Consider the following 56604-nt stretch of genomic DNA (forward strand, 5'->3'; position numbering starts at 1 on the left):
AAAGGCCGTCCTGCAGGCAGTCGCAGCGGCGTTCGGAGTACGCCCCTCAGCCGTCACTCTCCTGCGAGGCGCAACCAGCCGCGACAAACAGGTCGAGGTCCAAGGGGACGAGAGCGACCTTCAGTTGACGCTCGAAAGACTGCGTGACTGAACCGTTCCATAGACCGATCCTCCATGCAGTGAGCCCAACACTAGAACATGTGTTCGAAGATGAGTTACCGTGGATGCATGCTTGAACGATTCACGGTGCGCATCTCGGACGACGGCAGTGGCACGTTTGGTGTGTGGGACAACGCGGTCAACAGTTGGCGGGTGACCAACCTCGATCTGGCCGGCGCCGAGGAGACCAAGGCCGACCTCGATCTGCAGTTCGACGCCCACGGCCCACGACCACCAGACAACATCCGCACCGTCGACCCACCCCAAGCCGTCGACTGCCTGGTCGCCTGGGAGCGAGGTGAACTGGACGCCTGGATCCGCGACGGCGGCCAATGGTTCGGCCGGGTCCGGGACCGCAACGGCCACGTCACCTGGATCCCCCAATCCGACCTACGCCCCGCCAACTAAAGCCAGCTCAGTTGTTGGGCGGCTCGACAACCTTGGCCACCAGGGACACCACCTTGTCGAGGTCGGCTGGGGTAGTCAGGTGGCCGACTCCGGAGAAGACCTGAACGTCGAGATTCATCGCTCGGCGTACTGCCGGCGCCAGCCGACGGGGTGGCAGAAACCGATCATGTTCACCGACCCCGACGACACACGGCCGCTCAGCGCGACGGGCCAGTAGTTCGGCCGACAAGGGCGGAGGAGCCAGCGTCGTGCGGCAACAACTAGCCATGAGGGCCATCCATTCCACCTCGATCTCGGGCGGATCCGCGCTGGGGGCGACGAACAATCGGAGCATCCGGCGAGTGTGTTCGGCGGTGGGACGCAGCAGCCAAACGGCCGAAGCCAGTACCAGCTTCGGATCCAGGCTGAGACGGATGATGCCGGCGGGTGAGATCAATGCCCTGGCCCTGATCCGCGGCGAGTTGGCGGCCAGCGCCACGGCGGCCCCCAGTGAATTGCCCACCACCACAACCTCGTCGACGTCCATCGCTGCCAAGATCTCATCCAGCGCCCGGCCGTACCAGGCAAGCCGGGCGCGTCGAGGCCGGCGCGGATCACTAAGTCCGGGCTGACCCGGCAGATCCACCACCGTGGTCGCCCAATGGACCGACAGTGCCTGCAGCCACGGCAGAGTCACCGCAGCATTCGAGCCGGTCCCGGGCACCAGGACGACCTGCGGCCGTCCCCTTCCGGCGGAGGTGATTTCCACCGGCCCGAAGCTGGTATCCAGGGTCCTGTTCGTGAGTGGGAAGTCAGCTTGCGCCAAGGTTTCTGAACACCATCGCCGTACCGCGCTTCGACCACGCGCATCCTTGTAGACGCTCGGCATTGCGCCAGTGTGTCCGGCAGTTGGTACTTCGTCCAGGTCGATGACTCAGCTCAAGGGATCGGTGCGGGTGGTTTCGGTGATCGAATCGCTGGATCGCTCGGGACCATCCGGGGGTAGCGAGACGACGAGGACGGGATCGCTGCCGCCTTGATCGAGACGGAACGGCGGATACACGTGGCCGCTGTTCCCGCAGTCGACCGACAGGTGCGCGGGGTAGTCCTCGACCTCAGCCAGCGTGAATGGCGGGTACTGGTCGGTCCCGAGCGCTCCGTAGGCGTAGTACGTCACCCGCCATGACCAGCGCAGTACGCCGACGTTGTAGTCGAAGATGGCGCGCGGATAGCGGCCAGTGAAGAGGATCGCGAAGAACGCAACGACCGAACTGATGACGAACCCGATCCAGATGGGCTGAAGGTCCCGGGACAGTGGTGACCTCAGGCCCTGCGCGTAGCTCCCTGCTCAGTCGACGCTGGTTTCATGGTCGAGTCTTCGGCCGATCCAGTCGATGGAGAAGAGAGACAATCGTCATGAAATCTGCCGTAGTGACTCAGTTCGGTCAGCCCCTGGAGATCCAGGATCGCCCCCGCCCGACCCCGGCGGCCGGGCAGGTCCTCGTCCGGATGGAGGCCTGCGGGCTCTGTCACACCGACATCCACGCCGCCAACGGCGACTGGCCGGTCAAGCCCAGCCCGCCGTTCGTTCCCGGCCACGAAGGCGTCGGCATCGTCGAGCAACTCGGCCAGGACGTGTACAACCACCAGATCGGCGACCGGGTAGCGATCGCCTGGCTCGGGCACGCCTGCGGCGAGTGCCGGTACTGCGTTGACGGCCGCGAGACCCTTTGCCAGCAGCAACAGAACAGTGGCTACTCGATCGACGGCGCCTGGTCCGAGTACGCCGTGACCGACGCCAAGTACGCCGTCGCTGTCCCCGATGGGGTTTCGCCGATCGATGCCGCACCACTCAGCTGCGCCGGCGTCACGTCGTACAAGGCGGTCAAGGTCGCCCGGATCCAGCCGACCGAGAACGTGGCCGTGTTCGGCATCGGCGGCCTCGGCCATCTCGCCGTGCAATATGCCAAGCTCGTCGGCGGAACTGTGATCGGCGTCGATGTGGAGCAGGACAAGCTCGAGCTCGCCACCGAACTCGGTGCGACCCATGTCGTCAACGCCCGCGAGCAGGACCCGGTCGCCGCGATCGAGCAACTCGGCGGCGCTGACGTCGCGCTCGCCTTCGCGGTGTCGCCGGAGTCGTTCGAGCAGGCGTTCAAGTCGCTGCGCCCGGGCGGCCGGCTGATCTGCGTCGCGCTGCCGGCCGAGGGCACGATGGCGATCCCGATCTTCGAGACCGTACTGAAGGGCATCGCGATCATCGGCTCCATCGTGGGCACCCGCCAAGACCTCACCGAGGTGTTCGCCCTGCACGCCGCCGGACTGACCAGAGTGATCTCGGAGGGCCGCAAGCTCGACGACGTGAACGAGTCGATCGGCGAGGTCCTGTCCGGCCACGTCCCGGCCCGCCTCGTCTTCGAGTTCTGAGCCCTGGTCACCCTCGGACCAGACCGCCGCCGCCTCCGAAAGGGGTCATCATGAGTGCCCCGCCGCGCCACTTCGACCACTCCGGCTTGGAGATCCTCTCCGATGAGGACTGCCTGAAGTTGCTGGACTCCGTGCCGATCGGCCGCCTCGTCTTCACGCGGGGCGGCCTTCCGGTCATCCGGCTGGTCAACTTCGTCATCGACGACCGCGCGGTACTGTTCGCGACCGCGGACGGCGACAAGCACCGAGCCGCGGAGCGCGGAGACGTCGTCGCCTTCGAAGTGGACGACCTGGACCAGGATCGCCATCTGGGCTGGACCGTGACCGCCGCCGGCCATCTCTCCGTGATCGACCCTGACGAGGCCGCGGCGGTCGAGCGCACCCTGCCGCTGCGGCCGTGGGCGCCGGATCGCGACCGGCAGCTGATCCGGCTGGCCATCGAGTTGCTCGAAGGCCGTCGCCTGGTTGCCTGGGGGCTGCGCCCGCACCCGGTAGGAGAGGAGCAGTGATGCGTGTACCCGCCCCGTCCCGGGATCGTGAGGTCCGGCGGGCGGCACACCACCCGGTTGTCGTCGCCCATCAGCGAGAACGAGCGGCCGATGTCCAGTTGCGAATCGCCGACGCGATCACCGCCTTCGCCGGCTCGATGACCTTCGTCTACCTGCACGCCGGCCTGTTCGCGCTCTGGATGCTGGTGTTCGAGGCCGACCCGTGGCCGAAGCTGACGCTGATCGTCTCGCTGGAGGCGATCTTCTTGTCAGCCTTCGTGATGATCGGCCAGAACCGCCAGGCCGAGTTCCAGAAGGCCAAGGCCGACCACGACTTCGTCGAGCAGGAACAGGAACTCAAGACCAACACCGAACTCACCCGGGAGATCCACCGGCTGACCGCGGAGATCCACCGCAGCGTCGTCCGCGACCCGCCTCGATGACCCCAGCAGATCAGGCATCCTCCTTGGTGAGATGGATGACGGCGACCGGGCAGGTCGCGTGCTGCAGTACGCCTCTGGCGACCGATCCGAGCAGCACGGCGGTCACCTTGTGGTGGTGCCGTCCGCCGACCACGAGCAGGTGAGCGTCGGCGGCCTCGGAGACGGCGATCAGGCCGTCGACGGCGTGTCCGCGGCGTACCTCGACCTCGATGGTCAGTTCCGGGTACTTGTGCCGCCACTGTGCGGCGATCGCCTCGAAGTGCTCCTCGGCGGTCCGTGACCATTCATCGCTGACGCCGGCGAGGTTCATCGCGTCCCAGCTGTAGATCGATGGCAGGTCCCAGACGTTCACCAGGCGCAGCTTGGCGTGCCGTTCGGCCGCGGCTGTTGCCGCGAACTCGATGGCGGCTTCGGAGTCACCCGAGTCGTCCAGCCCGACCACGACCGGGCCGGTGTGGTCAGCCGGCTTCCAGCCGTCCGGCACGACGATCACCGGGACGGTGGCCAGGTTCGCCACGGCTTCCGAGGTCGAGCCGACCAGGAGGCGCTTGACCGTACTCATCCCGCGGCGTCCGACGACCAGCATCTCGCCGTTCCCGGCCAGCGCTGCCAGCGTCGAGGCCGGCGGACCGACCACGATGTCGGTGCTGTGGTCGAGGACCGGATCGCGGTTCGTCATCTTCTGCTGGACCTCGCCGACCAGGTCGATGGCCGCGTCGTCGACCACTTTCGGTTCCCAGTACGGCGCGTACCGCAGCTTCTCGTCGATGACGTGGATCGCCCGGAGCGGGGCCTTGCGGATGAGAGATTCCTGCAAGGCCCACTCCAGTGCACCCGTGTCTCGCCAGGAGCCGTCGACGCCCACGTGGATCACAGGTTGCTTGGTCATTGTGCTCACCGCAGCCAGGGGTAGTGCTTGACGATCGACAGCCCGGACCACACCTTGCCGAACCCCCACACGTTGCCAGCAGCAACCAGAGCGAGCGCGATCAAGGTGATGGCGCCGATGAGGTGGTCGTCGATCACGGGATTCGTCTCCAGCGGCAGGCTCGCGCTCCACATCAGCACATAGAGCAGCGTGCCGGCCACCGCGGCGATCCGCATCCCGATCCCGAACGTCAGCGCCAGGCCGATACCGAGCAGGCCGATCATGAACAGCGGAGTGACCCAGAAGTCGCCGACCAGCGAGTGGTAGAAGCTCGCGAACGGACCGGTCGCGCCCTTGCCGAGGAACCCGGCCGTCGGGTCGCCACCATCGATCCAGCCCTTGCCCGACTTGGTGGCAAAGCCAAGACCGAACACCTTGTCGACGAACGCCCACAAGAAGGTGAAGCCGTAGGCGATCCGCAGGACGGCGAGTGCTCGCCCAGCCGCCACCCGGGTGGTGCTTGCCGGTACATCCTCGGTAACTGCCGGGATGTGCTGCCGGTGCGATGTGGTGCTCATGGTGTTTCCTTCCGATTCGTAGGGACACCCTGATCGTCGCGGCCAAGACGGCGGTCCTGGCAGAGCACGTAGTCATGGACGTTGGTGCCGAAGGGCCCGACCAGTAGGGACCCATGCCTGCTGCGCGCCCGCGTACTACGGGCCGAGGCTGGGAAGGCGGCAGGAGTTGCCGCGCGAGCAGGTCGAGGAGGCCCCTCATGTCCGAACAGCAACTGTCCATGGAACAGATCGACGTACTGCTCAGCGCCGCCGTCGCAGCACCCAGCATGCACAACACCCAACCCTGGCGCTTCGAAGTCAACGGCCCCGCCATCGACATCTACCTGGACGGCTCCCGGGCACTACCCGCCGAAGACCCCACCGGCCGGGCCATGCGAATCGCCGCCGGCGCCGCCACCTTCAACCTGCGCTGCGCCGCCGCCTCACTCGGCTACAACAGCTGGTTCGGATTGGTACCTGACCCGGCCGAACCCGAGCTGGTCGCCCGGATCGTTCTCGAACCCACCGGCACACCCGACCACCAGCTCACCGAACTCTTCCACGAGATCCCCCGCCGCCACACCAGCCGCGAACCCGTCCGACCCGTCAAAATACCCACCGACGCACTCATCGCCCTGACCCAAGCCGCCAGAACCGAGAACGCCGACCTCACCTGGCTCCCCGCCGACGAGGTCCACGAAGTACTCCGGCTGCTGATCGACACCGACCTCCGCGAGATCGGCGACTGGCACCGCCGCGCCGAACGCGCCCACTGGGTCGGCGGCATCCGCGCCACCGACGGTGTCCCCAGCTCGGTCCTCGGCCCGCGGTCGGCCGCCTATCCGGCACCGGTCCGCGACCTCGGCACCCGCCCGACCGACCAGACCCGGGCGCGCGCGACCTTCGAAACCGAGCCCGCACTGGCCGTCCTGTTCACCACCGGCGATTCCAAGACCGACCAACTCGCTGCCGGTCTGGCCCTGCAGCGCACCCTGCTGGTCGCCACCCGCGAAGGACTGAAGGCCGCGTTCCTCAACCAGCCGCTCGAGTTCGACGACCTACGCCGCAAGGTCCAGCGCATCACCGGCAAACCCGGCTTCGCGCACATGGTCATCCGGTTCGGCCACAGCACCGTCCAGGACACCACCCCCCGCCGCCCCGTCTCCGCCTTCGTCGGTACCGGCGCCGAGGAGTCCTGATGACCAACCTGACCGCCCGATTGAACCCGATGGAAGGAGTCGGATCATGGTGATCCAGCGCGACGACCCGCTGCTCCACCACGACGAGGTCGGCATCCTGCTCCGCTCGGCCGGCCTGGCGCCGTCGATGCACAACACCCAGCCATGGCGCTTCGAGGTCACCGGCCAGGTGGTCGACGTACTGCTCGACGAGGACCGGACGTTGCCGGCCGAGGACCACTCCGGGCGAATGACCCGGATCGGCCTCGGCGCCGCCGCGTTCAATCTCCGGGTGGCCGCCGCGATGCTCGGCTTCGAGACCACGCTCGCGATCGAACCCGACCCGGACCGCCCCGACATCGCGGTCCGGCTCTTCCTCGGCGCCCGCCACAGCACGACCATCTCCCCGATCGGCAGCCTGTACGGCGAACTGCGCCGCCGCCACACCTACCGCGGACCGATGACGACCGCCGAGGTCTCGCCCCTCGTGCTCGAGCGACTCAACGCCGCCGCTCGAGCCGAGGGCGCCGAGCTTCACTGGCTCGACCAGGCCGCCAACCGCGAGCTCGAACAGATCCTGCACGCGGCCGACGGCCTCGACCTGCACGACGAGGACCGGCTGACCGAACGCGGCCGCTGGGTCGGCGGTGACCGCACTCAGGACGGAATCCCCCAGGCCGCGCTCGGGCCGGTGCCCGCGCGCTCCGCGATCTTCCGTGATCTGGCCGCCGGCTTCGACCAGCATGCCCGCAGCAGCGCTGTCTTCGAGACGAATCCACGGATCGCGGTCCTCACCACCGCCGTCGACGACTCAGTCGCATGGACACGAGCGGGGATGGGGTTGCAGCATTCGTTGCTGATAGCAACCTCCTATGACCTGGCCGTCTCGTTCCTGAACCAGGCGATCGAACACGTGCCGCTGCGGTCGCGGATCCAGGACCTGGTCGGGCATAGCACCCGGCCGCAGCTGATCCTCCGCGCCGGCTACCCCGATCACGCCGCGGCCGAGACGCCGAGGATCCCGTGGCAGAAGTCCCTCGACCGCTGGCAGTGACAGGTCGGCACCCCCAATCCCGATCGTTCACAGCGGCGGATCAGCGGCTGATCAGCGGAGGTGGCGGGAGTACCAGTCCGGCTCTGGGCCGGCTGGTGTCAGCCGGAGCTTGGTGTCGAGGGCGAGTGCACCGGTGGGAGTGGCTGTCAGCGGGTTGATGTCCAGTTCGGCGAGCTCCGGTACGGCCTCGGCTAGCCAGGCGATTCGGTGCAGGACCTCTAGTACCGCGGGCTCGTCCGCACCCGCTGCGCCGCGATAGCCAGCCAGCAAAGGTGCACAACGCAACGACCGCACCATGTCCGTGGCGTCCAGGTCGGTGAGTGGCAGGCCACGCCATCTGCGGTCGGCCAGCAGATCTGTCAGTACTCCCCCGCCGCCGATCATCAGTACCGGGCCGAAGAGCGGGTCGCGGACCAGGCCGGTGACCAGTTCGACTCCGGTCGGTGCCATCGCCTGGACCACCACGTGTGGATCACCGATGGACGCTGTCAGGTCGGAGTAGGCCTGCGCCAGCTCGCTCGTGTTCTGCAAGCCGAGCCGGACGCCACCCACATCGGTCTTGTGCACGATTCCGGTTGCGGCGGTCTTGAGGACCACCGGGTAGCCGACCCGGTCGGCCGCCGTCAGCGTCGCTTCGCTGGTCGCGGCGGTGAGGGCCGCGACCACGGGGATGCCGGCACAAACCATCAGTTGTTCGGCATGCGACGGATCTAGCCATCCACCAGTGGGATGGCTGGTGAGAAAGTGTCTTACGACGGCCCGGGCGCCGTCCTTGTCGACGCCCGCGACCTCCGGTACTACGCCTTGCGGCCGGGCGCGCCAGGCGGCGTACCTGACTGCATGGCCGAGCGCGCGAACCGCCGTCTCGGGGAATGCGTAGACGGGCAGCTTGCCACTGCCGTCGAGCGCAATCTGTGCTGCTGCGCCAGGGGCGCCGAGGCAGTTGACGACGACCGGCACAGTCGCGCCGGCTGCAGCCCGGGCGATCGCGGCGTACGTCTCCTCGACATCGCCGGCCCGCGTCGCCGCATAGGTGACGAGGACTGAGTCCGCCTCACCGCTGGCCAGGATGATCCTGATCGCATGCTCCAGCGTCGTCGGGGTCGCGGCGGCGCCCAGATCCACGGGGTTGCCGGTCCCGACAGCGCCGGTCACCTCGACCAGCTCGCTCATCGTTGCCGGGCTGAACTCCGGTACGTCGAGACCCGCCGCAGCCGCCGCGTCGGCAGCCAGTACTCCGGCCCCGCCCGCATTACCGACGATTGCCAGCCGCCGGCCCATCGGCAGTGGGCGACCCGAGAGCACTCGCGCTGTGTCGACGAGCTCCTCCAGGGTCTCCATCCGTAGTACGCCGGACTGCTCGAACAGCGCATCGACCGCGGTGTCCGGTGTCGCCGCCGCGGCCGTGTGGGAGGCACCGGCCCGGCGACCGCCGGTCGAGCGGCCGCTCTTCACCACCAGGACAGGCTTCTTCCGCCCGACCAGCCGGGCCAGGCGACCGAACTTACGCGGGTTGCCGAACGACTCCAGGTACAGGCCGATCACGTCGGTGCGCGGATCGTTCCACCAGTGCAGCAGCAGATCGTTGCCGCTGACATCTACTTTGTTGCCCAGTGACACGAACTCGGAGACGCCCGGTCCGATCCGGCCGGCATGATCGAGTACGGCGATGCCGACAGCGCCGGACTGGGCGGCGAGCGCCAGGCCGCCGGGCTCGGGCCGGACGTTCGCGAACGTTGCGTCCAGCCGGATCTCCGGATCGGTGTTGACGATGCCGAGGCAGTTCGGGCCGATCAATCGGAGGCTGTGCCGGCGGGCCAGGGCGAGCAGTTCCTGCTGCACCTGCTGGCCATCGGCTCCCAGCTCCGAGAAACCAGAGGTCAGGATGACGGCGCCACCGACCCCGGCCCGGCCGCATTCCTCGACCACAGCGGGAACCTGCTCTGCCGGTACCGCGATCACGGCGAGATCGACCGGCCCCGGAACCTCGCTGATCAACGGGAAGGTGGCGATGTCGCCGATCTGGTCCGTGTGCGGGTTCACCGCGTACAGCTCGCCCGTGAACCCGGTGTCGAGCAGGTTCATCAGCACTTCGTGCCCGATCCCGCCGGGCTTGCGGCCTGCTCCGATCACGGCAACAGAGCGGGGTGACAGGACGGGGCGCAGCGACCGGGACTCGGCCGCGCTCTCCCGCTCGGCCATCCGGTCCAGCGTGCGCGCGTCGTACGCGGTGTCGAGAGTCAACTCCACCACGCCGGTGTCCAGTTTGTGGGTCTCGTGGAAACCGGAGGCCAGGAAGAGCCGGAGCATCGCCGCGTTCTCGGCGAGCGTGTCGGCGTGCAGATGCCGGATCCCACGTTCGCGGGCGACCGCGGCCAGCTGCTCCAGTAGGAGGGTACCGATCCCCCGGCCATGCAGGGCGTCGTCGATCAGGAATGCCATCTCGGCCTCGTCGGCCCGCATCGGCTCGTAACTGGCGACCCCGCCCACCTCACCGTCCACCTCGGCGACCAGCGCGACGTGTCCGTACGCCGGGTCCGCGCCGACCAGATGCTGGGTGTGCTCGTCGGCCATCAACCGGCTCAGCCCGAAGAACCGCAGGTAGATCGACCGGTCCGACACCCGGTGGTTGATGGCTGTCAGCGCAGCCTCGTCGTCGCGACGGATCGGTCGCAGATGAACGACCGATCCGTCAGCAGCCAGAGCGTCCCAGCCGGCGGCCGCCGGCTGGGACCCGATCCCCGTGAGGACGGGGACCGCCGCCCGGCCAGGGGCGCCCCCGGCCGGGCCTGTCTGAGGCAATGTCATCTTCGGCCGTCCTCCTCGTCGTAGGTTTCGCTGACACCTCCAGTGCACCTCGCCAAGGCCAGCCGGAGCAGGGCCGGAGGGACTCAATCCCTGTGGACCTTGGACCCTGTCTCCCGGTCCTGCCTCGTTCCTACGGTCAGACCCGAGCTCTGCTGCTGGGGCACTCCCCCACGCTGGTCGTCGTCACCTCGAGAGAGTCTGTTGCGGAGACGCAGGCGCCAGAGTTCGTCGGCGGACCAGACGATGACGGGGAAGGTGGCCAGTACTGCGAGCTGCGGCGCCGGCGGCAGGGTCGTACCGAAGATGTTCTGCAGGGCTGGGATCGTGACGACCGCGGCGGCGAAGGCGAGCTCGAAGGCGATGCCCCACAGGAGCAGGCGGTTGCTGAAGGCACCGATCGAGCGGAGGGACGCGTACTGGGTGCGTGCCGCGAAGGCGGTGCCGAGCTGGCAGGCGACGATGCCGAGGAAGGTCATCGTGGTGGCCTGGACCCAGAGGTGATGCAGGGACGTGCCGGCGCCGGTCGGGTCACCCGGGTGCCACCCGCCGGCCAGCAAGGTCCAGAAGAAGACGCCGAGGACCAGTACCGCCGACACTCCACCGAGCAGGCCCCACGCCCGGCCGAGCATCTGGGCGTCGATCACATTGGCGCCTCGTTTCCGAGGGCGGCGGTCCATCAAGCCGGGCTCGGCCGGTTCACGTCCCAGGGCCAGTGCGGGCAAGGTCTCGGTGCCGAGGTCGATGGCGAGGATCTGCAGGACGGTCAGCGGCAGTGGTACCCGGCCGCCGGACAAGGCGAAGACCAGGAACGGGATCATCTCGGGCATCGCGTGCGCGAAGATGTAGACGATGAACTTGCGGACGTTGTCGTAGACCCGCCGCCCGGCCTCGACCGCGGTCACGATGCTGGCGAAGTTGTCGTCGGTCAGCACCATCGTCGCGGCCTCCCGGGCCACATCGGTACCGGCCAGGCCCATCGCAACTCCGATGTCGGCCCGGCGCAGGGCCGGTGCGTCGTTGACGCCGTCACCCGTCATCGCGACCACGTGTCCCTGCGCTCGCAGGGCATCCGCGATCCGCAGCTTCGCCTCGGGAGAACTCCGCGCGAAGATCACCTCCTGCCCCTCGGCGAGCAGCGAGTCCAACTGGGCCTCGCTCATCGACTCCAGTTCCGTCCCGGTGATCACCTGGGCGCCGGCCCGCCCGATCCCCACCCGCCTGGCGATCTCCGCGGCGGTCAGCCCGTTGTCACCGGTGACAACCAGCAGCCGGATCCCGGCCGAGTGGCAGCGCGTCACCGCGTCGGCGACCTCGGGCCGGGGCGGGTCGAACATCGCCAGCAGTCCCAGGAAGACCAGGTCCCGCTCGGCCTCCTCACGGCGCTCCGCCGGCGTCGGCCCTAGCTCGCGGTGCGCCACACCGATCACTCGCAGCCCCTGCGCGGCGTACCCGGAGAAGATGTCGGTCAACCGCATCCGATCCTCGGCAGTCAGTCCACGGACGGAGCCGTCCGGCTCGACGATTCTGGTCGACTGCGCGAGTACCTCCTCCGGAGCGCCCTTGGTGTTGACCTCCAGCCCACCGTCGCCGGTCCGGTCGATCGTCGACATCCGCCGCAGGTTCGGGTCGAAGTGGAACTGCCGGACTCGGTTGGCGATCCGGCGATCGGTCGCCACGTCCGCCCCGATCCCGGCCGCCGCCATCAGGAGCGCGATCTCGGTCGGGTCGCCCGTCGACTCGGCGGGATGTGCCGGATCGACGGTCGCGTTGCTGCACGCCGCGAGGGCGGTGGCGAGTGACCGGGCGATCGGTCCATCGGGCTCGGCGGAGATGAGACCGGCCGGCGTCCAGATGTCCGTGACCTGCATCCGGTTCTGCGTCAGGGTGCCGGTCTTGTCGGTGCAGATCACCGTCGTCGAGCCCAGCGTCTCGACCGCCGACAGCCGTTTCACCACCGCACCGCCCCGCGCCAGCACCCGTACGCCGACCGCCAGGGCCAGCGTGATGGTCGGCAGCAGGCCCTCCGGTACGTTGGCGACGAGCAGCCCGATCCCGAAGTTCACCGCGTCGGGCAGCGGCAGACCGGCCACGAAGACCCCGATCAGCAAGAACAGCAGCCCGGCCCCGACGGCGACGCCGGCGATCAGCCAGGCGACTCGTTTGATCTGCCGTTCCAGCGGGCTCTCGTCCTGCTCGACCCGCTGGGACAAGGCGGCGATCCGCCCGAGCTCGGTCCGCATCCCGGTCGCGAACACAACGGCCTTCGCATCTCCCCCGGTGCAGTTGGTACCGCTGAAGACCAGGTCCGGTGCATCCAGCAGCGAGCCCGCGACATCGACAGCATCAGCAGACCGGTACGCCGGCAACGACTCGCCGTTGAGCGTCGACAGGTCCACCTCGACTCCCCCGTCGAGCAGCCGGGCGTCGGCCGACACCCGGTCGCCCTCCGCGATCAGCAGGACGTCGCCAGGCACCAGGGTCCGTGCCTCGACCGACTTCCGCACGCCGTCACGTAGTACCGACGCCTTGGCGGGGAGGTAGGCGGCGAGCGCTTCGACGGCTCGCTCGGCTTGCTGCTCCTGGACGAAGGCCAGCGCCGCGTTCAGCATGATCACCGCGACGATGGCGACGGCCAGGACCGTAGTACCGGAGACCGCTGCGAGCGCGGCGGCCAGCCACAACAGCAGCGCCAGCGGATGCGTGAACTGCTTCAGCAACTGCCCAGGCCAGGTCCGGCCGCCCTTGCGGGTCAGCTCGTTCGGGCCGTGCACCTCCAGCCTGCGTGCGGCTTCGCGATCCGACAGACCGTCAGCGCGGGATCTCAGATCCCGAAGTAGCCGGTCAGCGGGCTCCCGTGGGTCGCTGGTCAGCGGCGGCATCTCTTCGACGGTCATTGTTCGAGCATCTGCGTCACGGCCCGGCTGGCGTAGGGCCGAACGGCCCAGATCCAGCTACCCATAGGCCCAGCCGCAGACTTGCGGCCCCTGCCGGATGGACCTTCGGCCCTGCCCCGGCACGCCTCGATCGACCAGGCTCAAGACATCCGACGCAGCCGGCCCGTGCAGGAAGGAACTCCGTCATGACCGCTCAGAACCAGCCTGTCGTCGTCGGCTACGCGCCCTGCCCGATCGCAGTTGTCCGCTGACATCACTGGAACAGAGGAGGAGATCGCAATGACCAGAGAACGCGTCGTGGTGGCAGGCGTCGACGGATCCACCGCTGCCGAGACGGCGATCAGGTGGGCCGCCGACGAGGCTGCGTCACGCCGTGCGTCCCTGCGGCTGGTGCATGCCTTCGTCTGGCCCGAGTTCAAGGCTCCGGTCGGACCGAGCGACCTCGCCCCGGGGCTGGCGGCCGGCGCCGACAAGGTGGTCGAGGAGGCGGTCCAGCTCGCCCGCAAGCTCGAGCCGGAAGTGGAGATCGAGGGCACCCGGCACGACGGCTTCCCCGCACCCATCCTGCTCAAGGAGTCCAAGTACGCCGAGCTTCTCGTAATCGGCAGCCGGGGACTCAGCGTGACGCTGGGAGCCCTGGTCGGGTCGACCGGTCTCGACCTCGCAGCCAACGCACACTGCCCAGTGGTGATCGTCCGTCCGGACCAGTCCGTCGACGCCGGTGATCACGTAATGGTCGGGTACGACGGCTCGCCGGCGTCGTCGCTCGCCCTCGACTTCGGCCTGGACTACGCCCGCCGGCACGGCCTGCACGTCCGGGTGGTCGCCACCAGACCGCTCTACCGCGAAGACGGCCAGGTCGATCACCATGATCTGGAGGCCGAGGTCCGTGGCCGCCCGGACGGCACGGAACTGGAGCTCGTCGAGGTCACTGGCCATCCTGCCGAGCAGCTTCTGCGGCTGTCCGCGGACGCCCGTCTGATCGTCCTCGGCTCCCGCGGCCGCGGTGGCTTCGCCGGCATGTTGATCGGCTCGGTCAGCCAGACCGTCCTGCACCACGCTCTGTGCCCGGTAGCGGTCATCCCGGCCGGCACTCTCGGCGGCTGATCCACATGGCCACCCTCTCCCGCCGCGCGGGCACCCCGTGAAACGCCATCCGGCCCGGGTCGTCAAGGTGCCCTGGGTGCGCCGGCTGGTTGTCGATGCGGGCCGGGCGTCCCGGCGTCGGCATTCGATCCACGGGCTCTTCGAGGTCGACGTCACCCTGGCCAGGGAGGCGCTGCGAACGCATCGGCGGGAGACCGGTGAGGACCTGTCTTTCACCGCCTTCGTGATCGGCTGCATCGCCCACGCCGTCGCCGCGGAGCCGTCCGTGCAGGCCTACCGAGACCTCCGCGGCCGCGAAGTGATCTTCACCGAGGTCGACGTCGGCATGCCGGTCGAGGTCGACCTGGACGGCGTCCCGTTCGCCTTCACCCACGTACTACGCGATGCCGGCCGCCGCAGTGTGCGCGAACTCCACGACGAGATCCGTGCCGTGCAGGCCGATCCATCCCTCAGCCCGACGGTCCGCAAGTCGAACTGGGCTCGTGCCTACCTCCTCATCCCCGCCGTACTACGCACCGGACTGCTCGGCGGCCTGCACCGCCTTCCCAACCGTCAACGGGCGATCGCCGGAACTGTCGGCGTCACCGCTGTCGGGATGTTCGCCGGTGGCGGCGGCTGGGGAATCGCCTTCCAGCTCCACTCGCTCAGCATCGTCATCGGCGGCATCACGCTCCGGCCGGCGCTCGTCGACGGGCAACTGGTGGAGCGTGAATGCCTGCAACTGACCGTCAGCGTCGACCACGACGTCGTCGACGGCGCCCCCGCCGCCCGCTTCGTCCGACGTCTGCGGACAGCGCTCAGCACGGCCGACGGGCTGGAGCTGCCACAAGGCCGAAGCGATCAGGACTTTCGCCCCTTCGTCAGCTGAATCGGGCGGCGCACGGTGGAGGTGAGACTGAGGAGGTCCCGATGACAAGGTCAGGAGTGGTAGCGGGCATCGACGGCTCAGCGGCCACCGAGGAAGCGGTCAGGTGGGCCGCGGCGGACGCGGCAGCGCGGCGTACCGGGCTGTTGCTGGTGCACGCGTTCACCTGGCCGGGGTTCCCTCGCCCTCTCCTGGCTGGTGAGCTGCCGCCCGGATTCCGGGCCGGCGCCGACCAGGTCGTCGAGGCGTCGGTCGACCTCGCGCGCAAGCTCGAGCCGACCACCGAGGTCGAAGGCTGCCACGTGGACGGATCCCCCGACCTCGTACTCCGGGAAGCCTCGCGAGACGCCGACGTCCTGGTGATCGGCAGCCGCGGACTCGACCCCGCAGTCAGCGCCGCCGTGGGCTCGACCAGGACGCAACTGACCGCCAACGCCTACCGCCCCGTTGTCGTCGTCCGAGCCGGTGCCAGCTCCGGCGACCACGTGCTGATCGGGTACGACAGCTCGCCGGGCTCATCGCTCGCGCTCGCCTTCGGACTCGAACACGCCCAACGACACCACCTCAGCGTGAAGGTCGTCGCGGCACAGCGGCACGAGGCCGACGTCCGCCACCGCGTCGGCACCCAGACCGTCGAGCTGGTCCAGATCCACGGCCGGCCCGCCCACGAGATTCTTCAGCTGGCCTCCGCGGCCCGGCTGATCGTGATCGGCGCGCGCGGTCTCGGCGGGTTCACCGGGATGCAGCTGGGCTCCGTCTGCCAGACCGTCCTTCACCACGCGACCTGCCCGGTCGCGGTCGTCCCCACCGGCATGATCGGAGGTTGATCCAGGTGACCACGACTTCGCACCGAACGCGTCAGACCGACCCGTCGCTGGCCTGGGACGCCATCTCCCGCGGCTTCCTGCTGCTGTTCTTCCTCGGCGGTTTCATCCACTTCGGTCTCGCGCTCTTCGATCCTGAGGGCTATCGGCCGTTCGCCGACGGCGCGCTCTTCGACTGGGTCAACCACGGCTGGCAGAACATCTTCATGGCCGACCCGAGGGCCTGGGCGCTGATGCTGTCCATCGGCGAGTTCCTGCTCACCGCCCTACTGCTGATCGAGCCTCGGCTGGGCTACCTCGGCGTCATCGCCTTCCACTTGGCCCTGATGCTGTTCGGCTGGGGCTTCTGGCTGTGGTGCCTGCCGGCGCTGGCGTTCGCAGTACCGGCCGCCGTGCACGCACTCCGCGACCGGGTAAGCCTTGGTTTCCTCGGCCGCCTGGTCAGATCTCCTTGCCTGGTTGGTGTTTGCCGCGCATCGACATCCGGGTCGGGACCGGCAGCCGGCGACCTGGCAGCAGCAGGTGCCAGTAGATCCAGCGGAACGCGAGCTTTCCCCAGTGGGTGCGCGAGCTCTCCTTCAGCAGGCTGAGCGGTCCGAACACCTGCAGCGGGTACGTCCCGGGCAGCGGCTCGGTGTCGTAGTTGAAGTCGATCAGCAGCCCCTTGCCATCGCCGGACTCGACGAAGCAGTTCGCGTGCCCGTCGAAGCTTCCGGTCATCGGCCGGCCCTCGACGTACTCGCAGAAGTTCCCGGCGAAGACGTCGGCCGAGAAGTGCGCCACCGATCCCGCCTTGGAGATCGGCAGGTCGTTCGCGTCACCGAGCACGAAGATGTCGGGGTGGGCGGTGGACTGGAAGGTGTGCTTGTCGACCGGGAGGTAGTTGAGCTCGTCGCCCAGACCGGAGCGGGCGACGAAGTCGGCGCCCCTGTTCAGCGGGACCGTGACGAGCAGGTCGAAGTCGATCTCCCGCTCGTCGTACGACACCAGAACCTTGCGCCCGGCATCGATCCGCTCGACCAGGAAGTCGGGCTCGACGGCGATCTTCCGCTCGTCCAGCATGCTGCTCAGCCGGGCCGAGGCGACCGGTTTGGTGAAGGCGCCCGGCGACGGGGTGACGTAGACGATCTCGACCTGGTCACGCATCCCGCGGGACCGGAAGTAGGCCTCGGCCAGGAACGCGAACTCCAGCGGCGCGACCGGGCACTTGATCGGCTGGTCGACGATGTGGACGACGAACCGGCCACCGGTGAACTCCGGCAATGCGGCCGCTAGCGCCGCCGAACCTTCCGGGGTGTAGAAGTCGAAGATGCTCTCGCGCCACTGCGGTCCGAGCATGCCCGGCGTTTCCTCGGGCCGCGGACTGGTGCCGGTGGCAACGATCAGGTAGTCGTAGGCGAGCACCCGCTCGTCGGCCAGCCGCACCGTCTTCGCGGTGGCGTCGACGCGGTCGATCTCGCCGGTCAGAAAGACGATGCCCCTGTGCAGGAACTGCCGGCGGGACTTGGTCAGCTCCGCGCGCCGGTACCGGCCGAAGGGGACAAACAGCAGGCCGGGCTGGTAGACGTGGACATTGTCGCGATCGACCACCGTGATCTGCCACTCGCTCAGCGACAACTTGCGGCGCAACTTGTTGGCGGTCATCGTTCCCGCCGTTCCTGCTCCCAGGATCAGCAGACGCTTCATCGACAGGTCCTCTCTCTCACCTCGACGCTATGACCGGCCGCGGGGCCGGGTCAGGGCCGTTGGGCCCGACCCGGCCGGGCAGAAGGCCCGTCGGCCGGTCCGCCGCGATCAGAGAGTCCGGGCGACCAGTTCGGTCAGGTCCAGCAGCCGGCTGGTGTAGCCCCATTCGTTGTCGTACCAGCCGAACACCTTGACGATGCTTCCGTTGGCCTGGGTCAGCGGCGCATCGAAGATGCAGGAAGCCGGTTCGCCGACGATGTCGTGCGACACGATCGGGTCCTCGTTGTACCGCAGCAAACCCTTCAGATAGCCCGACGCCGCGTCGGCGAAAACCTGGTTGACCTGCTCGACCGACACCTCGTCGGCGAGCTGGACCACCAGGTCGGTGAGCGAGCCGTCCTCGAGCGGAACCCGGACCGAGATACCGTCGATCTTGCCCGCCAACTCCGGGATCACCAGACCGACAGCCTTGGCAGCGCCGGTGCTGGTCGGGATCATGTTGACCGCGCCGGAGCGGCCGCGCCGCAGGTCCTTGTGCGGCGAATCCAGGATCACCTGATCATTGGTGTAGCTGTGGATCGTGGTCATCAGACCGTGCCGGACACCGAACGCCCGGTGCAGGACCGAGACCATCGGCGCGACACAGTTCGTCGTACAGGAAGCATTCGAAATGATGTCGTGGGTCGCGGGATCGTAGATCTCCTCGTTCACACCCAGCACGATCGTGGCGTCGACGCCCTTGCCGGGCGAGGACAGCAGTACCTTGCGAGCACCACCGGCCAGGTGCACTGCCGCCGCCTCACGGGTACGGAACCTGCCGGTCGACTCGATCACGATGTCGACGCCGGCCGACCGCCAGTCCAGGGCCGCCGGATCACGCTCGGCCGTCACCTTGATCGCCTTGCCGCCGACCGTGATCGAGTCTTCGGTATGCCCGACGCGTTCGCGCAACGGTCCGAACGTCGAGTCGTACTGCAGCAGATTCGCCAGTGTCGCGGTATCGGTGATGTCGTTGATCGCCACCACCTCGATCGCCTCGGTGCCACGCTCCAGCGCGCCGCGCAGGAAGTCCCGCCCGATCCGGCCGAACCCATTGATTCCTACTCTGACGGTCATCTCGTTGTCTCCTCGGTTCGCAGTCGTTGCGTCTATTCCAGGACAACCGTCCGCCGTCCGGTCAGGGCCGAAAGTCATCACCTCTCGGGACCGCCCCACCGACCTACTGCCAAAGGGACCTTCGGCCCTGCCTGCATCCCGGTCCGAGGCGTGTGATGAAGCCACCGGAAGGAGAACGCCGATGTCCGCAAAGGTTCTGGTGGCCTACGCCACCAAGATGGGCGCGACCGCTGAGATCGCCGAGGCGATCGGGGCCGAACTCCGTGCGCACGGTCATCAGGTCGACGTCTGCGAGGTGCGGCAGGTTCAGTCGATCGACAGTTACGACGCCGTGGTGCTGGGGAGTGCGGTCTACCTGCGGCGCTGGCGGCGCGAGGCTGTCGGCTTCCTTCGCAAGTACGCCGAGGCGTTGCGCCAGCGGCAGGTCTGGTTGTTCCACAGCGGTCCGGTCGGACCCAAGCGCGACGACCTTCAGCCGATGCCGCCCAACGTGAACCGGCTGGCCCACCGGATCGGCGCGACCCCTGCCATGACCTTCGCCGGCCGGCTCGTACCGGAGCATTCCAAAGGGCTCATCGCCCGCCGAATGGCCCGCACCGAACTGAGCGGCGACGCCAGGGACTGGAAACTCATCGCAGCCTGGGCAGAAGACCTCTCCGCGGCGATCTCCTCGCTCGAGGCCAACTCGCGCCACCGCCCGGGAGCTCAGGAGGCACCGCAATGAGCTGACCGATGCGGAGATCGACACCGCCTCCTGTCGCCGACCTCACCGGGCTCGGCGTCGACGCGTGGGCGGCTGGATTTCGCGGACTGCGTCAGGCGGTTGCTGCATTCAGCGGAACGACTGGGTCGAGGCCGCCCGGCGGGAGGGTGGGGGTCGCGGAGCCACCGTCAGGCTCGATCGTGACGGCAAAGGCGACCTGGCCGGACAAGCCGCCCGTGACGACAGTTGGGCGGAGCGGGTCGTCGCCGATCAGCCCGACCGAGCGCGCGTTCTGCTCGGCGTCGACGAGCCACATCTGATACGTCTTGTGTCCTGATAGGGGCAACAGATCGCGAACGAGGACGACCGCGGCGTCCTGCCGGCTGGACAGCACGACGGTGGCCTGCCCGCCGCCGGTGACGGTGCCGTGAATGGTCCGGGCGTCCGGCTGGGTCAGGATCGTGGTGGCCCGGGCGCTGACAGCCGCCGTTGCTGTGTTCTCGCGGTACTGATCCAGTGCAGCGACTCCGACGCCCGCGATCGCCAGAAAGGCTGCTGCCAGGACAAGTGAACGCCGAGCGAACCTCGGAGGGCCCGCTTTCCGCGATGCGGTGGGCGCGAAACGGCCCAGGGGTGAAAGTTGCCGACTCTCCAGTATCGAGCTCATCACCTTCGACTTGAGGCTGGTCGGAGGCGGTGTGGCGACGTAGACGCTGAGTTTGGTGACGGACTCGCGGAGGTCGCTCACGTCGGTACTGCAGTCGGCGCAGGTGGCGAGGTGGTGTTCGAAGTCGGCTCGCTCGTCGTCTGATACCGCGTCCAGGACGTAGGGACCGGTCAAGGCATGGACGTCTGGTGTTGTCACGTGGTGTCGCTTTCCCTGGCTCAGACTGGTGAATGGATCAGGCCGTCTCGCGTCCTCGTCTGTGGTTCGGGGCGGGGCGTAGAGCGGACGGTGGTGCCTCCCTGGAGTTGGGAGGCACCACCGCTACTGCTGGGTCGGTGTCACCGTGATCTGGTGTCCTGGCCTGGTGACATCGCGACCCGGTGATGCCGGATCGACGGGATCGTCAGGCCGCCGGCGGCATCAGAACGGTGTCGATCAGGTACACGGTCGCGTTGGCGGTCTTCACGCCGCCGCAGATGACCTTGGCGTTGTTGACCATCAGGTTGTTGCCCGAACCGGTGACGGTCAGCGAGCCCTTCTCGACCGTGGCGTGCTTGCCGACGACCGCGGCCGGGTCGAGCTGACCCGCGACGACGTGGTAGGTCAGGATCTTAGTCAGCAGCGCGGAGTTGGTCTTCAGCGTGGTGATCGTCGCGGCCGGGATCTTCGCGAACGCGGAGTCAACCGGCGCGAACACGGTGAACTCGCCGCCGTTGAGCGTGGAGACCAGGTCGACCTTCGGGTTCAGCTTGCCCGACACCGACGCCACGAGCGTCTTGAGCAGCGGGTTGCCCGAGGCAGCCGTCGCGACCGGCGCGGCGGCCATACCGTCGACCGAACCGGCACCGGTCGGGTTCGCCTTCGCGTAGTCGGCGCAGCCGGGGCCGACCAGACCAGCGGCGTTGTCGACCGACGGCGTTGCGGACGGGGTGTCGACCGAGGTCGAGGTCGAGGTCGAGGTGCTGGTCGACGGGCTGCTGCTCGACTTGTTGTCATCGCTGCCGCAGGCAACAGTTGCGAAAAGCAACGAAACTGCAGAGGCCGCGAGGGCTACACGCTTGATGGTGTGGGACATGACGATCCTTCTCCTTGAGTGGGGTAACCGAGTCAGCCACTCGCAGCTGACATCATTGATTCGGCACCACCCCAAGGCTGGATGGGTCGGTCACAAAACTTTCTTCACACTGCTTCCACCGGACAAGACGATCGGTTGGCCTGCTCAGGTGGCTATGGGGATGATGACCGCGGCGGGCATCGTCGGCTGCCGCGAGCCACCTTTGGGTTCGACGGTGATGCCGAAGGCGACCTTGCCGGTCACGCCGCCGGCCAGGATTTTGGTCTGGCTGGAGGAGGACGCCTCGGCGAGTCCGATCGAGTGAGCAGCCTTCGACTTGTCGATGAGCCAGAGTTGGTACGTCTTCTCCGACGGCAAGGCGGGCAGACTACTGAGCACCACCACGGCTGCGTCCCCACGGCTGGAGGCGACCATGGTTGCCTCACCGCCACCGGCCAAAGAGCCGTGCAGCGTCTGCGCGTCGGGTTGGGCCAGGACCGCCGCGATCTGCTCGGTGGCGCGCTGGGTCGACGAATTCTTCCGGTACTGATCGACAGCGATCCCGCCTGCACCTGCAACGATCACCAGGGCCGCCGCGAGCGCCAGCAGAGAACGTCGGCCAACGGTCCGACGAGCCACGACCGGCTGAGGAACAGCGCGATTCACGGGCTCCGCAGCCTCGGGCACCGCTGGCAACTGCTCGACCTGCGCGATCGAGGCCATCAGCGCATCCTTCATACCCCGTGGAGGCGCCATGGCGACGTCAGTGCTCAGCTTGGCCGCGGTCTCACGGAACTCCGCCACCTCCGCGGCACAAACCGTGCAGTGCGGCAGATGCTGCTCGAACAGGATCCGCTCGTCCTCGTCCAGCGCATCGAGCGCGTACGGGCCGGCCAGCGTGTGGATGTCTTCGTTCATGGTGATCACTCCCCCGCGATGCCGAGGCAGTCGCGCAGCCGTACCAGACCGTCGCGCATCCTCGCCTTGACCGTCGGCACCTTCGCCTCCAGCAACGTGGCGACCTCGGTGTAGGTATATCCCTGGTAGTAGGCCAGCGTGATCGACTCCCGCTGCAAATCGGTCAACGACCCCAGACAACGCCGAACCTGCTCGGCCTCGAGGTTGTTCACGACCGCGTCCGTCACCTGGTCGAAGTCGATCTCGGCAGACCGCATCCCAACCACATGATCACGATCGCTGGCGGACTGCTCGGACCGAACCCGGTCGATCGCCCGCCGATGCGCCATGGTCAGCGCCCAAGCGCTCACCGAGCCACGGGAAGCGTCGTAGCGCGCCGCGGTACGCCAGATCTCGACCATGACCTCCTGCGTCACTTCCTCCGACTGTGCCGGGTTCCGCAGCACCCGGCGTACGAGTCCGAAGATCCGCGGCGACAACAGGTCGAACAACGCGCTGTACGCCTGAGTGTCCCCGCCGGCGACACGAGCCATCAGGGCGCCGTCCAGCGACGGCGGAAGCTCGCCGTCCCCCGGCCAGGGCAGACCGATGGGTTGGTTCACGATTCAGCCTTCCTGCTCGTCGATCGACGGTAGGCGGTGGCTGATTCCTATCACGTGGAACAAGTTCAGGTTGCTTCGTGGTCGTACCGCGTATCGTCCAACACGGTCAGACCTCCAAGGCTGCGCGGCTGCGGCGTTTGTCGTTGATCCGGCAGATCACCTCGGCGATGAAGAACAGCAGACACATCGGGATCGCCAGCAGGCACATCGTGAACGGGTCACCCGACGGCGTCGCGACGGCGGCGAAGACGAAGATCACCAGGATGATGTAGGGGCGAAACCTGCTCAGCGCCGAGGCGGGCACCAGGCCGAGCATGTTCAGCAGGACGACGACCAGCGGGATCAGGAACGCGATCCCGAAGACCAGCATCGTCCGGATCACGAAGTCCAGATAATGCGGGATCTCGATCAGGTTCTGGACCGCGTCCGGGGTGAAGCTGATCAGGATCGCGATGCCCTTCGGCAGCGTCCAGTAGGCCACCGCCATACCGCCGGCGAACAACGGTGTGGCGATCGAGGCGAACAGCATCGCCCACTTCTTCTCGCTGCGGTGCAGCCCGGGCGCGATGAACGCCCACAACTGATAGAGCCAGATCGGTCCGGCCAGAACGACACCGATCAGCGCCGAAACCTTGATCCGGAGAGTCAGTGCGTCCCCAACGCCCGGCAGCGTCAGAATCGGAGTCGTGTCACCCCTCTTGGGGCCCAGCTGCCGAACGCTCTCCTGGAACGGCGCGGTCAACAGCTTGAACGCCTCGTCGTAGACGAACCAGGCTGCAACGGTACAGACCACGATCGCGAGCACGCCGATGAGCAGCCGGTTGCGCAGCTCCGTGATGTGCCCGCGCAGGCTCATCCGACCGTCACCGGTCTCCTCCACGGAGTCGAGCTGGTCGAGAGCCACCGCTCTTAGTTCCGGTGTTCTGGAATATCAGCGGGGAGTTCGGCGTCCGGCGTCTTCTTGTGCGACGTGACCTCTTCTTCCCAGATCTTCTTCGACTTGCCGAGCTGCTTCACCAGCGCCGGCAGCTTGGCCGACCCGAACAGCAGCACCACGATCGCGAGAATGACGAGCCACTCCGCGCCCTGAGGCATTCCGAGAAGTGTCAGCATGACGTCTCCGTTTCCTTGGCTCATAACAGGAGGTTCGTCGCCGGGCCTCGCACCGGATCGGTGGCCGCCGCCCGAAGTTTTATTGCCGCGTCACCTATCCGTGGATCGCCCGCCTCCGAAGTCCTGCCGATGATCCACCTCGTGAGGGAGATGGTCGGCGGTATGAGAGCTTGGAAACCGGTCTATCGATGGCTGGCGGCAAGTACTGGCTTCGTGGCGCTGATCGCTGTCGGAGTCGTTGTCTTCGGCCCCGACAGCAAGCAAGTCGCCGCTGGTGATTCCCCGGGTGTCGCGAGTACTCCATCGGCCAAGGCCACGGCTGCTGAGCCCGATGCGTTGGTGAATCGGATGCTGGACCAGATTCGCGAGGGCAAGCCGGTCGAGTCGCAGTTCGCTCCGGGTGAAGGCAATCCGGCCGCCGGTGTGCCGATCGAGGCGATCAAAGCCAAGCCCGGCGAGCAATTGCGCCTTGGGCGGTTGGCGATTCCGAAGCTGGCTGTGGATCAGCCACTGAACAACGGGGTCGACGAGGCCGCGCTTGTCCATGGTGTCGGGCACTGGCCCGGTACGCCGTTGCCGGGCGGGCCTGGCAACAGCGTGATCAGCGGCCATCGCAGTACGAACGAGAAGCCCTTCCTGTACCTCGACCGGCTCCGGCCCGGTGACCCGATCACCGTGACGGTCGGGGCGAAAAGTACGACGTACAAGGTCTTCAAGACCACGATCGTGCCGCAGGCCGAGTACGTGAAGTTCGTGCTGCGGCAGCCGGCCGATCGAGGCGACCGGGTGATCACCCTGTTCGCCTGCAATCCCATCACCGCTCATTTCCAGCGCATCGTCGTCCAGGCGCGCGCTGCCTGAGTGTCAACTCAAGGAGAGTCATGGGTATCAAAGCTATCTTCGGGGGCCGTCCGGTCCTCGAGTTCGCCGACGAGCACAGCCGCCGCAGCTTCCTGCGCAACGCCGCACTGATCGGCGTCGGAGTCACCTACGTCGCAACTCGGGCGGGTGACCCGGTCGCGTTCGGTACCGCGGATCGCGGGTTCGCCGCGAACGATGCGAACGCGAGCGATCTGGACATCCTCAACTACGCGCTGACACTGGAGTACCTGGAGTCCGCGTTCTACACCGCAGGGCTGAAGGCGAAGGTGCTGAAGGGCCGCGAGCTGGAGCTGGTCGATCCGATCCAGCAGCACGAGGCCGACCACGTCGCCGTGGTCCGCTCCACGATCGTGCAGCTCGGTGGCAAGCCGGTCGCGCAGCCGAAGGTGAAGTTCCCGGCCGGTACTTTCGCCAACCGCGCGTCGTTCCTGAAGACCGCGGGTGTCTTCGAGGAACTCGGCGTGAAGGCGTACCACGGGCAGGTACCGCTGGTGAAGAACCCCGAACTGCTCGGGGCCGCGGCATCCATCGCGGGCGTCGAGTCACGGCACGCCGCGATCATCGCCCAGCTCACCGGTGGCAACCCGTTCCCGGCGCCGATCGAGGCCCACCTGGCGATGGGGCCGGTCCTGCAGGCCGCCATGCCGTTCATCGCGAAGTAGAGGAGCAGCACTGATGACTGACACGACTCGTGACCTGATCCATGGCAACGCCTCCGCAGTACCGTCGTCGGTTGCGCTGGGTGCCCTGAACAACGGCTTCCACCTGGCCAGTGCGAAGGACTTCGGCAGCGACATCGACGTACTCAACTACGCCCTCACGCTGGAGTACCTCGAGGCCGAGTTCTACCGCCAGGGCAACAAGGCGAATCTCGTCTCCGGCAAAGAGAAGCAGTACCTAATGCAGATCGGCGCCGACGAGGCCTCCCACGTGGCGACCCTGACCGCGACGATCCAGAAACTCGGCGGTTCACCGGTCGGTGCGCCCGCCGTCGACTTCGGCGGCGCCTTCGAGACCCGCAAGTCCTACCTGACCACCGCCCACATCTTCGAGAACAAGGGCGTCGGCGCCTACCTCGGCGCAGCCGGTTTCGTGAAGGACAAGATGATCCTCCAAGCCGCGGCCGGCATCTTCGGCGTCGAAGCCCGCCACGCCGCCGTCGTCGGCAACCTGCTCGGCCTCAAAGCCGAAGGCGGCGTCTACCAAGGCCCCTTCGAAAAGGGCATCGCCAAAGCCGACGTCCTCAAGGCCGTAGCCCCGTTCCTCGTCGACCCCAACAAGGTCGTCGCCGCAATCACCTACTGACCCACCCAAGTGTGGGCCGGCCTTCCAAGGGGGAAGGCCGGCCCACTCTCTTGTCCTCGAGGTTTACCACCCACAGTCAGCGCCAGGGCTTGACCAGCTCAGCGATCTTCTTGGTCAGCGCAACCTGCAGCAGCGGGCCGAAGGTGATCCGCTGGACCCCGGCCTCCTTCAGGTCCTCGAACGACCCCGACGGCGCCCCATCGACCGGGTGAGCTGTCACATTGAGCGGACCGGACAGCTCCGCCAACAGAACATCGAGGCTCTTGGCATCCGGGATCTTCACGGGATAAACGCAGCGCGCGCCCGCGGCCTCGCACGCCTGTGATCGGCGTACCGCTTCGGCCAGCGGGTCGTCGAACCTGGCTACCTTGCCCAAGAACGCGTCGGTGCGTGCGTTGATGACCAACTCGACACCGGCCTGGTCGGCCGCTGCCCGTAGAGCGCCGATGTAGTCGGCGTGCTCCTGTACGTCCCGCAACCGGCCCTCACTGTGGACCGTGTCCTCGACATTGATGCCGACGGCACCGGCCTCCAGCACCCGCTCGACCAGCTCGGCCGCCGGGGTGTCGTACCCCGACTCCACATCAGCGGTCACCGGTACGTCGACCGCGGCCGTGATGCGGCTGACCCCGTCGAGCGCGTCCGCCAGCGTCATACCCTCGTTGTCCTCCTGACCGCGGGAGTTGGCGAGTGGGTGACTGCCGATGCTCAGCGCCGGGAAACCGGCCTCGACGACTGCACGAGCCGACCAGGCATCCCAGACGGTCGGCAGTACCAGCGTTTCGCCGGTGTGATGGAGCCGGAGCAGCTCGCTGGCCTTTGCGGCGAGGTCGGTCATTTTCCACTCCCCAAGATGTCGACTGTTGATGTCCGTGGCTGAATCCAGGTCAACGGTACCGATCGACGCCACCATCGGCCGCGGTCCGTCATCCCCGTACGGTGAGGACGATCAGTACTACGTTCAGGGTGGTGATCGCCGCCGCGACCAAGCAGGCCAGCACGGTGGTCTGCCAGCGGTTGACGAACTCACCCATCACCCGGCGCGATGCGGTGAGGCGGACCAAGGGCCAGAGGGCACAAGGAATACCGAAGCTGAGGACGACCTGGGAGACGACCAGCGCGCGGCTCGGGTCGATGCCTAGGGCAAGGATCACCAGGGCGGGGAGCAAGGTGATCAGGCGCCGGGCGCCGAGTGGGACGTGGCGCTTCCAGAAGCCCTCGAGAATGACAGAGCCGGCATAGGTCCCGACCGAGGACGAGGCGAAACCAGAGGCGAGCAGGGCGAGGGCGAACAACAGGGCCGGCATCCGGCCGAGGTTTTCGCCGAACGCCTGGTGCGCGGCATCGAGGGTGTCCGCGCCGGATCCTCTGAGCGCAGCGGCGGCGACCACGACCATGGCGAGGTTGACCGCACCTGCGAGCGCCATCGCGATGCCGACATCCAGCCTCGTTGCCTTGAGCACCTGCATCTTGCCGACCACCGACCGGAGCGTCTTGCCATGCCGGTCAGTGACGAGTGCGCCATGCAACCAGATCGCATGCGGCATCACCGTCGCGCCGAGCATCCCGGCGGCCAGGACGAGCGAGTCCGTACCGTCCAACCGCGGCACCAGGCCGCCGATGACCGCCGAGCCGGACGGATGCGACTGGATCGTCGACACCACGAACCCGATCAGGACCACGGCGAGCAGCCCGACGATCGCCGTCTCGAACGGCCGCTGGCCACGCTTGGACTGGTACATCAGCAGCGCGAACGAGACCAGCCCGGTGACAGCACCACCCAACAGCAGCGGGATCCCGAACAGCAGATTCAGCGCGTCCGTCCGGTCGCGATACTCGCCTTGGCCGCCAGGTACTGCACCAGCACCGCCATCAGATTGGCCCCGACCGCCGCAACGAAAGCCGGACCGAGCAGCAACAAGCCCGACCGGTTCAGCTGACGTTTCAGTGGAGCAGTCGGCTCCGAAGGTACGACCGTGGTGTCGCAGGGCGGCTGACGCAGGTCAGGATTGGCCCGTTCGGCCCAGCAAATGGCGGAGGGCCGATTCAAGGTCGGGATGTCTGAAGGTGTGGCCGAGGTCCGTCAACCTGCGAGGTAGAACTCGTTGGGAGGCCAGAGCGAGCTCTTCCGTTCCTTCCTTCCCAAGGATCAGGCGTGGACCGAGTGCGGGCACTCGCAGCAGCGCTGGACGATGAAGAACCCGAGCCAGCGTTGCCGAGTACTCGTTGTTCCGTACCGGCTCAGGTGCGACGGCATTCACGGGACCAGCCAGCTCCGCGTCGTACAGACACCGGTGGTAGATGTCGGCCAGATCGTCGATGCCGATCCAGGCTTGCCATTGATCGCCGTTACCCAGCGGACCACCGAGGCCTGCGGCGAAGAGCGGGTACTGCAGTTGCAGTATTCCGCCCGCCGGTGTCTGAACCAGACCGGTTCTGATGTTGACGACTCGAAGACCACCCGCGGCCGCTGGTTCGGTCGCGCGCTCCCAGTCCCCCACCAATGAGGCGAGCAGCCCGTCACCGCGGGCGCTGCTCTCCACCAACGACTCATCGCCGCGATCTGGGCCGTAGTAGCCGATCGCAGATGCGCAGACGAAAACGCCCGGACCGTCCGGCGTCTCCGCGGCAAGCCGAGCCAACTGCGTCGTCGGGCCGATTCGCGAATCGCGGATCGCTCGGAGATGTGCGGAAGTGAACCGGCCGGCGATCGACGCTCCCGCCAGGTGAATGACCGCGTCGACTCCCCGCAGCAGTCCTTTGTCCGGCTTCTCCACGTCCCAGTGCCGTTCATCCGGGCCGGCGGCGTTTCCGCGGACGAGGCGGATCACTCGATGTCCATTGGTCGACAACAGCGCCGCAAGCGGCGTACCGATCGTTCCGTGGCTGCCGGTCATCGCGACGGTCATCGGGCGCATCCCGCCGGCGACCGCTCGGTCGTGTGCGGCGAGATCGTCGGCCAACTGACGGTACCGGTAGGCAAGCATCGACTTCAGGAGAACGCCAGGAACATTGCTGTCGATCCGGTCGATCACCCTCGTTTCGTCCGGCGTCACAACCTCGAAGTCGTGCGTATGGCGCCAGCGGACAAGCCACCGCAGCGGCGTGGAGTCCAGTTCATCGACGAACTGCGAAGGTGGCAGCGCGCCGCTGTGGCGCGCCACCCACTCCAGGCCGAGGGGAAAGCCCAGCACCGCGGTGCCGTTCGCAAGATCAGTCGCCTCACGCTTGATGTGTACCGGCATCCAGGGTGGCGTGAGCCGCACGATCGCGCCCGGCCGCTGATACCAGGAGAACACCTCTGAGCGGGATGCCCGCACGACAGTACTGCTGGTCAGGCCCATGAGTCCGTCTCCTCCGATCGGTGCCCCCAGCATGCCATGAACAACTTATGCATAACTTCTGCCGAGACCCGGGCCGGCCGACACGCGGTCTTGACCGATCCGGTGGTGTCGCCGCACCGAAGCAGGTCCGGATGGCTGGTCGCCGCCAACCGCTCTTGAGACGACTCGCTGTGCCCGTTCCGGCCACCCGGCCGGGCGGAACTCGAATCTGGAGTAGAGATGTTCGACAAGCTGTTCATCCGCAACGCGATCGATCGGAGCGCCGAGAACGGCGTCGATCGGCGGAAATTCCTCCGCGCCGCCGGCGTCACCGGTGTCGGCGCCGGACTGGTCGGCGGCGGCCTGCTCGCGGGCGGTGTCTTCAGCCCCGCGACCGCGGACACCGAAGGCCACACCACGGAGCTGGCCAAGCCGAGCGACGGCGCGGTGCTGAACTTCGCGCTCAACCTGGAGTACCTGGAGGCCGAGTTCTACCTGCGCGCGGTCCGTGGCTTCGGGCTGTCCGCTACCGATGTCTACGGCAAGGGCAGGCTCGGCGGCGTTCGGGGCGGTCGCAAGGTCAAGTTCCAGTCGAAGGTCGTCAAGGCCTACGCCGAGGAGATCGCCGCTGACGAACTCGCCCACGTGAAGTTCCTGCGCAAGGCCCTCGGTACCGCGGCAGTGGCGCGTCCGTCGATCGACATCGACGCCGCGTTCACCTCCGCGGCAACGGCGGCCGGACTGATCAAGCCCGGACAGAAATTCGATGCCTACGCCAACGAGAACAACTTCCTGCTCGCGGCCTACGTCTTCGAAGACGTCGGCGTCACCGCGTACAAGGGCGCAGCACCGCTGATCACCAACAAGACCTACCTCGAGGCCGCCGCCGGCATCCTCGCGGTCGAGGCCTATCACGCGGCCAACATCCGTACCACGCTGGTCGCGCGCGGCCTGCAGGTCCCGTCGGTCGCGATCTCCAACGCCCGCGACAGCCTCGACGGCAAGGCGGACCTCGACCAGGGCACCACCTACCACGGCAAGACCAACATCATCCCGACCGACGCCAACGGCATCGCCTTCAGCCGCGGCGCCGACCAGGTCCTCAACATCGTCTACCTGACGCCCAAGAAGGCCACCAAGGGCGGGTTCTTCCCGGCCGGCGTGAACGGCCAAATCAACACCAGCCGCGCCAACGCCTGACCTGAGACTCCGAGGGCCGGCCGCACGGGCGGCCGGCCCTCGCCTCGACTCTGCCCCGCATCATCTGACCGAACCTGAACTCGGCTCCTTGGGTTGTTCGCGACGATGTAAGCCAGCGGAAAGCGCAAGCCAGGCAACTCAGCAGCGGTTCGGACCTAGGCTCGGCGGATGCGATGGCTTCGGACGGTACTGGCGGTGGTGCCGGCGCTGGCTCTCGCCGGCGCGGGTTTGTCACATCCCCACTTCCTCACCCTCGAGAGCGCAGCGTCCTGGCAGCATCTCCATCTCCTGCTCCTCCCGGTCTTCCCTCTGCTGGCTGTGGGCTTCCTACTGCCGCTGTGGCGGCGGCCGGGAATCGACGTGGCGGGGTTCGCCACTGTGACAGCGTGGGTCGGAGCCTTCGTCTACGCGACCTTCTACACGGGACTGGACCTGGTCGCCGGCCTGGCCGCCGGGACGGTTGCGCGAAACACCCACTCAGCGGCAGATCTCGGCGCCGCGGTCCAGCCACTCTTCGAGGTCGGCGACCGGCTCGGACACATCGGCGTCTACGGTTTCGCGATCGCTGCAGCAGCCATGTCCGTGGTCTTGTTCCTGCGGCACGGCGTAGCGGCGCTTGCTGTCGCGGTCGTCCTGCTGAGCGCGAGCTACTCGTTCCTGGACAGCCACATCTTCTCACCCCGAGGCGTTTACACCATGGTGGCGTTCGCGGCCGGGTTCGGCCTCGCCGCCTGGATCTCCGCGCCGACGGCCAATTCGATGCCCCGAGCAACTACTACCACAGGGCAAAAAGGTGAACCTACCTGCGGGTGAGGATCAAATACCGGTCGATCGCGACTGTCCGTGACCATCCGAGATATCTGGAAGCCGCCGCCGGCGTCAACGGCGGAATCAACACCAGCGCCAAGAGCAACTGACCCCGCCCGATGACGGGGCGCTGACGTTTTGCTGACTTGCCGCTGACCTGGGAGCGGGTGCACGCCTGCCGGTGGTGACAGTGCTTGGCAGCAACAGGACACCGGGTGGACACCGAGCCCTGTCCGCCGAGGCTGACGGCTGTCCATGCAATTTGCCGGAGCTAAGGAAGTCGAATCATGCGAAAGTTTCTGATGGCAACGATGGCCTCCGCGACGATGGGAGCAGCGCTGCTGGCCGGCGGCGCGGGGGCGGCCTCGGCCGCACCGGTGCCCAGCACCCAGGTCGCGACGGTTCAGGCGTCCCCGGACACCGTCAACGCCTACGAGTACTACACGTGGTACTGGACCCAGCCGAACTGCGAGAACGCCGGCGCGGCCCTCCAGGTCCGGGGCGTGATCTCGAACTACTACTGCCAGCAGAGCGGCTACACGACCTGGTACCTGTACGTGCAGTACCGCTGATCTGACAGCGGTCCGGGGCAGCCCCTCCAGCCCCGGACCGCTGCCTCAGGCACACTGCACGGGTGACCGTGTCAGTGCGTATCGAGCTACTGGGACCGTTCCGGGTCCTGGTGGACGGGATCGCTGTCGGTGCGGGACACCGGCAACGGGCACTGCTGGCAGTACTGGCCCTGCGGGCGAACCAGGTCTGCTCCCGCGAAGACCTGCTCGACGCGGTCTGGTCCGACGACTTACCGGCCAGCGGGCTGAAGGTGCTGCCACCCAACATCTATCGGGTGCGGCAACTGCTCGGTGGTGGCGACGAGCTCATCGAGGGAACCGCCAACGGCTATCTCCTGCGGGTACCGCCGGTAGTCCTCGACGTGGACGAGTTTTTCTCGGCCGCGAAGACGGCAGAGCAAAGGCGGGTCGAAGGTGACGCCGCCGGCGCCCGGTCCGCCTACCGGACAGCATCGAGGCTGGTCCGTGGCGAGCCGCTGACCGGCCTGACCGGCCCATATCTGATCGCGCAGCGCCGGCGGCTGACAGCAAGCTTGGACCAGGTCCTCGGAGACCGGATCGACCTCGACCTGGAACTGGGCCGCAGCGCGGAACTGGTGCCCGACCTCGTCGCCGCGGTCGACGAGCGACCACTGGACGAGCGGCTCGCTGGGCAACTGATGTCCGCGCTTGCCGGGTCCGGCCGCCGGGCTGATGCACTCGAGGTCTACCTGCGGACGCGATCCAGGATGGTCGACGAGCTCGGCGTGGAGCCCGGCAAACAGTTGCAAGTCATCCAGCAACGAATCCTCCACGACAACCAGGCTCCCCCACCGAGCGAGCTCCCGTACGCCGGACTGCCGCTGATCGGCCGGGTTTCCGCGCTGACCGCGCTCATCTGGGCCCTCGATCGCCCACAGCCCGGCGCACCGATCGTCGCCACGGTCGACGGAATGCCCGGCGTCGGTAAGACGGCGCTTGCTGTCGCGGTCGCTCGACGGGTCGCTTCGAGGTACCCCGACGGTGTCTTCTTCCTCGATCTGCGCGGCCACGCGAAGGACCGGCGCCCGCTGGACACCAATGCCGCGCTGACCCAGCTCCTCGCCATGGCCGGTGTCTCGCCCGAGCAGCTGCCGCCGACCCTCGACCAGCAAATCGCGCTGTGGCGTTCGGAGATCGCCGGAAAGCGACTGTTGATCGTGTTGGACAACGCGCGCGACAGTAGGTCGGTGGAGCCGCTGCTACCCGGCTCGGCCACCTGCGCGGTGGTCATCACGTCCCGGCAGCAGCTGACCGGTCTCGCGGTCGCGGAGCGGATCGCGCTCGATCCGCTCGCCCCGGCCGAGGCGATCGCCTTGCTGAGTGAGGTCGCAGGCGCCGAACGAGTGGCCGGTGAGCCAGGCCCGGCCGCGGAGCTGGTCGAGTACTGCGGGCGGTTGCCGCTCGCGATCAGGATCCTCGGTGCCCGGCTGCGCCAGCGCCCGGAGTGGACCGTTGAGCACCTGGGTCAACGGCTCAGGGAAGGTGACCGGCTGACGGAGCTCGGCACAGAGGACGACGGCGTACTGAGCACGTTCGAGCTGTCCTATCGGGAACTCGTGCCGGACCAGCAGCGGATGTTCCAGCTGCTGAGTCGAGTCCCCGGCCACGATGTGGACGCCTACGGTGGCGCCGCCCTCGCCGCTGTGACACCAGAAGCGGCCGAGCTGACCCTGGAGGCACTGGTCGACGCGAGCCTGCTCCTAGAACCCAAGGCCGGTCGCTACCAGCTGCACGACCTGCTACTCGAGTACTCCGGCAGCGTGGCCCCGGCAGACGAGGACGGCGCCACAGAACGCCTACTGGAGTACTACCTCCAAGCCAGCGACCACCCGCTGTCCAGGATCGCCGGGATGGCCTATGTCGACCTGACCGGCCGTGAACCGGTGGCGCTGCCCGAGCTGGGCTCAACGGCGAAGTCGAAGGCCTGGGGCGATGCGGAGGCGACCAACCTGTTCGCTGCGGTCCGGGCGGCAGCAACGGACAAGCGCGACGAACACTGCTACCTACTGGCGCTGAGCTCCGCGAGGTACCTGCATCTGCGCGGCTGGATCCGGGAGCGCGACGAGCTTCTTCAGCTGGGACTGGAGGCCAGCAGACGAGCAGGCGACCGGGTATCCGAGGCTCGGGTGCTCAACGCGCTGGCCCGCTTGGGCAAACCGCAGCACGGCACTGCTCGCAGCGTGGAGTACCTGCGGCTGGCCCTCGAATGTCTGCCTGCCGACAGCGACCCGGCCCTGCGGATCCAGTTGCTCAGCGGTCTCGGCAACTGCCTGAGCACGATCGATCCGCTGGGCGAGGCGATGACGTGCCTGCAGGAGTCGCTCGCCTTGGCCCGCGAATTGGCCGACGCGCGGGTACTGACCCGCAGCCTCTCCATGATCGCCATGCATCACGCCGGCCTGCTCGACTTCGGCCCAGCCCTCGGGTACTACGACGAGGCCCTCGCGATCCTCAACCGGCTCGGCGATCGATCCACCCAGCCTGACCTGCTGAGCGGCCGGGCCGGCGCCTGCATCGACCTGGGCCGGCTCGACGAAGCGGTCGAGTCCGCCCAGGCCGCGATAGCGCTGGCCGACGAGCTCGGGACGGCGTACAGCCTTCCTTATGCGCTGGGCCACCTCGGTCGGGCATACCGCCTACTCGGCCGGCCCGACGATGCAGTGCGCACCCACCGTCAAGCAGTCGACTCAGCGCTCAGTACCAACTCCCGGGGCGCCGAGCAGGTTGGCCGCCTTCACCTCGGCCACAGTCTGGTCGCCGCTGGTCGCCATCACGAGGCCAACGAGCAGTTCGGCCAAGTACTACGAACCGCCCGGGCCAACACCGACACCTTCCTGCAGGCCCGCGCGATGGAGGGTCTCGGCACCCTGGCTGAAGCGGCTGGTGACCCTGCCACGGCTGCGGAGTACCTGCGGAATGCGGTCGGTCTGCTCGAGACGCTCCACCCTCCTTATGCCGCGCGGGTCCATAAGCAGTTGGAGCAAGTGCTCAGCGAGCGGCCGAGCTGAGGGATCTCGAACGCCGGGCTCACCAGAAGTTCGTACCGGGCGAACCTTTGAACGGTCCGACGACGCGGGACGTCACCCAGCCGCCATAGAAGTTTCCTGGCTGAGGCGCCACCTCCTCGCCGTTGACCGTGCAGCGGTCCATCGCTGCGGGGTACAAGGCGATGTGATCCTGCAGTACGGCGTACTGGGGTGTGGGCTCCGGGTACCACCAGGCCTGGCGTTCCGCGACTCTGCCGCCGCCGATCAGATCCAGGTAGGAGGCCATCCCCTTCCACTCGCAGTACGACAATCCACTCGCCACCCGCAGGCTGCCGGGTGCGAAGGCCGAACGCGGCAAGTAGTAGGTCGGCGGGTGGCTCGTCTCCAAGATCCGCCATGACTGCGAGGTCTCGGCGATGACCTGCCCCCCGAGCATCACGACGATCTTCTCCGAGGACAGGTCGAGCGCCGGCGGCCGCGGATAGTCCCAGACCGACTCCTGACCAGGTCCAGGCTGAACTTTGTCCATGACTGTCATTCCGTTCTGATCTACATCTCGGCTGCAGCTCCATTGAGCCTAGAACCTTATGGGCCGCGGGCACTCGGCGCCGGGACCTTTGGCCCTGTCCACAACTCCATGCCGACGTGGAGAGTGGAAGTGCAACGTCGACCTGTTCGCAGGTGTTGCCACAACCGAGGCGTGAGGTAGAACGCTTGCCCGACAAGGAGACGAGACCAATGCCCCCGTCCGATGCGGTCCATGCGATCGGATTCGCCCTCTGGATGCTCCTGGCCGAGAGCCAGCCCTGACCGACCTGACCCGCGCGATTCACACCCTGTCCGAAGAGATCCACCACACCGTGGTCGTAACACCGCGCAGGGCGTCGTGATGAGTGGGAACACCGTTCACTGCCAATCTCCTGAGGAGCTCTTATGTCGTTGAAGAAACTCGATCCGATCGTCGTCGGCTATGACGGCTCTGGCGGCAGCCGCGCCGCACTGCGGTGGGCAACTGCACAGGCAGTCGGGCAACTGTCGCCGCTGCGCATCGTGGAAGTGTCCGAGCCCATCCCGATCGGCTACCCCAGCGCTGACTCGGTGTCGGCCACCGAGGTGCGCCACCTGCAGGAAAGGGGGCTGGATGCACTCACCGACAGCATCCGTCTGCAGCACCCGGAGCTCAGTGTGGTCAGCGTTCTGGTCGACGGATCAGCTGCCTCGAGCTTGATCGACGAGTCCATCCACGCTCGCCTCAGCGTCCTGGGGACGCGCGGCCACGGCGGCTGGACCGACGTCCTGCTCGGCTCGGTCGCCAACCAGGTCAGCATGCACTCGGCCGGCACGGTGGTGGTGGTTCCGGCAGCGTCGCGTCCCCGACTCCAGGACAGGCCGACGATCGTCGTCGGTGTCGATGGCTCGAAGACCTCCGCGAAGGCGATCGACTTCGCCTTCGCCCAGGCCGAGGCACGTCGTGCGCGGGTGGTTGTCGTCAACGTCACTCCGCACCCAGCGCCTACCTTCACGGGCGGTCTCGGGCTGCTCGTCTTCGACCCGGTCGACATCGCGAACGAGGACCGGTTGCTGGTCTCGGAGTCACTGGCCGGCACCGAGACCGACTACCCCGACGTCGAGTTCGACGTGCGTCTGATGAGCGGCCACCCCGCCCAGGCCCTGGTCCTCGCAGCCGAGGACGCGGAGCTGCTGGTGGTCGGATCCCGAGGCCGCGACGGCTTCGCCAGCCTGCTGCTGGGCTCAGTCAGCCTCAGCGTCCTCCACCACGCCAAATGCCCGGTCGCGATCGTCCGCTGATCGCTGTCGCAGCCCTATCCCCAGACCAGCAGGAGCATCGCGAATGACACTCGATGTCAAGGCCCACGACGGGTTGTCCGACGCGGCAGCTGCCAGCAGGCTGACCGAACACGGCCCCAACTCGATCGCCCAGCCGACGCCACCCGGCGTACTGCCGCGGGTGCTCGGGCAGTTGCGCGACCCGATGATCCTGATCCTGCTCGGCGCCGCGGCATTGACCGCCACCCTGCGGGACTTCACCGATCTGACCGTCATCCTCCTGGTCGTCACCCTCAACACCACCGTCGGCGTGATCCAGGAGTTGCGGGCCGAGAAAGCTCTGTCCGCCCTGCGTCAGCTCGCAGCACCGCAGGCACGCGTCATCCGGTCGGGCCGCACGCTGGTACTTGCCGCAGCCGACGTCGTCCCGGGCGACATTGCACTGCTCGAGGCCGGCGACGTCGTACCGGCCGACCTTCAGTTGGCGACCGCCTCCCGGCTCCAGGCCGACGAAGCGGCGCTGACCGGCGAGTCGGTGCCGGTCGAGAAGGAGCTCCGCGAAGACCTCGTGGTCGAGATGTCAGCCGGAACGGTGGTCACCCGTGGCAGGGGAAGCGGCATCGTCACCCGGACGGGACCGGACAGCGCGCTGGGACAGATCGCGGCCTTGCTGTCTGCCCAGCGACCACGACCGACGCCGTTGCAACGACGGCTCCGATCGCTCAGCCGAACGCTGACGATCACCGCTCTCGCCCTGTCGGCACTGGTCGCAGTGTCCGGTCTGCTCCGCGGCAGGTCGGTCAGCGAGATGCTCGTGACCGCCGTCAGCCTGACAGTGGCAGCCGTACCCGAATCGTTGCCGGCCGTCGTGATGCTCGCTCTCGCCCTCGGAGCTCACCGGATGGCCAAGAAGTCCGCCGTCGTCCGGAGCCTGCCCGCAGTCGAGACCCTCGGCGCCGTCACCGTGATCGCCGCCGACAAGACCGGCACCATGACCGAAGGTGTCATGCTGGCCGAGCGGTTGTGGACCGAGACCGGTCACTCTGTTGCCCACGGCCACGGCTACTCGCCGGACGGCTCCATCGACCCGGTCGACCACGGGCCTGACTCTTCGACGGCGCGGCTGCTCCGCGACATCGTGCTGTGCAACGACGCCAACCTGCGCCCGCCCGATGCCGACCACGACGGCTGGCTGCCGCTCGGGGATCCGACCGAGGCGGCCCTGGTGACCTTGGCTGCCAAGGGTGGGGTGGCGGCAACAGCCCATCGCGCAGCGCATCCCCGAACGGCCGAGATCCCCTTCGACAGCATCCGGAAGCGCATGACCACCATCCATCAGGTGCCAGGGCGGGATCGCTTCCTGGTCGTCTGCAAGGGAGCTCCGGACGTACTACTCGACGGCCACATCATCGAGTACGGCGACCTCGACGCTGCCCGTGCCGTGGCGGCCGGCCTCGCCAAGCAGGGGCTTCGGGTACTGGCCGTGGCCGATCGCGAAGAGCAGGTCGAGATCGATCTTGCCACCGCGGAGTCAGGTCTTCACCTGGCCGGGCTGATCGCGATCACCGATCCAGTGCGCCACAACGCAGCGGAGGTCGTCGCCGCGTTCGGTAAGGCCGGCGTCAACCTGCTGCTGATCACCGGAGACGCTCCCGAAACGGCCCGCGCCGTTGCCGACCGAATCGGGCTCGACCCTGGCGACCACGTCGTCACAGGTACAGACATCGACGACGGCCTCGATCCCGGACCTGCCTCCCAGGCATGTGTCTATGCCCGGATCCGGCCAGAACAGAAGCTGGACATCGTCCGCGCCTGGCAAGCCGAGGGCCAGGTGGTCGCGATGACCGGTGACGGCGTGAACGACGCTCCTGCGTTGAGGCGAGCCGATATCGGGGTCGCGATGGGCAAGGACGGCACCGAGGTCGCCCGGCAGGCTGCCGACCTGGTTCTGACCAACGACGACCTCGGCACGGTCGTCGCCGCGATCGAGGAAGGCCGCCGCATCCACGGGAACGTTCGTACCTTCCTGCGCTACGCGCTCAGTGGCGGCGTCGCCGAGGTCGTCGTGATGCTCGTGGGTCCGCTGCTGGGGCTGGCCGTGCCGCTGCTGCCCGCGCAGATCCTGTGGATCAACATGCTCACCCACGGCCTGCCAGGAGTCGCCCTGGGTGCGGAGCCGGCCGATCCGAAAGCGATGAGCCGCGGACCGCGGGCCCCGGACGAGCACGTGCTAGGTGGTGGCCTGTGGCAACGAATTGCCTGGACCGGAGCGCTCATCTCGCTGGTCGCGATCGCCGCCGGCGTCTGGGCCGAGCGGACCGGCGGACCCTGGCAGACGATGACGTTCATCGTCCTCGGCCTGGCTCAGCTCGGCGTCGCGATGGCCCTGCGGCGGCCGAGGACACCTGGCACGAGCCGGGTCCGGTTCCTCGACATCGCTGTGGCCGGTGCAGGGATCGCCCAACTCCTGCCGTTGGTCTTCGCTCCGCTCCGAGAACTGCTCGGGCTGGAGTCGCTGACACTCACTCAACTCGGTGTCGCCCTCGCCGTCGCAGCCGTCCCCGGGCTTGTCGTCCGGGCCCTACGCCGGTTCCGTACTCGCGGCTGACCGTTCGGTGCCTAAAGACCCTTCGGCTGGGGACTGATGCCCGGTGCGGTGCTCCGCCCCCGGGTCCAGGCTGAGGGTGTCCTGCTCCAATGATCGGAGTCACCGTGCATCAACTACTGGAAGAGCCCCTCGCGGACGCCGAACTGCGATGGGACGCCACACTCGGTGATCCCTCGTGACGGCCGTTCGGCGGCAGTCCGTGGTGGTTGGAATCGATGGCTCCGAGGCCTCCGAGGTTGCTCTTGGCTGGGCCGCGACGGAGGCCGCCTCGAAGCAGGTACCGCTCCGACTGGTGCACGCCTTCGTCTGGCCACAGTTCGGGGTGCCGCTCGGTCCCGGCCCGTTCGCGCCGGGGCTCCGTGCAGGAGCCCAGCAGATCGCTGACACCGCCACCGAGCTTGCTCACAAGCTCGAACCCGACGTGACCGTCGAGACGGCCATCGTCGACGGCTTCGCCTTCCCGGTGCTGGGCGAGCAATCCCGTGACGCCAGTCTGGTTGTCGTCGGCAGCCGAGGGTTGGGACCAGCGCTCAGCGTCCTTGCCGGCTCCGTCTGCGTCGACCTCGCGGCCTACGCCCACTGCCCGGTTGTTGTCGTCCGTCCAGACCGGGACGCTCCAGCCGGCGATACGGTCGTCGTCGGCTATGACGGATCCCCTGCCTCCATCGCGGCGTTCCACTTCGGTCGCGACTATGCCCGCCGACACAGACTGGGCATCCGCTTGATCACCGTACGGTCCCCCGGCACCAGCCACCACGCCGCGCTGTCTTCAGAACTCGTCTCACCCGCCAACTCGGCACCAGACGACCCGCCGATCAAGGTCGACCGGGTCGTCGGGCACCCCGCCGAACAGCTGCTCCGTCTGTCAGCCGACGCGCAGCTCGTAGTCGTCGGATCCCGGGGCCGGGGCGGATTCACCGGCCTACTCCTCGGCTCGGTCAGCCAAGCCGTGCTGCATCACGCCGATTGCCCGGTAGCGGTAGTCCGCTGAACACCGGCTGCGCTCCCAGCGCCGTCGCACCAACCAGGTACCGGAAGAGACGGTCATGACGATCCAGCACACCCAGTCAGGCCCACAGCACGCTCCGACCAAACGCGGTGCTTGGACCGGCCGCACGATCACCAGCCTCATCTTCGGGATCTTGATCCTCGCCGCAGGCATCATCGCAGTGCCGACTGGAGCAACGGGCCTCTGGATCGACCAGACCGCCCGCGACTCGCAAGGTTTCCTCGCGACCAAGAGCACCCATCTGTCGACCGCGACGTACGGCACCAGATCGGAGTCCGGTCTGCTCCGCCTCGATGCCCCGGACCGGTTCATCGCCAAGATCCTCGGCCAGGTCCGGATCCAGAGCACCACGACCGGTCCTGATGTGTTGTTCGTCGGCATCGCGGACTCCGACGATGTGACGGCCTATCTCGCACCCATCGAACACACCATTGCCTCGGACTCAGGCGGCGGTTCCACCGGTACGGCGTACAGCCAGCACGACGGCGCCGCCCCGACCTCGCTACCCGCCGAGCTGACAATCTGGGCGGCGAGCGCCACCGGCACCGGTCAGCAGTCCGCCACGTGGCAGATCGGCGCCGGCGACTGGACCGTGGTCATGATGAACGCCGACGGCACCCGCCCCGTCGAGGGTGACCTCGCGGTCGCCGCCACGCTGCCTTGGCTGAACACCTTCTCCACCTGGCTCCTCATCGCCGGCCTCCTGTTCCTCATCGGCGGCTCAGCCCTGATCCTCGTCCCGATCCGCCGATCCCGACTGGCCCCCAAAGCAGTCAACACCCCACAGAGAGATCAATGATGCCCACCGACGCAGTTGCCCAGGCCTTCGGGCTGAGCAAGACCTATGGAGTCGGTACTGCGGCAGTGACCGCTCTCGATGACGTCACCGTGGAGTTCGCGCGGGGGCAGCTGACCGCGATCATGGGGCCGTCCGGATCCGGCAAGTCGACGCTCATGCACTGTATGGCGGCACTCGACACACCGACCTCAGGGCGCGTGGTGATCGACGGAGTCGACATCAGCCACCTCAAGGACAAGGTGTTGACGACGTTGCGCCGTGATCGGCTGGGATTCGTCTTCCAGGCCTACAACCTGATTCCGACCCTGACCGCACGCGAGAACATCACCCTCCCGCTCGACATCGCCGGAACCAAGGTCGACGCTGCGTGGTTCGACACCGTGGTCGACACGCTCGGCATTCGCGATCGGCTCTCGCACCGGCCGGACGAACTATCCGGTGGGCAGCAGCAGCGCGTGGCCTGTGCCCGGGCACTGGTGAATCGGCCGGCCCTCGTCTTCGCCGACGAGCCCACCGGAAACCTGGACTCGCGGGCCAGCGCAGAGATCCTCGCGTTCCTGCGCAAGTCGGTCGACGATTTCGGCCAGAGCATCGTCATGGTCACCCACGACCCGTCCGCCGCGACGTACGCGGACCGCGTCGTGTTCCTCGCGGACGGCCGGATCGTGGACGAGCTGTTCGCCCCGACCATGCAGTCCGTCCTCGACCGGACCCAGGACCTCGCGTCCACCGGAGTCGGTGTCTGACGTGCTCCGGGTAACTCTCCGAGGTCTGCAAGGTCACCTTGTCCGACTCCTGCTCACCGCGACCCTGCGGCCCGCGCAGCTTCAGGACATCCGCCACACCAGCCCAGTAGGACTTTCGTCGCCTCCGGACAGGCCGTTCACCCTTGGCGACGCGACCGACCCTGCGGTTGCACTTGAAGCTGCAGCGACGCCCAGCGAGAGGTGCATCGCCCTGTTGCAGTCGTACGTGCCGGAGACGCCCACCGGTGAGGGAATTTCGGGTACTGGGTGCCACGGACAACTGACAGCGAAGGTCGGGAGTATGCGAATGGCAAATCTGTTGCCATTAGCAAGTGACTTGAAGCGGCCTGTGCCGCGGTCTTCGCGGCGCAGGCCGGCGACCGTCTGGGGCTGGCTGCGCCGCGTCGTCGGGCTGCTGGTGATGGTCGCGCTGGTGGACTACCTCGTCCTGCCCCGGATGGCCGGCACCGAGCAGTCTCTGCGGCTGCTCCGGGAAGTAGACCCCTGGTGGGTGGTAGCAGGCGGAGGCGCCACCGCCACGGCCCTGCGCTACCGGCTACTCGTCTCCGGCGGCGCAGCACCGGCCGACGTCACCGCGGCGGCCGGGGCACTTCATTTCCTCATCAACAGGCTTCCGGGCGCCTGGCGACCGCGTATCCGGGCGGTCGCCACGCAATTGCACGAGCTGCTCGAGGCTCCCGGCGTACGGCGGTCCTTCCCGCTCTGGGCCGCGATGAACTGGCTGCCGATCCAGGTCGCCGGTCTTTGCTATCTCTCGCTGCGTGCCCCGGGCTGGCTCGAGAGAGTCACCGCGCAGGGGAATCGTCCTTCGTCATCCGGGACCTAAGACTCTGCTCCCTGTGCCGTCGGCTCGTGATGCTGGAGGCGGAGAGGGGATCACTCGATCATGACGACTCAGCACAGCGGCACGGCGGCTGACTACAGCGCCTGGCACGGTTTCGACGGTCACGGATGGCGGGAGCGGATCGACGTTGCGCAGTTCATCACCGCCAACGTCACGCCGTACCCGGGCGACGGTTCGTTCCTCGAGCCGCCGACCGCACGGACCGAGAGGCTCTGGAAGGCAGTGTCCAGTCTCTTTCCGGAGGAACGGGCACGCGGCATCCTCGCGGTCGATGAGCACACCCCGTCGACCATCACCAGCCACGCGCCCGGTTACATCTCCCGGGACGACGAGCTGATCGTCGGCCTGCAGACCGACGCGCCGCTGAAGCGGGCGATCATGCCGAACGGCGGACTGCGAACGGTCGAGGCGGGGCTGCATGCCTACGGCTACGAGCTGGACCCTGAGGTCCGCAAGACCTTCACCGAGTACCGCAAGACCCATAACGACGGAGTCTTCGACGCGTATACGCCGCAGATCCGGGCGGCACGGCGTTCGTCCATCATCACCGGCCTGCCGGATTCGTACGGCCGTGGCCGGATCATCGGCGACTACCGCCGAGTGCCCCTGTACGGCGTGGACCGGCTGATCGCCGACCGGGAGGCCGCCAAGGCAACCCTGGCCGAGCGCCGCTCTACCGCGGACGTCGTGCGTGACCGCGAGGAACTGTCGGAGCAGATCAAGGCGCTGCGGGAGCTGGTCACGATGGCCGCTTCGTACGGCTGTGATGTGTCCAGGCCGGCGGAGACCGCCCGCGAGGCCGTCCAGTGGCTTTACCTGGCGTACCTCGCCGCCACCAAGGAGCAGAACGGCGCGGCGATGTCACTCGGCCGCACCTCCACGTTCCTCGACATCTACCTCGCACGTGACCTCGCAGCGGGCCTGATCGACGAGTCGGCGGCGCAGGAACTCATCGACCAACTGGTCGTCAAGCTGCGCATCATCCGGTTCCTGCGGACACCGGAGTACGACGCCCTGTTCTCCGGCGACCCGACCTGGGTCACCGAAAGCATCGGCGGCATCGCCTCCGACGGCCGGCCGCTCGTCACCAGGTCCTCCTTCAGGTACCTCCAGACGCTCTACAACCTCGGTACGGCCCCCGAGCCCAACCTGACCGTCCTCTGGTCACCAGATCTCCCCGCGGGCTTCAAGGCTTTCGCGGCACAGGTCTCGCTCGACACCAGCGCCATCCAGTACGAGAGCGACGAGCTACTCCGGCCGCGGTACGGCGACGACACTGCCATCGCCTGCTGCGTTTCGGCGATGGCAGTGGGCAAGGCGATGCAGTTCTTCGGCGCCCGGGTCAACCTGGCGAAGACGTTGCTCTACGCAATCAACGGTGGGCGTGACGAGATCACCGGCGTACAGGTCGCGCCCGCGACGCCGCCGGTCACCGGCGACATCCTGCGGTACGACGACGTCCTGGGCCGTCTCGACGAAACGATGGGCTGGCTCGCCCAGACCTACGTCGATGCCCTGAACGTCATCCACTACATGCACGACAAGTACGCGTACGAACGGCTTGAGATGGCTTTGCACGACTATCCGGTGCATCGCACGATGGCCTGCGGGATCGCCGGCCTGTCGGTAGCGGCGGACTCCCTGGCGGCGATCAAGTACGCGACCGTACGGCCTGTACGCGACTCGAACGGTCTCGTCACCGACTACCTCCGCGAAGGCGACTTCCCCACCTACGGCAACGACGACGACCGGGCCGACGACATCGCCGTCTGGCTCGTGAACACCTTCATGGCCAAGATCCGCGAGCAGCAGACCTACCGCGAGGCCGAACCCACTCAGTCCGTACTGACGATCACCTCGAACGTGGTCTACGGCCGCAACACCGGCAACACTCCCGACGGCCGGCGAGCGGGCGAGCCGTTTGCGCCCGGCGCCAACCCGATGAACGGCCGCGATCACCACGGCCTGATGGCGGCGGCCCTCAGTGTCGCGAAGCTGCCGTACGACGCCTCGCGTGACGGCATCTCACTGACCACCTCGGTCACTCCGGCCGGCCTCGGACGGTCCAGGGAGGAGCGGATCGCCAACCTGGTGGGCGTTCTCGACAGCTTCGTCGACGCCGGTGGCTTCCACCTCAACGTCAACGTGCTCGACCGGGCCACCCTGGTCGACGCGATGGAGCACCCGGAGTCGTATCCGACCCTCACGATCAGGGTGTCCGGCTATGCGGTCAACTTCGTCCGGCTCACTCGTGAACAGCAGCTCGACGTGATCAACCGCACCTTCCACGCCGGTCTCTAGCGATGGCCGTCATGGACAGTACTGCCGAAGCCCCTGCCACAGCTGCAGGGTCCCTCCACTCGTGGGATCTCTCCTCGGGCGTGGACGGTCCAGGCACCAGGCTGGTGCTGTTCCTGGCCGGCTGCCCCTTGCGTTGCCTGTACTGCCAGAACCCCGATACCTGGCAGGAACGCGACGGCGCGCAGACTTCGGTCGCCGCGGTGATGACCAAGGTCCGCCGCTACCAGAAGATCTTCTCCCGGACAGGCGGCGGCGTGACGCTGTCCGGCGGCGAGCCACTCCTGCAACCACGCTTCGCCGCGGCCGTCCTGCACGCCTGCGCCGAAGCCGGCGTGAGCACTGCGCTCGACACCTCCGGAGCACTCGGCGCACGAGCGTTCGACGAACTCCTGCTGGACACGGACCTGGTCCTGCTCGACATCAAAGCGTTCGCACCACACACCTACAGCCGGATCACCGGCGGCGGCGACCTGGCACCGACCCTTCGCTTCGCCCAGCGCCTGGCCAGGCTCGAACGCCGGGTCTGGCTCCGCTTCGTCCTGGTACCGGGGCTCAACGATGCCCCCGCCGAGGTCGAGGCACTGGCCGACTTCGTCGCAGACCTCGGCAACGTCGAACGAGTCGACGTGCTCCCGTTCCACAAACTCGCGACACCGAAGTACGAGGCGATGGGGATCGCCTTTCCCCTGATCGATCGGCCGGTACCCACGCTGGATCAGGCAGCGGCCGTCCGAGCCATCTTCACCGCCCGCGGGCTTCGAACGACCTGAAAGCCCAGCCAGGAAGGGAAGTTTCGCCATGACACATACTCAAGAAGGCATCAGCTACGTCTTCGACTTCGCCGACGGAAACATGAACCAGAAGGACCTGCTCGGCGGTAAGGGGGCAAACCTCGCCGAGATGACGCACATCGGGCTACCGGTTCCACCAGGCTTCACCATCGCCACCACAGCCTGCAAGACCTATCTGGCCACCGGTGATACTCCGTCCGGGCTGGCCGAGGAGATCTCCGATCACCTCCACCGGCTGGAGAACGTGCTGGACCGCCGGCTCGGTGATCGTGACGATCCGCTGCTGGTGTCCGTCCGCTCGGGCGCCAAGTTCTCGATGCCCGGAATGATGGAGACGATCCTCGACATCGGGCTGAACGACGAGTCGGTCCACGGCCTGGCCAAGCAGTCCGGTGATGACCACTTCGCCTGGGACTCCTACCGGCGCCTGTTGCAGATGTACGCACGGACAGTTCTCGACCTGCCCGATGACGTACTCGAGCCGGCATTGTCGGCAGAGTTCGCCGAATGGGGGGTCAGCACACCCGAGGACCTCCCCGCCGCCGCGATCGAGCGGACCTGCGAGCTCTTGAAGCGCGTCATCGCCGAACACTCCGGCAGCGTCTTCCCCCAAGATCCGCTCGTACAGCTCGATCACGCAGTACGTGCGGTGTTCAGCTCCTGGTCGACCGCACGCGCCACGCTCTACCGGCGGCAGGAACACATCGCCGACGACCTGGGCACGGCTGTCAACGTGATGGCGATGGTGTTCGGTAACCGTGGAGCCGACTCGGGTACCGGCGTTGCCTTCACCCGCGACCCGGGGTCGGGTGCGACCGGCGTCTATGGCGACTACCTCCAGAACGCCCAGGGCGAGGACGTGGTCGCCGGCGTACGCAACACTGTTCCGCTGGCGCAGCTCGAGATCATCGACCCGGCGAACTACGCACGACTGGTCTCCGTGATGGCCACCCTGGAGCACCACTACCAGGATCTGTGCGATATCGAGTTCACCATCGAGCGCGGCCGGCTGTGGATCCTCCAGACCCGGGTAGGCAAGCGGACCGCCGCGGCAGCGTTCCGGATCGTGACGCAGCTCGTCGACGAAGGTGTCATCACCCTCGACGACGCATTGCTGCGGGTGACCGGCGCGCAGCTCGGGCAGCTGATGTTCCCCCGCTTCGCCGCCGATCACGACCAGCCGGTGCTGGTCAGCGGGATCGGCGCCTCACCTGGCGCAGCCGTCGGGGTCGCGGCCTTCGATTCGGACGCCGCCCAGCGATTCGCGAGCGACGGACGGCCGGTGATCCTGATCCGGCGCGAGACGAACCCCGACGACCTCCCGGGCATGATCGCCTCGCAGGGCATCCTCACGACCCGCGGCGGAAAGACCTCCCATGCCGCAGTCGTTGCCCGCGGCATGGGAAAGACGTGTGTCTGCGGCGCGGAACAGCTGGTGGTCGACCTGGAAGGACGGCTGGCCGTCGCACCCGGTGACGTCGTCATCCGCGAGGGCGACCTGTTGTCGCTGGACGGACTGACCGGGGTGGTCTATCGCGGCGAGGTTCCGGTCGTCGCCTCACCTGTCGTCGAGTACTTCGAAAGCAGCGGGAACCTCGACGGCGCACAGGAGGTCGTCAAGTCCGTCGACCGGATCCTTCGCCACGCGGACCAGCGGCGCATGCTGGGTGTGCACGCCAACGCGGACACTCCGACGGACGCCCAGCGCGCCCGCAGGTTCGGCGCGGAAGGCATCGGCCTGTGCCGCACCGAACACATGTTCCTCGGCGCGCGCCGACGGTTGGTGGAGCGCTTGATTCTTGCCGAGGGGCCGGCCGAAGTGCAGGCCGCCCTGGACGAACTGCAGCCATTGCAGCGAGCCGACTTCACCGAGATCTTCCGCTCGATGGACGGCCTGCCGGTCACCATCCGGCTCATCGACCCACCACTTCACGAGTTCCTCCCCGACCTGACCACCCTGTCCGTGCAGGTCGCGCTCGCCAAGGATCACGGTGAGCACGACGCCGATGCCGAACGCCTTCTCGGAGCGGTACGGCGGATCCACGAGACCAACCCGATGCTGGGACTCCGCGGCGTACGACTGGGTATCGCGATCCCCGGACTGTTCGCCATGCAGACGCGGGCCATCGCCGAGGCCGCGGCCGGTGTGAGATCCGAAGGTGTGGACGTCCGGCCCGAGATCATGGTGCCGCTGGTGGCCAGCGACGAGGAGATGCTGCTGGTCCGTGGCGAGATCGAGCGGGTCCTCGCCGAGGTCTCGACGCAGACGGGAGGCACCGTCACCGCGCGGATCGGGACGATGATCGAGGTTCCTCGGGCCGCGCTCAGCGCGGCCGGCATCGCCCGCCACGCCGACTTCTTCTCCTTCGGTACCAACGACCTCACCCAGCTGACCTGGGCCTTCAGTCGAGACGATGTGGAGGCATCCTTCTTCCCGCGCTACCTGGACGCCGGCATCTTCGCGGTATCACCGTTCGAATCGCTCGACCGCTCCGGCGTCGGCCGGCTGGTCCAGCTCGCGGTGGATGAAGGACGCCAGGCCAACCCCGACCTTGTCATCGGCGTCTGCGGGGAACACGGCGGCGACCCGGACTCGATCGCGTTCTTCGCCCAGGCCGGTCTCGACTACGTCTCCTGCTCACCCTTCCGCATCCCGGTGGCCCGACTCGAAGCAGGCCGCGCGGCGATCGCCGGCCGATCGACAACCAGCGACACCCGCTGACATGGCCACCACTGGTCCATGCCCACGAAGGGAGCTCCGATGACGACGAAGATGGCCAACGAGCCGCTGCTCGACCGGGACGAGGTCGGTCTGCTGATCCGCGCGGCCGGCACCGCGCCGTCGATGCACAACACTCAACCGTGGCGTTTCGAGATCAACGGTCCGGTGATCGACGTGATCCTCGACGTCGACCGGAGCCTGCCTGCAGAGGACCGATCGGGGCGGCTGATCCTGATCGGCCTGGGCGCCGCCACCTTCAACCTCCGCGTGGCCGCCGCGACGCTCGGCTACGACACCACGTTCGCGACCGAGCCCGATCCGGACCGGCAGGAGATCGTCACCCGAGTCTTCCTCGGCAGCCGGCAGACACCGGCCCCACCGCTGGCGAGTCTGTACGGCGAACTCGGCAGGCGGCATACCTATCGCGGGCCGATGACGCCGGTCAGAGTCCCGGCAACGGTATGCCAGCTGGTCGTCGAGGCAGCTCGCTGCGAGGGAGCCGACCTGAGCTGGCTGAGCCAGGCCGGAAACCAGCGGCTGGAAAGCGTTCTGAGACTCGCTGACGACCTGGACCTGCACGACGAGGATCGCCTGACCGAGCGAGCGCAATGGGTCGGCGGCGAGCGCGACGCGGACGGAGTACCGGTGGAAGCCCTGGGCCCACTGCCTACCGGCGCGGCGATGGTCCGTGATCTGTCGGCAGGCTCCGAGCAGCCAGATCGCGAAGCCGCGGCGTTCGAGAATCAGCCGCTGATCGGCGTCCTCACCACGCCAGGCGATCGCCCCTCCGAATGGCTACGGGCCGGGATGGCACTGCAACACGCATTGCTCACCGCGACGTCGTGCGACCTGGCAGCGTCGTTCCTCAACCAGGCGCTCGAGTACACACAGCTGCGATCCCAGGTGCAGGAGTTGATCGGCAGCGACGTCCGTCCCCAGATGATCGTCCGCTTCGGCTTTCCCGCTGAGCAAGGCACCGACACCCCCCGCCGCTCCTGGCCACAAACCGTCACAGAGTGGCACTGATCGAGGGGTCCTCGCACATCCACTCCTGGGGCGGCACTAGATGAGATACCGGCGCACTGGCGCCAGGAGTGGCAAGGTCACGAGTGCGGCGCCTACCGCGCCGTAGATGACCAGCAGTGGCGACATACCGATGTAGATCCACTCGATCAGGAGCCAGAGGAGCTGGCCGAGTCCCAACAAGACGGTGGCCGCCCACCACCAGGGCCGGCCGGTCAGCCGCTGCACGACCTTCAGCCGCGGCCGTTCGGGTCTACGAAGAATGCCGTATGCGGCAGCCAGCGACCCGAGCCCGAAAACGACCAGGAGAACCAGTCCAGGCACGAGCCAGCTGTCGATGACCGGGATGCGGTCGAGTGGCTCGCGAGGAATCAGCTGCAGTCCCCAGATCCCGAAGATCAAACCGATCCCGCCGAACAGTCCGCTGACGCCCAGGAACACCAACAGCCCTATCGTCACCCGTACTGCTGCGTGACGATCGGTTGGCGTCGCCGGCGCCGCCGCCCTCATGTCCGCTCGCGGTAGCCGGCAACTGCGTTCCGGATGGCGAGCTGACCCAACAGCAGGGCGAGGATGGCGAGCAGTGGTGTGACGATGCTCCACCAAGTGCCGATGGCCAGCGGCAGTGCACCGGCAACCAGCAGTACCAGGGCTACAGCGATCGAACGTTGTGCCACTACGAGCGCAGCGAGAACGAACAGCGCGCCGGCGAGGCCCAGGATTCGGTCCCAGCCGTGTGCGGCCAGGCCGATCCAGGCGTAGAGGATCGCGACGATCGCTGTCAGGGCGGTGGGCCAACTGCGGTACAGGGTGTCGTTCATCGAAGTGCCTCGGCTCTTCTAGGTAGTGACGACGTCGGCAGTCGGCCGGCGCGGGCTCAGCGGCGACGCTGTTCTGGGATATCCGATTCGGAACGTCATGACCGGATGGCTGCCGGATGGCAGCATCGCCGCGACCGCGTCGGTGAACTCCGGTCGCAGGCCGGCCGAGGTTTCCCGGTCGATGCGCTCAGGAATCTGGCACAGCGGCTGCATGCCCAGCCCGTCAACGGTGGCGGCCAGGTGCAGGCGCTGCCAGATCCGCCCAGCCTCGAGACGCTGGCCGCGATCGCTCGGGTCGCTGACGACAAGGGCACCGAATGCCGCCGCGGTCGGCAACTGCGTGGTGCGGGTGCCGGCCAGCCAGCCGTCGTTGTTCTGCTTGCGGCTGGTCGGAATGAGTTTGGACACTGCCCGGATCAGGGCGGACTGTCCGGACGGGTCGATGGTGATGCCGTCCTTGTGCTGCTGGATGTCGTGCCAGTCCGACCGGTACCACCGGAAGTCGTCAGCGGCCTGCTGCTCATCGGCGATGATGGCCTGGGTGGCGCGCACGGTCAGGTCGCTGAACGCCTGCTTCTGCGCGCTCGAGGTGAACCAGACCAGCCCGATGCCGGGTGAATCGGCCAACGCTCGCAGCGCGTCGAGTTGCCGGCTGCTGACCGCCCGGGTGGTGTCGTAGGCGCCGCGGCTGGTGTGCCGTGTGGTGATCGCATCGAACAGCGGCGACTGCGATACAGCGGTCGGAGTCAGCACCACGGTGGCGATGTGGGTTGCATCCGAACTGCTGGGTACCAGCGAGACTGCCGTCTTCAAGCCGTTGGGCGGACCGGCTACTACCAGGTTCTCGATCGCGCAGCCCAGGGACAGGTGCAGCTCACGCAACAGTGGGTCCATCGCCCCGATGGTGCGGGACATATCTGCGAACAGGTCGATCCGGTCGCTGGTGACCTTGAACAGCCATGGCTGGGTGTTGTGGGCGTTGGCAGCAAGAATCGCGGCGCTCACCAGATTCATGGCCTGCCCGTTCGGCCCGGCCTGGCCCCAGGCGTCATAGGCCGGGCCGGTGCCGGTAGCGAACACCCCGCCGTCGACAGAACGCCAGGTCAGGCCGCCCGCGGCCGCAACCGCGACGACGCCTGACCCGAGTCCGAGGAGGTGCAGAACGCTGCGACGGCTCACCGGCGCGGCAACCACCGCCGGATCGGTGGATGAATCCAGATCAGTCGACATGTGCTGAGACTCCTTGTGGAACCGACGGCCGAGCCGCCGACAGCAGACCCCGCTCTACAGGTCCCCATTCCAGCCCCCTCACGGCCGGACCATCAGTGCCGAAGGTCCTCACCAGCAGGGACGACGGACAGGTCGACGAACGCCTGGCCGGTTGAGGACCTTCGCCTCTTCTGATCGCGGGCCGGAAGGCGCTCGATGGCGTCATCCGGAAACCCGGAGAGGAGAGCTCCATGGTCGAGCAAGCGGACACAGACGACGGCTTGTACCGCCGTACCAGGTCCCAAGAACGACGAAACAGGCCAACTGCCTCCTGGCCGAATCGGCTCGTCTCGTGGTGGCTCAGGTCAGCGATCGGATCCGTCGTCGGACGTTCGATGGTGCTCGTCCGCTACCCAGCCCGAGACGGCCGGATCATCGTCCTGCCGGTCCAGGCAGCTCGCTCGGGACTCCAGGCGGTGGTCCTTGTCGGTGATTCCGGCAACAAGCACTGGTGGCGCCACTTCATCGTCCGAAACACTCTCAGCATTTTCGTCGATCGTCGGTGGAGAAGCGCGACAGGTGTTGTCGTGGACCCAGGAGCAGACTCCGTCAAGATCTACCGATCGGCTTACCCGCACAGAGTGATCGATGACCACCAGGTCTTCGTCGCCATCACCCTCGCAGAATCCCCTGGCCCTTTGCGGGGCCGCGAACTGACGCGGCTCTGGTTCTGGAACGTCACGATCGCCGAGTTCTTCGGTTTCGCGGTGCCGGCCCTGATCGGGACCTCGACCAGAGATTTCCCGGCAGTGATCTCACTACCGGCTCTACTGATCGCTGGAGCCGTCGAGGGCACGCTCCTCGGCCTCGGCCAGGCCAGCGTGCTCCGCCTCGCCCTTCCACACCTCCCTCGCCGTCGCTGGATCGTGAGCACCTCAGTTGCCGCGGCGCTCGCCTACCTGATCGGGCTGAGCCCTTCGTTGCTGGCGGATCGAGTGTCACATTGGCCGGTCGTCGTACTGGCCGGCGCTGGCTTCAGCCTGGGCGTGATCTTGCTGGCTTCCATCGGGACCGCGCAGTGGCTGATCCTGCGTACCGAAGTACCCAAGGCCCAAATCTGGATCATCGCGACCGCCGCCGCCTGGCTGGTTGGCCTAGGTGTCTTCCTCGGCTTCGCGATGCCTCTGTGGCGACCTGGGCAGCCTCAATTGCTCACAGTAGGGATCGGCCTCGCGGGCGGCTTGTTGATGGCAGCAACCACCTCGGCCATCACCGCGATCGCCATCCGCCGGCTCGTCGACAAGCGGGCGCGATAGCCGTACCGTCCAGAGCCTTTCGCTCGGATGACCAGGACCTTCGGCCCTCCTGCGCATTTCACGATTCATGGTCAATTGGGGAGCAACAGCTGGAGGGTGTCCCCTCCCCGGAGGAGGAGCCATGACTCAAGTCCGATCGAGAGCCGATGCGAAGCCGGCCGAACGCTCGGCCAAGTTGGGCCTGACGCAGTCGACAGCCCTGGTGATGGGAAGCATCATCGGGGTCGGCATCTTCAGCCTCCCCTACGCCTTGGCCGCCTACGGCCCGATCAGCCTGCTCGCGATGGCGATCGCTACCATTGGCGCCGTCGCCTTGGCGATGATGTTCGCGGTGATGTCGCGCCGCCTTCCGGCTGACGGCGGACCGTACGCCTACGCACGCGCCGCATTCGGCAACGGGCTCGGTTTCAGCAACGCCTGGTCCTACTGGATCACGGCCTGGGCAGGCAACGCAGCGATCGCGGTGGGCTGGGTCTACTACGTCGAGAAGTTCGTCAACAAGGGCGGCGCCACCGGGTGGTCCATCGTGATCGCCCTGACGGGCCTGTGGATCCCGGCGGCGGTCAACCTGTCCGGCGTCCGCAACATGGGCATCTTCCAGCTCTGGACAACAGTGCTCAAGTTCATTCCGCTGGCACTGATGTCCAGCGTCGGTCTGTTCTTCGTCGTCGGCGGAAACTTCACCCCCTGGAACATCAGCGGCGACAGCAACCTGTCCGCCGTCGGCGGCGCCATGGCCATCTGCTTGTTCAGCTACCTCGGCGTCGAGACCGCGTCGGTCGCAGCCGCCAAGGTCCGCGACCCTGCCCGCAACGTCGGTAGATCCACGATTTACGGAACCCTCGCCAGCGGTGTCGTCTACATGCTGTCCCTGATCGCCGTCTTCGGCATCCTGCCCGCCGGCGTCCTGGCTCTGGACGGCAACAAGGCGTCGTACTCCGCAGCCGCTGACGCGATCGTCGGACACGGCTCGTGGGCCGGCAACCTGGTAGCGATCGCAGTCATCATCTCCGGCATCGGCGCACTGAACGGCTGGACCATGATCTGCGCCGAAATGCCTTTGGCCGCAGCCAAGGACGGCCTGTTCCCGAAGCGGTTCGCGGTCTTGTCCGCCCGTCGGGTGCCTGCCTTCGGCATCGTCGCCTCGACCGCACTCGCCTCCGCCGCCGTGATCCTCAGCTACCTCGGAACCAGCGGTGCCACCGTCTTCACGACCCTCGTCCTGATGACCGGCATCACCTCCGCAATCCCCTATGCGTTCTCGGCCCTCGCCCAGATCGTCTGGCGTCGGCACGACCGCCGGCACGGCTTCACTCCGCGGTTCTATCTCGACGTCAGCGTGGCCGCCGTGGCCTTCGCGCTGTCGCTGGCGTTCATCTACTTCTCCCGCAACACCGGACAGACCTGGTACGTCGTGTGGGGCCCCTTCCTGATGGCAGCCGTGGCCGCCCTGGCCGGCATCCCGATCTACCTGTCGAAACGCAGCTCGATGACCGAGCCCGAGCCGGTACCGGAGTACCGATGACCTCGCCGCTCTTCCACCACCCGAAAGGCAGCCACTGATGAGATTCCATGTCGATTCCGAAGTCGGTCAGCTCAAGCAGGCCATCGTCCACCGGCCGGGGATCGAGCTGAACCGACTCACCCCGGAGAACGTCGACGAGCTGCTCTTCGACGACGTGATGTGGTCGCACCGGGCCCGCGAAGAGCATGACGCCTTCGTCAAGCAACTCGAGGCCGGCGGGGTCGTCGTCCACCACTTCGCGACCCTGCTGGAGGAAGCGCTCGACACCATCGGCGCTCGTCAGTTCCTCCAGGACCGGCTCGTGACGGCGAACCGCTTCGGCCCGGCGCTGGACGGCCCGCTCGACGAGTTGGTCGGGTCCACTCCGGCGAAGCTGCTGGCCGAGCTGCTGATCGGCGGCGTACTCAAGGAGGATGTGTCGCACCTGCTGCAGGCGCCAAGCCTCTTGATGGACTACCTGGCGGCCGACGACTTCCTGCTCCGGCCTCTGCCGAACCACTTGTTCCAGCGCGACAACTCAGCCTGGATCTACGACGGCGTCTCCATCAACCCGATGGCGAAACCGGCCAGAAGGCGCGAGACGATCAACTCGCGCGTCGTCTACAACTTCCACCCGATGTTCCGGGAGACCCCGCCGACTTTCCTTTACGGCAACGACTCCCAGGCCCACGACTCAGCGACCATCGAGGGCGGCGACATCACTGTCATCGGCAACCGGGCCGTGATGATCGGGATGGGCGAACGCTCCACCCCGCAGGGCGTCGAGACGTTGGCTCGCAGCCTCTTCCACGCCGGGACCGTTGACAAGGTGATCGTCGTCGAACTCCCGAAGTCACGGGCCTTCATGCACCTGGACACCGTGATGACGATGATCGACCGCGACGCCTTCTGCATCTATCCCTACCTGCCGGACGAGCTGCGCTCTTTCACTCTCACGTCGGTCGGTACCGGCGGAGACTTCAAGCTCGAGGAGAACAGCGAACTGTTCCCCGCCGTCGCCGACGCCCTCGGCCTGGACAGCCTCCGGCTCCTGCGCACGCCGATCGACAAGAAGGGCGCTCAGCGGGAGCAGTGGAACGACAGCAACAACTTCCTGGCCGTCTCCCCCGGCGTGATCCTCGGCTACGAACGCAACACGACCACCAACCAGTACCTGACCGACCAGGGCATCGAGATCATCCCCGTCGTCGGCGAGGAACTCGGCCGCGGCCGCGGCGGACCCCGCTGCATGACCTGCCCGATCGAACGAGAGGCAGTCTCGTCATGACCCACGACCTGCACGGCAGAAGCTTCCTCAAGGAGCTCGACTTCACACCGGACGAGTGGCGTGGCTTGCTCACCCTCGCCGGTGAGCTGAAGGTCGGCAAGAAGGCAGGCACCGAGCACCAGTACCTGACCGGGAAGAACCTCGCGCTCATCTTCGAGAAGGCCTCGACCCGCACACGCTGCGCCTTCGAGGTCGCTGCCCATGACCAAGGCGCCCACGTGACCTACCTCGACCCGACTGGCTCGCACCTGGGTCACAAGGAATCCGCGGCCGACACTGCGCGAGTACTGGCCCGCATGTACGACGGCATCGAGTACCGCGGCTTCAGCCAGCAGACGGCCGAGACGCTCGCGACCTGGTCCGGCGTACCGGTCTGGAACGGTCTGACCGACGAGTGGCACCCGACCCAGTCGCTCTGCGACATGCTCACCATGCGCGAACACGCCGGTAAGCCCGACCACGAGATCTCGTTCGCCTTCGTCGGCGACGCAGCCGACAACGTCGCCAACTCACTCCTGATCGCCGGCGCGATGCTCGGCATGGACGTCCGAATGGTCTCGCCTGCATCCCTCACCAATCCCGAGTCAGTGATCAAGGCAGCCGAGAGCATCGCGGCGGACACCGGGGCGAAGATCACCCGCACCAGCGACATCACGACCGGAGTGGCAGGTGCCGACTTCATCTACACAGATGTCTGGGTCTCGATGGGAGAGCCTGTCGAAGCCTGGGCAGACCGAATCGCCTTGCTGACGCCGTACCAGGTCACCTCAGACCTGCTGGCCCGGACCGGCAACCCTGC

General features: G+C 67.3%; 52 protein-coding genes and 1 pseudogene (2 of these 53 only partly in view). 32 read left to right on the top strand and 21 right to left on the bottom strand.

Going from position 1 to position 56604, the window contains the following annotated elements; all coding sequences use genetic code 11:
• Window positions 1-151, top strand: partial view of a DUF167 domain-containing protein gene (locus tag OHA70_RS36000; protein WP_328325647.1) — the 3' portion only. Its footprint begins 125 nt before the window's first position; the window shows 151 of its 276 coding nt (coding positions 126-276); the start codon falls outside the window, past its left edge; its stop codon occupies window positions 149-151.
• Between the two features lie 77 nt (window positions 152-228).
• Window positions 229-567 carry a hypothetical protein gene (locus tag OHA70_RS36005; RefSeq protein ID WP_328325649.1) on the top strand — a complete coding sequence of 113 codons (339 nt, stop codon included), beginning with the start codon at window positions 229-231 and terminating at the stop codon, window positions 565-567.
• A gap of 7 nt (window positions 568-574) precedes the next feature.
• Here the strand turns inward: OHA70_RS36005 and OHA70_RS36010 are convergent, their stop codons facing one another.
• Window positions 575-1315: an alpha/beta fold hydrolase gene (locus OHA70_RS36010; RefSeq protein ID WP_328325651.1), complete on the bottom strand. Its 741-nt coding sequence runs from the start codon at window positions 1313-1315 to the stop codon at window positions 575-577.
• Window positions 1316-1480: 165 nt separating this feature from the next.
• Window positions 1481-1873, bottom strand: coding sequence for a DUF4389 domain-containing protein (locus tag OHA70_RS36015; RefSeq protein WP_328335282.1), 393 nt, complete (start codon window positions 1871-1873; stop codon window positions 1481-1483).
• 89 nt (window positions 1874-1962) lie between these two features.
• Between OHA70_RS36015 and adhP the strand changes: the two genes are divergently transcribed.
• From adhP to OHA70_RS36030, 3 genes are read left to right on the top strand one after another with little or no spacing between them, the layout of a single operon-like run.
• Window positions 1963-2973 (top strand): alcohol dehydrogenase AdhP, encoded by a 1011-nt coding sequence (adhP, locus tag OHA70_RS36020; protein ID WP_328325653.1) that lies wholly within the window; start codon window positions 1963-1965, stop codon window positions 2971-2973.
• 50 nt (window positions 2974-3023) lie between these two features.
• A complete protein-coding gene (locus tag OHA70_RS36025; protein WP_328325655.1) occupies window positions 3024-3482 on the top strand; it encodes a pyridoxamine 5'-phosphate oxidase family protein in 459 nt (152 codons plus the stop codon).
• Complete coding sequence (locus OHA70_RS36030; RefSeq protein WP_328325657.1) at window positions 3482-3904, top strand: DUF1003 domain-containing protein; 423 nt, start codon at window positions 3482-3484, stop codon at window positions 3902-3904. Before OHA70_RS36025 ends, OHA70_RS36030 begins: the two co-directional genes overlap by 1 nt.
• A gap of 10 nt (window positions 3905-3914) precedes the next feature.
• Here OHA70_RS36030 and OHA70_RS36035 read toward each other — a convergent pair whose 3' ends face one another.
• Window positions 3915-4793 (bottom strand): universal stress protein, encoded by an 879-nt coding sequence (locus tag OHA70_RS36035; RefSeq protein ID WP_328325659.1) that lies wholly within the window; start codon window positions 4791-4793, stop codon window positions 3915-3917.
• Window positions 4794-4798: 5 nt separating this feature from the next.
• Window positions 4799-5350 (bottom strand): hypothetical protein, encoded by a 552-nt coding sequence (locus OHA70_RS36040; protein ID WP_328325660.1) that lies wholly within the window; start codon window positions 5348-5350, stop codon window positions 4799-4801.
• A 113-nt stretch (window positions 5351-5463) separates the two neighbouring features.
• Here OHA70_RS36040 and OHA70_RS36045 point away from each other — a divergent pair, with 113 nt between their 5' ends.
• Together OHA70_RS36045 and OHA70_RS36050 are read left to right on the top strand one after the other, a co-directional pair.
• A complete protein-coding gene (locus OHA70_RS36045; RefSeq protein ID WP_328325661.1) occupies window positions 5464-6528 on the top strand; it encodes an Acg family FMN-binding oxidoreductase in 1065 nt (354 codons plus the stop codon).
• 46 nt (window positions 6529-6574) lie between these two features.
• Entirely contained in the window at window positions 6575-7561 is a 987-nt protein-coding gene (locus tag OHA70_RS36050; protein WP_328325662.1) for an Acg family FMN-binding oxidoreductase, read from the top strand.
• A gap of 51 nt (window positions 7562-7612) precedes the next feature.
• Here the strand turns inward: OHA70_RS36050 and OHA70_RS36055 are convergent, their stop codons facing one another.
• Window positions 7613-10369, bottom strand: coding sequence for a bifunctional acetate--CoA ligase family protein/GNAT family N-acetyltransferase (locus tag OHA70_RS36055; RefSeq protein ID WP_328325664.1), 2757 nt, complete (start codon window positions 10367-10369; stop codon window positions 7613-7615).
• A gap of 83 nt (window positions 10370-10452) precedes the next feature.
• Window positions 10453-13263, bottom strand: a complete 2811-nt coding sequence (locus tag OHA70_RS36060) for a cation-translocating P-type ATPase (protein ID WP_328325666.1) — start codon at window positions 13261-13263, stop codon at window positions 10453-10455.
• 279 nt (window positions 13264-13542) lie between these two features.
• Here OHA70_RS36060 and OHA70_RS36065 point away from each other — a divergent pair, with 279 nt between their 5' ends.
• The 3 genes from OHA70_RS36065 (at window position 13543) to OHA70_RS36075 (ending at window position 16062) form a co-directional block, all read left to right on the top strand.
• Window positions 13543-14370, top strand: coding sequence for a universal stress protein (locus OHA70_RS36065; protein WP_328325668.1), 828 nt, complete (start codon window positions 13543-13545; stop codon window positions 14368-14370).
• A gap of 76 nt (window positions 14371-14446) precedes the next feature.
• A complete protein-coding gene (locus tag OHA70_RS36070) occupies window positions 14447-15238 on the top strand; it encodes a 2-oxo acid dehydrogenase subunit E2 (protein ID WP_328325670.1) in 792 nt (263 codons plus the stop codon).
• A 41-nt stretch (window positions 15239-15279) separates the two neighbouring features.
• Window positions 15280-16062: a universal stress protein gene (locus OHA70_RS36075; RefSeq protein WP_328325672.1), complete on the top strand. Its 783-nt coding sequence runs from the start codon at window positions 15280-15282 to the stop codon at window positions 16060-16062.
• 438 nt (window positions 16063-16500) lie between these two features.
• On the opposite strand, the gene sqr is transcribed toward OHA70_RS36075, so the two are convergent.
• Window positions 16501-17745, bottom strand: coding sequence for a type III sulfide quinone reductase, selenoprotein subtype (sqr, locus tag OHA70_RS36080; RefSeq protein WP_328325673.1), 1245 nt, complete (start codon window positions 17743-17745; stop codon window positions 16501-16503).
• A 108-nt stretch (window positions 17746-17853) separates the two neighbouring features.
• Window positions 17854-18861, bottom strand: coding sequence for a type I glyceraldehyde-3-phosphate dehydrogenase (gap, locus tag OHA70_RS36085; RefSeq protein ID WP_328325675.1), 1008 nt, complete (start codon window positions 18859-18861; stop codon window positions 17854-17856).
• A gap of 181 nt (window positions 18862-19042) precedes the next feature.
• Between gap and OHA70_RS36090 the strand changes: the two genes are divergently transcribed.
• Window positions 19043-19585, top strand: coding sequence for a flavodoxin domain-containing protein (locus OHA70_RS36090; protein WP_328325676.1), 543 nt, complete (start codon window positions 19043-19045; stop codon window positions 19583-19585).
• Window positions 19586-19676: 91 nt separating this feature from the next.
• On the opposite strand, the gene OHA70_RS36095 is transcribed toward OHA70_RS36090, so the two are convergent.
• From OHA70_RS36095 to OHA70_RS36120, 6 genes are all read right to left on the bottom strand, one after another.
• Window positions 19677-20429, bottom strand: coding sequence for an anti-sigma factor (locus OHA70_RS36095; RefSeq protein ID WP_328325677.1), 753 nt, complete (start codon window positions 20427-20429; stop codon window positions 19677-19679).
• A gap of 205 nt (window positions 20430-20634) precedes the next feature.
• Window positions 20635-21306, bottom strand: coding sequence for a fasciclin domain-containing protein (locus OHA70_RS36100; protein ID WP_328325678.1), 672 nt, complete (start codon window positions 21304-21306; stop codon window positions 20635-20637).
• Window positions 21307-21450: 144 nt separating this feature from the next.
• Entirely contained in the window at window positions 21451-22203 is a 753-nt protein-coding gene (locus OHA70_RS36105; RefSeq protein WP_328325679.1) for an anti-sigma factor, read from the bottom strand.
• Window positions 22204-22208: 5 nt separating this feature from the next.
• Window positions 22209-22805, bottom strand: a complete 597-nt coding sequence (locus OHA70_RS36110; protein ID WP_328325680.1) for a sigma-70 family RNA polymerase sigma factor — start codon at window positions 22803-22805, stop codon at window positions 22209-22211.
• A 106-nt stretch (window positions 22806-22911) separates the two neighbouring features.
• Window positions 22912-23709 carry a twin-arginine translocase subunit TatC gene (tatC, locus tag OHA70_RS36115; protein ID WP_328325681.1) on the bottom strand — a complete coding sequence of 266 codons (798 nt, stop codon included), beginning with the start codon at window positions 23707-23709 and terminating at the stop codon, window positions 22912-22914.
• A 5-nt stretch (window positions 23710-23714) separates the two neighbouring features.
• A complete protein-coding gene (locus OHA70_RS36120; RefSeq protein WP_328325683.1) occupies window positions 23715-23918 on the bottom strand; it encodes a twin-arginine translocase TatA/TatE family subunit in 204 nt (67 codons plus the stop codon).
• 162 nt (window positions 23919-24080) lie between these two features.
• Between OHA70_RS36120 and OHA70_RS36125 the strand changes: the two genes are divergently transcribed.
• From OHA70_RS36125 to OHA70_RS36135, 3 genes are read left to right on the top strand one after another with little or no spacing between them, the layout of a single operon-like run.
• Entirely contained in the window at window positions 24081-24779 is a 699-nt protein-coding gene (locus OHA70_RS36125; RefSeq protein ID WP_328325685.1) for a class E sortase, read from the top strand.
• A gap of 20 nt (window positions 24780-24799) precedes the next feature.
• Window positions 24800-25462, top strand: a complete 663-nt coding sequence (locus tag OHA70_RS36130; RefSeq protein WP_328325687.1) for a ferritin-like domain-containing protein — start codon at window positions 24800-24802, stop codon at window positions 25460-25462.
• Window positions 25463-25475: 13 nt separating this feature from the next.
• Complete coding sequence (locus OHA70_RS36135; RefSeq protein ID WP_328325689.1) at window positions 25476-26105, top strand: ferritin-like domain-containing protein; 630 nt, start codon at window positions 25476-25478, stop codon at window positions 26103-26105.
• 76 nt (window positions 26106-26181) lie between these two features.
• Here the strand turns inward: OHA70_RS36135 and OHA70_RS36140 are convergent, their stop codons facing one another.
• The 3 genes and pseudogenes from OHA70_RS36140 to OHA70_RS36150 all read right to left on the bottom strand — a co-directional run bounded on the left by OHA70_RS36140 (window position 26182) and on the right by OHA70_RS36150 (window position 29449).
• Window positions 26182-26943: an isocitrate lyase/PEP mutase family protein gene (locus OHA70_RS36140; protein ID WP_328325691.1), complete on the bottom strand. Its 762-nt coding sequence runs from the start codon at window positions 26941-26943 to the stop codon at window positions 26182-26184.
• 88 nt (window positions 26944-27031) lie between these two features.
• Window positions 27032-27978: pseudogene (locus OHA70_RS36145) on the bottom strand (Nramp family divalent metal transporter).
• A 130-nt stretch (window positions 27979-28108) separates the two neighbouring features.
• Window positions 28109-29449, bottom strand: a complete 1341-nt coding sequence (locus OHA70_RS36150; protein ID WP_328325695.1) for a TIGR01777 family oxidoreductase — start codon at window positions 29447-29449, stop codon at window positions 28109-28111.
• Window positions 29450-29668: 219 nt separating this feature from the next.
• On the opposite strand from OHA70_RS36150, the gene OHA70_RS36155 reads away from it, so the two are divergent.
• The 4 genes from OHA70_RS36155 to OHA70_RS36170 all read left to right on the top strand — a co-directional run bounded on the left by OHA70_RS36155 (window position 29669) and on the right by OHA70_RS36170 (window position 35036).
• Window positions 29669-30628: a ferritin-like domain-containing protein gene (locus OHA70_RS36155; RefSeq protein ID WP_328325697.1), complete on the top strand. Its 960-nt coding sequence runs from the start codon at window positions 29669-29671 to the stop codon at window positions 30626-30628.
• A 168-nt stretch (window positions 30629-30796) separates the two neighbouring features.
• Entirely contained in the window at window positions 30797-31441 is a 645-nt protein-coding gene (locus OHA70_RS36160; protein WP_328325699.1) for a hypothetical protein, read from the top strand.
• A gap of 281 nt (window positions 31442-31722) precedes the next feature.
• Window positions 31723-32007, top strand: a complete 285-nt coding sequence (locus tag OHA70_RS36165) for a hypothetical protein (protein WP_328325701.1) — start codon at window positions 31723-31725, stop codon at window positions 32005-32007.
• A gap of 62 nt (window positions 32008-32069) precedes the next feature.
• The gene (locus OHA70_RS36170; RefSeq protein ID WP_328325703.1) at window positions 32070-35036 is read left to right on the top strand and encodes an AfsR/SARP family transcriptional regulator; all 2967 of its coding nucleotides are present in this window, start codon (window positions 32070-32072) and stop codon (window positions 35034-35036) included.
• Between the two features lie 19 nt (window positions 35037-35055).
• Here the strand turns inward: OHA70_RS36170 and OHA70_RS36175 are convergent, their stop codons facing one another.
• Window positions 35056-35544, bottom strand: a complete 489-nt coding sequence (locus OHA70_RS36175) for a DUF427 domain-containing protein (protein WP_328325705.1) — start codon at window positions 35542-35544, stop codon at window positions 35056-35058.
• Between the two features lie 404 nt (window positions 35545-35948).
• On the opposite strand from OHA70_RS36175, the gene OHA70_RS36180 reads away from it, so the two are divergent.
• The 10 genes from OHA70_RS36180 (at window position 35949) to OHA70_RS36225 (ending at window position 49670) form a co-directional block, all read left to right on the top strand.
• Entirely contained in the window at window positions 35949-36824 is an 876-nt protein-coding gene (locus OHA70_RS36180; RefSeq protein WP_328325707.1) for a universal stress protein, read from the top strand.
• Between the two features lie 43 nt (window positions 36825-36867).
• Window positions 36868-39411: a cation-translocating P-type ATPase gene (locus OHA70_RS36185; RefSeq protein WP_328325709.1), complete on the top strand. Its 2544-nt coding sequence runs from the start codon at window positions 36868-36870 to the stop codon at window positions 39409-39411.
• 202 nt (window positions 39412-39613) lie between these two features.
• The gene (locus tag OHA70_RS36190; protein ID WP_328325711.1) at window positions 39614-40402 is read left to right on the top strand and encodes a universal stress protein; all 789 of its coding nucleotides are present in this window, start codon (window positions 39614-39616) and stop codon (window positions 40400-40402) included.
• A gap of 55 nt (window positions 40403-40457) precedes the next feature.
• Window positions 40458-41219, top strand: coding sequence for a hypothetical protein (locus OHA70_RS36195; RefSeq protein WP_328325713.1), 762 nt, complete (start codon window positions 40458-40460; stop codon window positions 41217-41219).
• Window positions 41216-41965 (top strand): ABC transporter ATP-binding protein, encoded by a 750-nt coding sequence (locus tag OHA70_RS36200; RefSeq protein WP_328325715.1) that lies wholly within the window; start codon window positions 41216-41218, stop codon window positions 41963-41965. Before OHA70_RS36195 ends, OHA70_RS36200 begins: the two co-directional genes overlap by 4 nt.
• Window positions 41966-42314: 349 nt before the next feature.
• Complete coding sequence (locus OHA70_RS36205; RefSeq protein ID WP_328325717.1) at window positions 42315-42812, top strand: hypothetical protein; 498 nt, start codon at window positions 42315-42317, stop codon at window positions 42810-42812.
• 60 nt (window positions 42813-42872) lie between these two features.
• Entirely contained in the window at window positions 42873-45131 is a 2259-nt protein-coding gene (gene pflB / locus OHA70_RS36210; RefSeq protein WP_328325719.1) for a formate C-acetyltransferase, read from the top strand.
• 11 nt (window positions 45132-45142) lie between these two features.
• Window positions 45143-45901, top strand: a complete 759-nt coding sequence (pflA, locus tag OHA70_RS36215; protein WP_328325721.1) for a pyruvate formate-lyase-activating protein — start codon at window positions 45143-45145, stop codon at window positions 45899-45901.
• Window positions 45902-45929: 28 nt separating this feature from the next.
• Window positions 45930-48644 (top strand): pyruvate, phosphate dikinase, encoded by a 2715-nt coding sequence (ppdK, locus tag OHA70_RS36220; protein ID WP_328325723.1) that lies wholly within the window; start codon window positions 45930-45932, stop codon window positions 48642-48644.
• 39 nt (window positions 48645-48683) lie between these two features.
• The gene (locus tag OHA70_RS36225; RefSeq protein WP_328325725.1) at window positions 48684-49670 is read left to right on the top strand and encodes an Acg family FMN-binding oxidoreductase; all 987 of its coding nucleotides are present in this window, start codon (window positions 48684-48686) and stop codon (window positions 49668-49670) included.
• A 36-nt stretch (window positions 49671-49706) separates the two neighbouring features.
• Here the strand turns inward: OHA70_RS36225 and OHA70_RS36230 are convergent, their stop codons facing one another.
• Genes OHA70_RS36230 through OHA70_RS36240 form a run of 3 tightly spaced genes read right to left on the bottom strand, consistent with a single transcriptional unit; the run spans window position 49707 to window position 51718 of the window.
• Window positions 49707-50126, bottom strand: a complete 420-nt coding sequence (locus OHA70_RS36230) for a hypothetical protein (RefSeq protein ID WP_328325727.1) — start codon at window positions 50124-50126, stop codon at window positions 49707-49709.
• A 47-nt stretch (window positions 50127-50173) separates the two neighbouring features.
• Window positions 50174-50488, bottom strand: coding sequence for a hypothetical protein (locus OHA70_RS36235; protein ID WP_328325728.1), 315 nt, complete (start codon window positions 50486-50488; stop codon window positions 50174-50176).
• Window positions 50489-50506: 18 nt separating this feature from the next.
• Window positions 50507-51718 (bottom strand): Acg family FMN-binding oxidoreductase, encoded by a 1212-nt coding sequence (locus OHA70_RS36240; RefSeq protein WP_328325729.1) that lies wholly within the window; start codon window positions 51716-51718, stop codon window positions 50507-50509.
• Window positions 51719-52338: 620 nt separating this feature from the next.
• Between OHA70_RS36240 and OHA70_RS36245 the strand changes: the two genes are divergently transcribed.
• From OHA70_RS36245 to argF, 4 genes are all read left to right on the top strand, one after another.
• On the top strand, window positions 52339-53013 hold the full coding sequence (locus OHA70_RS36245; protein WP_328325731.1) for a hypothetical protein: 675 nt from the start codon (window positions 52339-52341) through the stop codon (window positions 53011-53013).
• 121 nt (window positions 53014-53134) lie between these two features.
• Window positions 53135-54538, top strand: coding sequence for an APC family permease (locus OHA70_RS36250; protein ID WP_328325733.1), 1404 nt, complete (start codon window positions 53135-53137; stop codon window positions 54536-54538).
• Window positions 54539-54575: 37 nt separating this feature from the next.
• Window positions 54576-55805: an arginine deiminase gene (locus OHA70_RS36255; RefSeq protein ID WP_328325735.1), complete on the top strand. Its 1230-nt coding sequence runs from the start codon at window positions 54576-54578 to the stop codon at window positions 55803-55805.
• On the top strand, window positions 55802-56604 hold the 5' portion of the coding sequence (gene argF, locus OHA70_RS36260; RefSeq protein ID WP_328325737.1) for an ornithine carbamoyltransferase. Its footprint extends 199 nt past the window's final position; only the first 803 of its 1002 coding nucleotides appear in the window; its start codon is at window positions 55802-55804; its stop codon lies beyond the right edge, outside the window. The genes OHA70_RS36255 and argF overlap by 4 nt, the downstream gene beginning before the upstream one ends.

This window comes from Kribbella sp. NBC_00382, from assembly GCF_036067295.1.
In the GTDB taxonomy this organism is placed as follows: Bacteria; Actinomycetota; Actinomycetes; order Propionibacteriales; family Kribbellaceae; genus Kribbella.

What these genes read in the sequence shown, in the direction of transcription:
- OHA70_RS36005 (WP_328325649.1), top strand. Translation starts at nt 229, where the DNA reads ATGCTTGAACGATTCACGGTGCGCATCTCGGACGACGGCAGTGGCACG.
- adhP (WP_328325653.1), top strand. Translation starts at nt 1,963, where the DNA reads ATGAAATCTGCCGTAGTGACTCAGTTCGGTCAGCCCCTGGAGATCCAG.
- OHA70_RS36025 (WP_328325655.1), top strand. Translation starts at nt 3,024, where the DNA reads ATGAGTGCCCCGCCGCGCCACTTCGACCACTCCGGCTTGGAGATCCTC.
- OHA70_RS36030 (WP_328325657.1), top strand. Translation starts at nt 3,482, where the DNA reads ATGCGTGTACCCGCCCCGTCCCGGGATCGTGAGGTCCGGCGGGCGGCA.
- OHA70_RS36035 (WP_328325659.1), bottom strand. Translation starts at nt 4,793, where the DNA reads ATGACCAAGCAACCTGTGATCCACGTGGGCGTCGACGGCTCCTGGCGA.
- OHA70_RS36040 (WP_328325660.1), bottom strand. Translation starts at nt 5,350, where the DNA reads ATGAGCACCACATCGCACCGGCAGCACATCCCGGCAGTTACCGAGGAT.
- OHA70_RS36045 (WP_328325661.1), top strand. Translation starts at nt 5,464, where the DNA reads ATGCCTGCTGCGCGCCCGCGTACTACGGGCCGAGGCTGGGAAGGCGGC.
- OHA70_RS36050 (WP_328325662.1), top strand. Translation starts at nt 6,575, where the DNA reads ATGGTGATCCAGCGCGACGACCCGCTGCTCCACCACGACGAGGTCGGC.
- OHA70_RS36055 (WP_328325664.1), bottom strand. Translation starts at nt 10,369, where the DNA reads ATGACATTGCCTCAGACAGGCCCGGCCGGGGGCGCCCCTGGCCGGGCG.
- OHA70_RS36060 (WP_328325666.1), bottom strand. Translation starts at nt 13,263, where the DNA reads ATGACCGTCGAAGAGATGCCGCCGCTGACCAGCGACCCACGGGAGCCC.
- OHA70_RS36065 (WP_328325668.1), top strand. Translation starts at nt 13,543, where the DNA reads ATGACCAGAGAACGCGTCGTGGTGGCAGGCGTCGACGGATCCACCGCT.
- OHA70_RS36075 (WP_328325672.1), top strand. Translation starts at nt 15,280, where the DNA reads ATGACAAGGTCAGGAGTGGTAGCGGGCATCGACGGCTCAGCGGCCACC.
- sqr (WP_328325673.1), bottom strand. Translation starts at nt 17,745, where the DNA reads ATGAAGCGTCTGCTGATCCTGGGAGCAGGAACGGCGGGAACGATGACC.
- gap (WP_328325675.1), bottom strand. Translation starts at nt 18,861, where the DNA reads ATGACCGTCAGAGTAGGAATCAATGGGTTCGGCCGGATCGGGCGGGAC.
- OHA70_RS36090 (WP_328325676.1), top strand. Translation starts at nt 19,043, where the DNA reads ATGTCCGCAAAGGTTCTGGTGGCCTACGCCACCAAGATGGGCGCGACC.
- OHA70_RS36100 (WP_328325678.1), bottom strand. Translation starts at nt 21,306, where the DNA reads ATGTCCCACACCATCAAGCGTGTAGCCCTCGCGGCCTCTGCAGTTTCG.
- OHA70_RS36105 (WP_328325679.1), bottom strand. Translation starts at nt 22,203, where the DNA reads ATGAACGAAGACATCCACACGCTGGCCGGCCCGTACGCGCTCGATGCG.
- OHA70_RS36120 (WP_328325683.1), bottom strand. Translation starts at nt 23,918, where the DNA reads ATGCTGACACTTCTCGGAATGCCTCAGGGCGCGGAGTGGCTCGTCATT.
- OHA70_RS36125 (WP_328325685.1), top strand. Translation starts at nt 24,081, where the DNA reads ATGAGAGCTTGGAAACCGGTCTATCGATGGCTGGCGGCAAGTACTGGC.
- OHA70_RS36130 (WP_328325687.1), top strand. Translation starts at nt 24,800, where the DNA reads ATGGGTATCAAAGCTATCTTCGGGGGCCGTCCGGTCCTCGAGTTCGCC.
- OHA70_RS36135 (WP_328325689.1), top strand. Translation starts at nt 25,476, where the DNA reads ATGACTGACACGACTCGTGACCTGATCCATGGCAACGCCTCCGCAGTA.
- OHA70_RS36140 (WP_328325691.1), bottom strand. Translation starts at nt 26,943, where the DNA reads ATGACCGACCTCGCCGCAAAGGCCAGCGAGCTGCTCCGGCTCCATCAC.
- OHA70_RS36150 (WP_328325695.1), bottom strand. Translation starts at nt 29,449, where the DNA reads ATGGGCCTGACCAGCAGTACTGTCGTGCGGGCATCCCGCTCAGAGGTG.
- OHA70_RS36155 (WP_328325697.1), top strand. Translation starts at nt 29,669, where the DNA reads ATGTTCGACAAGCTGTTCATCCGCAACGCGATCGATCGGAGCGCCGAG.
- OHA70_RS36160 (WP_328325699.1), top strand. Translation starts at nt 30,797, where the DNA reads ATGCGATGGCTTCGGACGGTACTGGCGGTGGTGCCGGCGCTGGCTCTC.
- OHA70_RS36165 (WP_328325701.1), top strand. Translation starts at nt 31,723, where the DNA reads ATGCGAAAGTTTCTGATGGCAACGATGGCCTCCGCGACGATGGGAGCA.
- OHA70_RS36175 (WP_328325705.1), bottom strand. Translation starts at nt 35,544, where the DNA reads ATGGACAAAGTTCAGCCTGGACCTGGTCAGGAGTCGGTCTGGGACTAT.
- OHA70_RS36180 (WP_328325707.1), top strand. Translation starts at nt 35,949, where the DNA reads ATGTCGTTGAAGAAACTCGATCCGATCGTCGTCGGCTATGACGGCTCT.
- OHA70_RS36185 (WP_328325709.1), top strand. Translation starts at nt 36,868, where the DNA reads ATGACACTCGATGTCAAGGCCCACGACGGGTTGTCCGACGCGGCAGCT.
- OHA70_RS36195 (WP_328325713.1), top strand. Translation starts at nt 40,458, where the DNA reads ATGACGATCCAGCACACCCAGTCAGGCCCACAGCACGCTCCGACCAAA.
- OHA70_RS36200 (WP_328325715.1), top strand. Translation starts at nt 41,216, where the DNA reads ATGATGCCCACCGACGCAGTTGCCCAGGCCTTCGGGCTGAGCAAGACC.
- pflB (WP_328325719.1), top strand. Translation starts at nt 42,873, where the DNA reads ATGACGACTCAGCACAGCGGCACGGCGGCTGACTACAGCGCCTGGCAC.
- pflA (WP_328325721.1), top strand. Translation starts at nt 45,143, where the DNA reads ATGGACAGTACTGCCGAAGCCCCTGCCACAGCTGCAGGGTCCCTCCAC.
- ppdK (WP_328325723.1), top strand. Translation starts at nt 45,930, where the DNA reads ATGACACATACTCAAGAAGGCATCAGCTACGTCTTCGACTTCGCCGAC.
- OHA70_RS36225 (WP_328325725.1), top strand. Translation starts at nt 48,684, where the DNA reads ATGACGACGAAGATGGCCAACGAGCCGCTGCTCGACCGGGACGAGGTC.
- OHA70_RS36235 (WP_328325728.1), bottom strand. Translation starts at nt 50,488, where the DNA reads ATGAACGACACCCTGTACCGCAGTTGGCCCACCGCCCTGACAGCGATC.
- OHA70_RS36240 (WP_328325729.1), bottom strand. Translation starts at nt 51,718, where the DNA reads ATGTCGACTGATCTGGATTCATCCACCGATCCGGCGGTGGTTGCCGCG.
- OHA70_RS36250 (WP_328325733.1), top strand. Translation starts at nt 53,135, where the DNA reads ATGACTCAAGTCCGATCGAGAGCCGATGCGAAGCCGGCCGAACGCTCG.
- OHA70_RS36255 (WP_328325735.1), top strand. Translation starts at nt 54,576, where the DNA reads ATGAGATTCCATGTCGATTCCGAAGTCGGTCAGCTCAAGCAGGCCATC.